The 55,727-nt window shown below is 59.0% G+C and carries 53 protein-coding genes, 1 other RNA gene and 3 pseudogenes (1 of these 57 cut by a window edge); 38 read left to right on the top strand and 19 right to left on the bottom strand.

Features of this window, described 5'->3' with window-relative positions; all coding sequences use genetic code 11:
• The first annotated feature begins 149 nt into the window (after nucleotides 1–149).
• From trxA to ACA041_RS30785, 5 genes are all read left to right on the top strand, one after another.
• Nucleotides 150–479, top strand: coding sequence for a thioredoxin TrxA (gene trxA / locus ACA041_RS30805; RefSeq protein ID WP_008150340.1), 330 nt, complete (start codon nucleotides 150–152; stop codon nucleotides 477–479).
• A 249-nt stretch (nucleotides 480–728) separates the two neighbouring features.
• Complete coding sequence (gene rho, locus ACA041_RS30800; protein WP_007942421.1) at nucleotides 729–1,988, top strand: transcription termination factor Rho; 1,260 nt, start codon at nucleotides 729–731, stop codon at nucleotides 1,986–1,988.
• A 141-nt stretch (nucleotides 1,989–2,129) separates the two neighbouring features.
• Nucleotides 2,130–3,596, top strand: coding sequence for a 4-hydroxy-3-polyprenylbenzoate decarboxylase (gene ubiD / locus ACA041_RS30795; RefSeq protein WP_497439182.1), 1,467 nt, complete (start codon nucleotides 2,130–2,132; stop codon nucleotides 3,594–3,596).
• Nucleotides 3,596–4,564, top strand: a complete 969-nt coding sequence (locus ACA041_RS30790) for a CDP-6-deoxy-delta-3,4-glucoseen reductase (protein WP_497439181.1) — start codon at nucleotides 3,596–3,598, stop codon at nucleotides 4,562–4,564. Before ubiD ends, ACA041_RS30790 begins: the two co-directional genes overlap by 1 nt.
• A 230-nt stretch (nucleotides 4,565–4,794) precedes the next feature.
• The gene (locus ACA041_RS30785; RefSeq protein ID WP_497439180.1) at nucleotides 4,795–5,463 is read left to right on the top strand and encodes a gamma-glutamylcyclotransferase; all 669 of its coding nucleotides are present in this window, start codon (nucleotides 4,795–4,797) and stop codon (nucleotides 5,461–5,463) included.
• Here ACA041_RS30785 and glpT read toward each other — a convergent pair.
• A complete protein-coding gene (glpT, locus tag ACA041_RS30780) occupies nucleotides 5,439–6,788 on the bottom strand; it encodes a glycerol-3-phosphate transporter (RefSeq protein ID WP_497439179.1) in 1,350 nt (449 codons plus the stop codon). The genes ACA041_RS30785 and glpT overlap by 25 nt on opposite strands.
• 415 nt (nucleotides 6,789–7,203) lie before the next feature.
• Between glpT and ACA041_RS30775 the strand changes: the two are divergent.
• Both ACA041_RS30775 and ACA041_RS30770 read left to right on the top strand, forming a co-directional pair.
• A pseudogene (locus ACA041_RS30775) lies at nucleotides 7,204–7,371 on the top strand (energy transducer TonB); the annotation flags it as partial.
• Between the two features lie 152 nt (nucleotides 7,372–7,523).
• Nucleotides 7,524–7,724: a hypothetical protein gene (locus ACA041_RS30770; RefSeq protein WP_497439178.1), complete on the top strand. Its 201-nt coding sequence runs from the start codon at nucleotides 7,524–7,526 to the stop codon at nucleotides 7,722–7,724.
• A 49-nt stretch (nucleotides 7,725–7,773) separates the two neighbouring features.
• Here the strand turns inward: ACA041_RS30770 and ACA041_RS30765 are convergent, their stop codons facing one another.
• From ACA041_RS30765 to ACA041_RS30750, 4 genes are all read right to left on the bottom strand, one after another.
• Nucleotides 7,774–8,034, bottom strand: a complete 261-nt coding sequence (locus ACA041_RS30765; RefSeq protein WP_497439177.1) for a bacteriocin immunity protein — start codon at nucleotides 8,032–8,034, stop codon at nucleotides 7,774–7,776.
• Nucleotides 8,031–9,650 (bottom strand): pyocin-S2/colicin E7-DNase domain-containing protein, encoded by a 1,620-nt coding sequence (locus tag ACA041_RS30760; protein WP_497439176.1) that lies wholly within the window; start codon nucleotides 9,648–9,650, stop codon nucleotides 8,031–8,033. The genes ACA041_RS30765 and ACA041_RS30760 overlap by 4 nt, the downstream gene beginning before the upstream one ends.
• A 119-nt stretch (nucleotides 9,651–9,769) precedes the next feature.
• Entirely contained in the window at nucleotides 9,770–10,156 is a 387-nt protein-coding gene (locus ACA041_RS30755) for a hypothetical protein (protein WP_497439175.1), read from the bottom strand.
• Nucleotides 10,157–10,343: 187 nt separating this feature from the next.
• Entirely contained in the window at nucleotides 10,344–11,321 is a 978-nt protein-coding gene (locus tag ACA041_RS30750; RefSeq protein ID WP_497439174.1) for an NADPH:quinone oxidoreductase family protein, read from the bottom strand.
• 150 nt (nucleotides 11,322–11,471) lie between these two features.
• Between ACA041_RS30750 and ACA041_RS30745 the strand changes: the two genes are divergently transcribed.
• Nucleotides 11,472–11,879: a flagellar basal body-associated protein FliL gene (locus ACA041_RS30745; protein WP_497439173.1), complete on the top strand. Its 408-nt coding sequence runs from the start codon at nucleotides 11,472–11,474 to the stop codon at nucleotides 11,877–11,879.
• Between the two features lie 125 nt (nucleotides 11,880–12,004).
• Here the strand turns inward: ACA041_RS30745 and ACA041_RS30740 are convergent, their stop codons facing one another.
• Nucleotides 12,005–12,457: an EVE domain-containing protein gene (locus ACA041_RS30740; RefSeq protein ID WP_497439172.1), complete on the bottom strand. Its 453-nt coding sequence runs from the start codon at nucleotides 12,455–12,457 to the stop codon at nucleotides 12,005–12,007.
• Between the two features lie 195 nt (nucleotides 12,458–12,652).
• Between ACA041_RS30740 and ACA041_RS30735 the strand changes: the two genes are divergently transcribed.
• On the top strand, nucleotides 12,653–12,808 hold the full coding sequence (locus tag ACA041_RS30735) for a hypothetical protein (protein ID WP_497439171.1): 156 nt from the start codon (nucleotides 12,653–12,655) through the stop codon (nucleotides 12,806–12,808).
• A gap of 36 nt (nucleotides 12,809–12,844) precedes the next feature.
• On the opposite strand, the gene ACA041_RS30730 is transcribed toward ACA041_RS30735, so the two are convergent.
• From ACA041_RS30730 to ACA041_RS30715, 4 genes are all read right to left on the bottom strand, one after another.
• Nucleotides 12,845–13,450 (bottom strand): 5-formyltetrahydrofolate cyclo-ligase, encoded by a 606-nt coding sequence (locus ACA041_RS30730; RefSeq protein ID WP_497439170.1) that lies wholly within the window; start codon nucleotides 13,448–13,450, stop codon nucleotides 12,845–12,847.
• 84 nt (nucleotides 13,451–13,534) lie between these two features.
• A non-coding RNA gene (gene ssrS / locus ACA041_RS30725) (6S RNA) lies at nucleotides 13,535–13,713 on the bottom strand.
• Between the two features lie 30 nt (nucleotides 13,714–13,743).
• Nucleotides 13,744–14,061, bottom strand: a complete 318-nt coding sequence (locus tag ACA041_RS30720) for a cell division protein ZapA (RefSeq protein WP_007942435.1) — start codon at nucleotides 14,059–14,061, stop codon at nucleotides 13,744–13,746.
• A complete protein-coding gene (locus ACA041_RS30715; protein ID WP_497439169.1) occupies nucleotides 14,058–14,267 on the bottom strand; it encodes a TIGR02449 family protein in 210 nt (69 codons plus the stop codon). Before ACA041_RS30715 ends, ACA041_RS30720 begins: the two co-directional genes overlap by 4 nt.
• Nucleotides 14,268–14,462: 195 nt before the next feature.
• Here ACA041_RS30715 and ACA041_RS30710 point away from each other — a divergent pair, with 195 nt between their 5' ends.
• From ACA041_RS30710 to gcvP, 10 genes and pseudogenes are all read left to right on the top strand, one after another.
• Nucleotides 14,463–15,020 carry a YecA/YgfB family protein gene (locus ACA041_RS30710; protein ID WP_497439168.1) on the top strand — a complete coding sequence of 186 codons (558 nt, stop codon included), beginning with the start codon at nucleotides 14,463–14,465 and terminating at the stop codon, nucleotides 15,018–15,020.
• Nucleotides 15,021–15,047: 27 nt separating this feature from the next.
• Nucleotides 15,048–16,382, top strand: a complete 1,335-nt coding sequence (gene pepP / locus ACA041_RS30705; RefSeq protein ID WP_497439167.1) for a Xaa-Pro aminopeptidase — start codon at nucleotides 15,048–15,050, stop codon at nucleotides 16,380–16,382.
• Nucleotides 16,379–17,566 (top strand): 2-octaprenyl-6-methoxyphenyl hydroxylase, encoded by a 1,188-nt coding sequence (ubiH, locus tag ACA041_RS30700; protein ID WP_497439166.1) that lies wholly within the window; start codon nucleotides 16,379–16,381, stop codon nucleotides 17,564–17,566. The genes pepP and ubiH overlap by 4 nt, the downstream gene beginning before the upstream one ends.
• 7 nt (nucleotides 17,567–17,573) lie before the next feature.
• A pseudogene (locus ACA041_RS30695) lies at nucleotides 17,574–17,666 on the top strand (tetrameric acyl-CoA thioesterase); the annotation flags it as partial.
• 9 nt (nucleotides 17,667–17,675) lie between these two features.
• Nucleotides 17,676–18,896 (top strand): 2-octaprenyl-3-methyl-6-methoxy-1,4-benzoquinol hydroxylase, encoded by a 1,221-nt coding sequence (locus ACA041_RS30690; RefSeq protein WP_497442202.1) that lies wholly within the window; start codon nucleotides 17,676–17,678, stop codon nucleotides 18,894–18,896.
• Between the two features lie 174 nt (nucleotides 18,897–19,070).
• Nucleotides 19,071–20,075: an extracellular solute-binding protein gene (locus ACA041_RS30685; protein WP_150765623.1), complete on the top strand. Its 1,005-nt coding sequence runs from the start codon at nucleotides 19,071–19,073 to the stop codon at nucleotides 20,073–20,075.
• A gap of 229 nt (nucleotides 20,076–20,304) precedes the next feature.
• The gene (locus tag ACA041_RS30680) at nucleotides 20,305–21,921 is read left to right on the top strand and encodes an ABC transporter permease (protein WP_497439165.1); all 1,617 of its coding nucleotides are present in this window, start codon (nucleotides 20,305–20,307) and stop codon (nucleotides 21,919–21,921) included.
• Between the two features lie 156 nt (nucleotides 21,922–22,077).
• On the top strand, nucleotides 22,078–23,160 hold the full coding sequence (gene gcvT / locus ACA041_RS30675; protein WP_497439164.1) for a glycine cleavage system aminomethyltransferase GcvT: 1,083 nt from the start codon (nucleotides 22,078–22,080) through the stop codon (nucleotides 23,158–23,160).
• 50 nt (nucleotides 23,161–23,210) lie between these two features.
• Nucleotides 23,211–23,594 carry a glycine cleavage system protein GcvH gene (gene gcvH, locus ACA041_RS30670; protein WP_497439163.1) on the top strand — a complete coding sequence of 128 codons (384 nt, stop codon included), beginning with the start codon at nucleotides 23,211–23,213 and terminating at the stop codon, nucleotides 23,592–23,594.
• Between the two features lie 192 nt (nucleotides 23,595–23,786).
• A complete protein-coding gene (gcvP, locus tag ACA041_RS30665) occupies nucleotides 23,787–26,660 on the top strand; it encodes an aminomethyl-transferring glycine dehydrogenase (protein ID WP_497439162.1) in 2,874 nt (957 codons plus the stop codon).
• Between the two features lie 177 nt (nucleotides 26,661–26,837).
• Here gcvP and ACA041_RS30660 read toward each other — a convergent pair whose 3' ends face one another.
• From ACA041_RS30660 to ACA041_RS30640, 5 genes are all read right to left on the bottom strand, one after another.
• Nucleotides 26,838–27,155, bottom strand: a complete 318-nt coding sequence (locus tag ACA041_RS30660) for a DUF2388 domain-containing protein (protein ID WP_008081461.1) — start codon at nucleotides 27,153–27,155, stop codon at nucleotides 26,838–26,840.
• A 68-nt stretch (nucleotides 27,156–27,223) separates the two neighbouring features.
• The gene (locus ACA041_RS30655; RefSeq protein ID WP_497439161.1) at nucleotides 27,224–27,673 is read right to left on the bottom strand and encodes an NfeD family protein; all 450 of its coding nucleotides are present in this window, start codon (nucleotides 27,671–27,673) and stop codon (nucleotides 27,224–27,226) included.
• Between the two features lie 7 nt (nucleotides 27,674–27,680).
• The gene (locus ACA041_RS30650; RefSeq protein ID WP_008150402.1) at nucleotides 27,681–28,601 is read right to left on the bottom strand and encodes an SPFH domain-containing protein; all 921 of its coding nucleotides are present in this window, start codon (nucleotides 28,599–28,601) and stop codon (nucleotides 27,681–27,683) included.
• A gap of 108 nt (nucleotides 28,602–28,709) precedes the next feature.
• Complete coding sequence (tfpB, locus tag ACA041_RS30645; RefSeq protein WP_497439160.1) at nucleotides 28,710–30,494, bottom strand: type IV pilus assembly ATPase TfpB; 1,785 nt, start codon at nucleotides 30,492–30,494, stop codon at nucleotides 28,710–28,712.
• A 90-nt stretch (nucleotides 30,495–30,584) separates the two neighbouring features.
• The gene (locus ACA041_RS30640; protein WP_497439159.1) at nucleotides 30,585–30,923 is read right to left on the bottom strand and encodes an ACT-like domain-containing protein; all 339 of its coding nucleotides are present in this window, start codon (nucleotides 30,921–30,923) and stop codon (nucleotides 30,585–30,587) included.
• Nucleotides 30,924–31,049: 126 nt separating this feature from the next.
• Between ACA041_RS30640 and ACA041_RS30635 the strand changes: the two genes are divergently transcribed.
• Nucleotides 31,050–31,514 carry an Lrp/AsnC family transcriptional regulator gene (locus tag ACA041_RS30635; RefSeq protein ID WP_497439158.1) on the top strand — a complete coding sequence of 155 codons (465 nt, stop codon included), beginning with the start codon at nucleotides 31,050–31,052 and terminating at the stop codon, nucleotides 31,512–31,514.
• A 98-nt stretch (nucleotides 31,515–31,612) separates the two neighbouring features.
• On the opposite strand, the gene ACA041_RS30630 is transcribed toward ACA041_RS30635, so the two are convergent.
• On the bottom strand, nucleotides 31,613–32,980 hold the full coding sequence (locus tag ACA041_RS30630) for a CYTH domain-containing protein (protein ID WP_497439157.1): 1,368 nt from the start codon (nucleotides 32,978–32,980) through the stop codon (nucleotides 31,613–31,615).
• A 213-nt stretch (nucleotides 32,981–33,193) separates the two neighbouring features.
• On the opposite strand from ACA041_RS30630, the gene argE reads away from it, so the two are divergent.
• The 4 genes from argE to ACA041_RS30610 all read left to right on the top strand — a co-directional run bounded on the left by argE (nucleotide 33,194) and on the right by ACA041_RS30610 (nucleotide 39,447).
• Entirely contained in the window at nucleotides 33,194–34,354 is a 1,161-nt protein-coding gene (argE, locus tag ACA041_RS30625) for an acetylornithine deacetylase (RefSeq protein ID WP_497439156.1), read from the top strand.
• Between the two features lie 254 nt (nucleotides 34,355–34,608).
• Nucleotides 34,609–35,907: an amino-acid N-acetyltransferase gene (gene argA, locus ACA041_RS30620; protein ID WP_497439155.1), complete on the top strand. Its 1,299-nt coding sequence runs from the start codon at nucleotides 34,609–34,611 to the stop codon at nucleotides 35,905–35,907.
• Nucleotides 35,908–36,380: 473 nt separating this feature from the next.
• Nucleotides 36,381–37,709, top strand: a complete 1,329-nt coding sequence (locus ACA041_RS30615) for an OprD family porin (RefSeq protein WP_497439154.1) — start codon at nucleotides 36,381–36,383, stop codon at nucleotides 37,707–37,709.
• Between the two features lie 412 nt (nucleotides 37,710–38,121).
• Complete coding sequence (locus ACA041_RS30610) at nucleotides 38,122–39,447, top strand: OprD family porin (RefSeq protein ID WP_497439153.1); 1,326 nt, start codon at nucleotides 38,122–38,124, stop codon at nucleotides 39,445–39,447.
• A gap of 41 nt (nucleotides 39,448–39,488) precedes the next feature.
• Here ACA041_RS30610 and ACA041_RS30605 read toward each other — a convergent pair whose 3' ends face one another.
• On the bottom strand, nucleotides 39,489–39,638 hold the full coding sequence (locus tag ACA041_RS30605; RefSeq protein ID WP_497439152.1) for a hypothetical protein: 150 nt from the start codon (nucleotides 39,636–39,638) through the stop codon (nucleotides 39,489–39,491).
• Nucleotides 39,639–39,730: 92 nt separating this feature from the next.
• On the opposite strand from ACA041_RS30605, the gene ACA041_RS30600 reads away from it, so the two are divergent.
• From ACA041_RS30600 to ACA041_RS30570, 7 genes are all read left to right on the top strand, one after another.
• The gene (locus tag ACA041_RS30600) at nucleotides 39,731–40,369 is read left to right on the top strand and encodes a peroxiredoxin (RefSeq protein WP_497439151.1); all 639 of its coding nucleotides are present in this window, start codon (nucleotides 39,731–39,733) and stop codon (nucleotides 40,367–40,369) included.
• A gap of 331 nt (nucleotides 40,370–40,700) precedes the next feature.
• A complete protein-coding gene (gene ssuE / locus ACA041_RS30595) occupies nucleotides 40,701–41,294 on the top strand; it encodes an NADPH-dependent FMN reductase (protein ID WP_497439150.1) in 594 nt (197 codons plus the stop codon).
• Between the two features lie 89 nt (nucleotides 41,295–41,383).
• The gene (locus ACA041_RS30590) at nucleotides 41,384–42,349 is read left to right on the top strand and encodes a sulfonate ABC transporter substrate-binding protein (protein ID WP_497439149.1); all 966 of its coding nucleotides are present in this window, start codon (nucleotides 41,384–41,386) and stop codon (nucleotides 42,347–42,349) included.
• Nucleotides 42,350–42,374: 25 nt separating this feature from the next.
• Nucleotides 42,375–43,523: an FMNH2-dependent alkanesulfonate monooxygenase gene (ssuD, locus tag ACA041_RS30585; protein ID WP_154856029.1), complete on the top strand. Its 1,149-nt coding sequence runs from the start codon at nucleotides 42,375–42,377 to the stop codon at nucleotides 43,521–43,523.
• An 8-nt stretch (nucleotides 43,524–43,531) separates the two neighbouring features.
• Nucleotides 43,532–44,314 carry an aliphatic sulfonate ABC transporter permease SsuC gene (gene ssuC, locus ACA041_RS30580; RefSeq protein WP_497439148.1) on the top strand — a complete coding sequence of 261 codons (783 nt, stop codon included), beginning with the start codon at nucleotides 43,532–43,534 and terminating at the stop codon, nucleotides 44,312–44,314.
• Complete coding sequence (gene ssuB / locus ACA041_RS30575) at nucleotides 44,311–45,117, top strand: aliphatic sulfonates ABC transporter ATP-binding protein (protein WP_307334896.1); 807 nt, start codon at nucleotides 44,311–44,313, stop codon at nucleotides 45,115–45,117. Before ssuC ends, ssuB begins: the two co-directional genes overlap by 4 nt.
• Before the next feature lie 34 nt (nucleotides 45,118–45,151).
• Nucleotides 45,152–45,367: a TOBE domain-containing protein gene (locus ACA041_RS30570; protein ID WP_003229256.1), complete on the top strand. Its 216-nt coding sequence runs from the start codon at nucleotides 45,152–45,154 to the stop codon at nucleotides 45,365–45,367.
• A 204-nt stretch (nucleotides 45,368–45,571) separates the two neighbouring features.
• On the opposite strand, the gene ACA041_RS30565 is transcribed toward ACA041_RS30570, so the two are convergent.
• Nucleotides 45,572–46,210: a TetR/AcrR family transcriptional regulator gene (locus tag ACA041_RS30565; RefSeq protein ID WP_497439147.1), complete on the bottom strand. Its 639-nt coding sequence runs from the start codon at nucleotides 46,208–46,210 to the stop codon at nucleotides 45,572–45,574.
• Between the two features lie 226 nt (nucleotides 46,211–46,436).
• Complete coding sequence (locus tag ACA041_RS30560; protein ID WP_497439146.1) at nucleotides 46,437–47,813, bottom strand: glutamine synthetase family protein; 1,377 nt, start codon at nucleotides 47,811–47,813, stop codon at nucleotides 46,437–46,439.
• 278 nt (nucleotides 47,814–48,091) lie between these two features.
• On the opposite strand from ACA041_RS30560, the pseudogene ACA041_RS30555 reads away from it, so the two are divergent.
• From ACA041_RS30555 to ACA041_RS30525, 7 genes and pseudogenes are all read left to right on the top strand, one after another.
• Nucleotides 48,092–48,409 (top strand): annotated as a pseudogene (locus tag ACA041_RS30555) (gamma-glutamyl-gamma-aminobutyrate hydrolase family protein); the annotation flags it as partial.
• A 100-nt stretch (nucleotides 48,410–48,509) separates the two neighbouring features.
• Entirely contained in the window at nucleotides 48,510–49,868 is a 1,359-nt protein-coding gene (locus ACA041_RS30550) for a glutamine synthetase family protein (protein ID WP_497439145.1), read from the top strand.
• A 58-nt stretch (nucleotides 49,869–49,926) separates the two neighbouring features.
• Nucleotides 49,927–51,291: an aspartate aminotransferase family protein gene (locus ACA041_RS30545; protein WP_497439144.1), complete on the top strand. Its 1,365-nt coding sequence runs from the start codon at nucleotides 49,927–49,929 to the stop codon at nucleotides 51,289–51,291.
• 181 nt (nucleotides 51,292–51,472) lie between these two features.
• Entirely contained in the window at nucleotides 51,473–52,570 is a 1,098-nt protein-coding gene (locus ACA041_RS30540) for a polyamine ABC transporter substrate-binding protein (protein ID WP_497442201.1), read from the top strand.
• A 240-nt stretch (nucleotides 52,571–52,810) separates the two neighbouring features.
• Nucleotides 52,811–53,908 (top strand): polyamine ABC transporter substrate-binding protein, encoded by a 1,098-nt coding sequence (locus ACA041_RS30535; RefSeq protein ID WP_497439143.1) that lies wholly within the window; start codon nucleotides 52,811–52,813, stop codon nucleotides 53,906–53,908.
• Between the two features lie 69 nt (nucleotides 53,909–53,977).
• On the top strand, nucleotides 53,978–55,120 hold the full coding sequence (locus tag ACA041_RS30530) for an ABC transporter ATP-binding protein (protein WP_497439142.1): 1,143 nt from the start codon (nucleotides 53,978–53,980) through the stop codon (nucleotides 55,118–55,120).
• Nucleotides 55,117–55,727, top strand: the 5' portion of a protein-coding gene (locus tag ACA041_RS30525) for an ABC transporter permease subunit (RefSeq protein WP_497439141.1). The gene runs 310 nt beyond the window's last position; the window shows 611 of its 921 coding nt (coding positions 1–611); the start codon lies at nucleotides 55,117–55,119; its stop codon lies beyond the right edge, outside the window. The genes ACA041_RS30530 and ACA041_RS30525 overlap by 4 nt, the downstream gene beginning before the upstream one ends.

The raw sequence follows: 55,727 nt of genomic DNA, 5'->3' as shown, positions 1-55,727 counted from the left end.
TTGAAACGGCGGTCCTCGCCATGTCTGGAATTGAGCTATACCCAAACTCATGGACCACCATAGCGAGAGTCAATCAACTGCACCTTCCTGAACGAGGGAAGGGCGGCTATGATGGGCCACGTTTTTTTGCTTACAACCTGGAGACTTCCATGAGCAGCGATCTTATCAAACACGTCACCGACGCTAGCTTCGACGTCGACGTCCTCAAGGCCGAAGGCGCTGTACTGGTCGACTACTGGGCTGAATGGTGCGGCCCTTGCAAAATGATCGCTCCTGTCCTGGACGAAATTGCCGAGACCTACAAAGGCAAGCTGACCGTTGCCAAACTGAACATCGACGAAAACCAGGAAACCCCGGCCAAGCATGGCGTGCGTGGTATCCCGACGCTGATGCTGTTCAAGAACGGCAACGTTGAAGCAACCAAGGTCGGCGCCCTGTCGAAGTCGCAACTGGCTGCGTTCCTTGACGCGAACATCTAAGCGTCGCTGGAAAGTGTCGGAAATAAAGGCCCCGCAGTTTGCGGGGCTTTTTCGTTATTCAGGGCTAGACGCTCCGAAACTCAGGTGGTACATTCGGCCCCGCACTGGTTTCTCCAATGCCCCCTGCTAGCCGTCGCCGACGCACTCCTTTTCGAATTAGTACGCGATCCTGTCGCCTTCTCTGCGGCGCGGCCTCATTAAGCCAAAAGCTTAATTTCCCCCCTCCATAAATGATTACGTCATTCCTATATGAATCTGACTGAACTCAAGCAAAAGCCGATTACCGAACTGCTCGAATTGGCCGAACAGATGGGCATAGAAAATATGGCCCGTTCGCGCAAGCAGGACGTGATTTTCTCCCTGCTCAAAAAGCACGCGAAAAGCGGCGAGGAAATCTCCGGTGATGGCGTGCTGGAGATTCTCCAGGACGGCTTCGGCTTCCTGCGCTCCGCTGACGCTTCCTATCTCGCCGGTCCGGACGACATCTACGTTTCGCCGAGCCAGATCCGCCGCTTCAACTTGCGCACCGGTGACACCATCGTTGGCAAGATCCGCCCTCCCAAGGAAGGCGAGCGGTATTTCGCACTGCTCAAGGTCGATACGATCAACTACGATCGTCCCGAGAACGCGAAAAACAAGATTCTCTTCGAGAACCTGACCCCGCTGTTCCCGACCGTGCGCATGAAGATGGAAGCCGGCAACGGTTCCACCGAAGACTTGACCGGTCGTGTCATCGACCTGTGCGCTCCGATCGGCAAAGGCCAGCGTGGACTGATCGTTGCACCGCCGAAAGCCGGTAAGACCATCATGCTGCAGAACATCGCAGCGAACATCGCACGTAACAATCCTGAAGTTCATCTGATCGTATTGCTGATCGACGAACGTCCGGAAGAAGTGACCGAAATGCAGCGCACCGTGCGCGGCGAAGTGGTTGCCTCGACGTTCGACGAGCCGCCAACCCGCCACGTGCAGGTTGCCGAAATGGTGATCGAGAAGGCCAAGCGCCTGGTCGAGCACAAGAAAGACGTGGTGATCCTGCTCGACTCCATCACCCGTCTGGCGCGCGCCTACAACACCGTGATCCCGAGCTCCGGCAAAGTACTCACCGGTGGTGTCGATGCCCACGCCCTGGAGAAACCGAAACGTTTCTTCGGCGCCGCGCGGAACATCGAAGAAGGCGGTTCGCTGACCATCATCGCCACCGCGCTGGTTGAAACCGGCTCGAAGATGGACGAAGTGATCTACGAGGAATTCAAAGGCACCGGCAACATGGAACTGCCTCTGGATCGCCGGATCGCTGAAAAACGCGTGTTCCCGGCCATCAACATCAACCGCTCCGGCACTCGCCGCGAAGAGTTGCTGACGGCCGACGACGAGTTGCAGCGCATGTGGATCCTGCGCAAGCTGCTGCACCCGATGGACGAAATCGCTGCCATCGAGTTCCTGGTCGACAAGCTGAAAACAACCAAGACCAACGATGAGTTCTTCCTGTCGATGAAACGCAAGTAAGTCGATAGACCAGCAGAAGCCGGGGAAACCCGGCTTTTTGCTATCTGATTTTTGATGAACCACCAGTTCGTGGTTCTGAATAGAGGGGTTCGGCGCTAAACTGCCTGCCCCCGAACGCCACGGCCAACACGAGGCTCACGCATGCAGTATCGCGACTTGCGCGACTTTATCAGCGGCCTGGAAAAGCGCGGCGAACTCAAGCGCATCCAGGTTCCGGTGTCCCCAGTGCTCGAAATGACTGAGGTCTGCGACCGCACTCTGCGCGCCAAGGGCCCGGCCCTGCTTTTTGAGAACCCCACGGGTTATGACATCCCGGTGCTCGGCAACTTGTTCGGCACCCCCGAGCGCGTGGCGCTGGGCATGGGCGCGGAGGCCGTGAGCGAACTGCGCGAGATCGGCAAGTTGCTGGCGTTCCTCAAGGAACCCGAGCCGCCCAAAGGCCTGAAGGACGCATGGTCCAAGCTGCCGATTTTCCGCAAGATCATCGCCATGGCGCCGAAAGTCGTCAAAGACGCGATCTGCCAGGAAGTGGTCATCGAAGGCGACGACGTCGACCTGGCGATGCTGCCGGTGCAGACCTGCTGGCCTGGCGACGTCGGCCCGCTGATCACCTGGGGCCTGACCGTCACCAAAGGTCCGAACAAGGATCGCCAGAACCTCGGCATCTACCGTCAGCAAGTGATTGGCCGCAACAAGGTCATCATGCGCTGGCTCAGTCACCGAGGCGGCGCGCTGGATTACCGCGAGTGGTGCGAGAAGCATCCAGGCCAGCCGTTCCCGGTAGCCGTGGCGCTGGGTGCCGACCCGGCGACCATTCTTGGTGCCGTGACACCGGTGCCGGACAGCCTCTCCGAATACGCCTTTGCCGGGCTGCTGCGGGGCAATCGCACCGAGCTGGTGAAGTGCCGTGGCAACGACCTGCAGGTGCCGGCCACCGCCGAGATCATCCTTGAAGGTGTGATCCATCCGGGCGAAATGGCCGACGAAGGTCCCTACGGCGATCACACCGGTTACTACAACGAAGTCGACAGTTTCCCGGTGTTTACCGTCGAGCGCATCACCCACCGGATCAAGCCGATTTACCACAGCACCTACACCGGCCGGCCACCGGATGAGCCGGCGATTCTCGGCGTGGCGCTGAACGAAGTGTTCGTGCCGATCCTGCAGAAGCAGTTCCCGGAGATCACCGACTTCTACCTGCCGCCCGAAGGCTGCTCGTACCGCATGGCCATCGTGACCATGAAGAAGTCGTATCCCGGCCATGCCAAGCGAGTAATGCTCGGCGTCTGGTCGTTTTTGCGACAGTTCATGTATACCAAGTTCGTTATCGTCACTGACGACGACATCAATGCACGGGACTGGAACGACGTGATCTGGGCCATCACCACGCGCATGGACCCCAAGCGCGATACGGTGATGATCGACAACACGCCGATCGACTACCTCGACTTCGCTTCGCCGGTTTCCGGCCTGGGTTCGAAGATGGGGCTCGATGCCACGCATAAATGGCCCGGCGAAACCACTCGCGAGTGGGGCCGGGTGATCGTCAAGGACGAAGCCGTGACCCAGCGGATCGATGCCATCTGGAATCAGTTAGGAATAGATTGATGCGTGTAACCTTGCAGCCCTCCGGAGCAGTGCTTGAGATTCTGCCCGGCGAGCGGATTCTCGATGGCGCGCGGCGTCTGGGCTATGAATGCCCGCAAAGCTGTCGAAACGGCAATTGCCATGTGTGCGCTGCTTTGCTGGTGGAAGGGCGGGTCGAACAGGCTGGCGGTGTGCGCGACCATGGCGAGTTCTACACTTGCATAGCAGAGCCGCTGGAAGACTGCATCGTGCTGTGGGATGGCGTGCTCGCGCTGGGAGAATTGCCGGTGCGCAGCTTGTGGTGTCAGGTCATTGAATGCAGGGATGTCGGCGGCGACACCTTTCGCGTGCGTCTGCGAGCACCGGCCGGCAAGCCGCCGCGCTATCACGCCGGCCAATACCTGATGATCGAGCGCGAGAGCGGCGAGAAATCCGCGTTCTCCCTGGCTTCCGCTCCCCACGGCGGGCGCGATCTGGAAATCCACGTGCTGGCGCGCGAAAGCAGTGCACTGAGCCTGATCGAGCAACTGCAACGCAATTCGATGGTGCGGATCGAGATGCCGTTCGGTGATACCCACCTGGCGGAATTGCCGGAGGGTCCACTGGTGCTGATCGCCGCAGGTACCGGCATGGGCCAGATTCATAGCCTTATCGAACATTGCCGCGCCACGGGCTTCAAGCACCCGGTGCATCTGTACTGGGGCGTGCGTCGTCCTGAAGATTTTTATGAAATCGAACATTGGGACGAATGGCTGAAACTGCCCAATCTGTTCCTGCATAAAGTCGTCAGCGATCAATGCGGCTGGCAGGGGCGCTGCGGCATGTTGCATGAAGCGGTGTGTGAAGATTTTCCGGATCTCAAACCCCTGCATGTCTACGCCAGCGGCTCCCCGGCGATGGTCTACGGCACGCTGGACGCCCTGGTCGAAGCGGGAATGGATGCGCACCAGATGCGAGCTGACGTGTTTGCGTACGCGCCGCGATCTTGATCCGCGATCTTGATCCGCAAGTTGAATTGCGGTTTATCGTTATAACTCTCTATATAGCCGATTGGTATTTATAAAATCTTATAAATACCGGTAGGTTATATCTCAGTGAGGCAATTATTAAAAAACTGTGCCATGGCACTTAAATTGCCTCTAAACATATGTGCCTTATTGTTACAGCGGTGCGTTCTATTAAGTAATCTTTACACGCGGGGAGCTGAACGCTATTCGCCATGAGCGCCATTGAATCTGCTTTTTTGAATCTGGCTTACCCTCCGCGGCTCGATCTGGGACCGCAGCTTACGCACGAACAATTGCTCAGCTCGATGCAATCGACCATGGACCGCCACAAGGGTGGGCCGGTATGGCTGTTCGCTTACGGCTCGCTGATCTGGCGCCCTGAATGCCCGGCCGTAGAGCGAGTGCGCGGGCGGGTGCATGGCTATCATCGCGGCTTATATCTGTGGTCGCACGAACATCGCGGCACACCGGAAGTCCCGGGCCTGGTGTTTGGCCTGGATCGCGGCGGTTCTTGCAGTGGCTTCGCCTATCGTCTGCCCGAAGATCAACTCGAAGCCTCGCTGTATGCGCTTTGGCAGCGCGAGATGCCATTCCCGTCCTATCGCCCGCACTGGCTCAGCTGCCGTCTTGAAGACGGAAGCCAGGTTCAGGCATTGGGTTTTGTACTGGAGCGGCACCTGCCCAGCTATGCTGGCAACTTGCCGGATCATGTGCTGAGCCATGTGTTCGAAAACGCTTGCGGGCGTTACGGCACTACCCGCGATTATGTCGAGCAGACCGCCAACGCCCTGCGTAGCCACGCCATGCCAGACCGGAATCTGGAGGCGCGGCTCAAGCGCTGCAAATCAACAGCCGATCAGGCGAGTGCTTCGCGGCTCTGACTGGCGACCTGTTTGTGCCACAGGGTCGGGGCGAGGAAGGCCATCGCCAACAGGCACGCGCCGATTAGCAGGACGAATCCGCCATCCCAACCGAAGTGGTCCACGGTGTAGCCCATGGCTGCACTGGCCGCGACCGAACCCCCCAGATAACCGAACAACCCGGTAAAGCCCGCCGCAGTACCAGCGGCTTTCTTCGGTGCCAGTTCCAATGCTTGCAGGCCGATCAACATCACCGGGCCGTAGATCAGGAAGCCGATTGAAACCAGTGCGATCATGTCGACGGTCGGATTGCCGGCCGGATTGAGCCAATAGACCAGCGTCGCCACGGTGACCAATGCCATGAACACCATGCCGGTCAGGCCACGGTTGCCACGGAAGATCTTGTCCGACATCCAGCCGCACAACAGTGTCCCCGGAATACCCGCCCACTCATAGAAGAAGTAAGCCCATGAGGTTTTATCGACGGTAAAGCCTTTGGCTTCCTTGAGGTAGGTCGGTGCCCAGTCCAGCACGCCGTAGCGCAACAGGTAGACGAAGACGTTGGCCAGGGCGATGTACCAGAGCATTTTGTTGCGCAGCACGTATTTGACGAAGATTTCCTTGGCGCTGAATTCTTCTTCGTGGCTGGCGTCGTAGCCTTCCGGGTAGTCGTTCTTGTACTTCTCGATCGGTGGCAGGCCCACCGATTGCGGGGTGTCGCGCATGGTCACGAAGGCAAACACCGCCACCGCCATGGCGACCGCCGCCGGCACGTAGAACGCCGCGTGCCAGTCATTGAACAGGCCCATGCCGAGCAGGAACAGCGGGCCGATCAGGCCACCGCCGACGTTATGCGCCACGTTCCACAACGACACTACGCCACCGCGTTCCTTCTGCGACCACCAGTGAACCATCGTCCGGCCACTCGGCGGCCAGCCCATGCCCTGGGCCCAGCCGTTGATAAAGAGCAGGATGAACATGATGGTCACACTGGACGTCGCCCAAGGCGCAAAGCCGAAAATGAACATCACCCCGGCCGACACCAGCAGGCCGAAAGGCAGGAAGAAACGCGGATTGGAACGGTCGGACACGATGCCCATCAGGAACTTGGACAGGCCGTAGGCGATGGCAATCGCCGACAACGCCAAGCCCAGCTCGCCACGGGTATAACCCTCTTCGATCAGGTAGGGCATGGCCAGGGAGAAGTTTTTGCGCAGCAGGTAATAGCCAGCGTAACCGATAAAAATACCGGCGAAGATCTGCCAGCGAAGGCGACGGTAGGTGTTGTCTATTTTTTCTTCAGGCAATGGAGCCTGATGTGCGGCAGGGCGAAAGAAAGCAAACATTCAAGAGCTCCAAATTTCTTGTTTTGACTGCGGATGCGAATGTTACAGTTTCGTTACCGAAAATAGCATCGGTTCGCAGTGGTCAAACAGCGGAATTTTTGGCGACCGTATGTTCTCTTACGAACATGTCGCTCAGACGTAAGTGAAGGACGTTGTAGGAAGGCTTACCCCTTCCATCTTTCGCGCCTCATCTGTCCACATGAGTGCTTGTTTTTGGGAAACGTCCTTCGTTCAAAGGAGAAGTTGCAACGTTCTGTTTCAGGTCGCTGCTGCGTAAGCTTTGTCAGGGAGTTCTGGTGTTTCGATCATGGAAGGGAGGGGTTATGCGGTGGTTTGCGTTTGTGCTGTTGCTGGGTTTATCGGTTGATGCCAGGGCAGGGGAGTTCTTTCTGATACCGGAAAACACCCTAAGCCGATTTACCCCACAGCGCTTCTGAGGGCTGGCATCACTGGCGCTGTTCGGGTCCAGTTCACCGCCCATGCCGATGGTACGGTGAGCAAGGTCGAGATCCTGGAGAGCGATCATCCTGATTTGGCCGAAGCAGGCCGGGTCGCGATTGAACAGTGGCGGTTCAGGCCCTGGACGGTCGATGAGGACAAGCCTGCCCAGCAGGAAATTATTGCTCCATTGGTATTCCGGCTGGATCTCGACTCGCCGATCCACACCAACCAGTGGCTGAAGAAGTTGAAATGTCGCGACGTCAATGAGCAACTGCTGAATGTCCCGGAGCATGCGTGGGTGGATGCCGCGCCGTTCATTACACCCGGGCGTATCTGTCGAACGTGTTTCACATCACCCAATTGCCGAAGGAAAAGCGCCTGGAATGGATCGCCATGCTGAACAAGCGCGTGCCGACCATTGTCAGGAGTTGCCGCAGCGGCCCGGTGCGCAGATACATGAGTTTGCTGCCGGAGGAGATTCGCCAACTGCTTTAACAACGGAGGAGCGCGGCTACGTGACCGCGCTTCTTCGTAACATGCAATTTTAGTCTGGTTTGAAGTCGGGTTTACCGTTTGCTTCACGCCACTCTTTAATGCTGGCAAGTATCCCTGCAGGTGAGTTGTCAATCCCTTGTTCAGGATAGAAAAGGATATCCGTACCATTTGGGTGCTCAGAGGTGTCGACTATTTGGTGAACAAGTGCATCAAGTTCCTCTTCGGATGAATAATCTGCGAGAAACAGCCGATTGATGAGCTCTAGAAATTCGGATTCTGTGTATTGATTATATGGTTTGTTCGAATTCATTGTGGTTCACCTTTGTCCTTCGAATGTAAAGTAATATGAGTTTTCGGAGTCATTATGACCATGTTGTCCATATTGTAGACCTCGCCTCCCATGCCAATTGGATGAATATGATGGATTTCAAATTTTTCCCCTCCTCCAACTTGCTCTTTTCGAGGTGCGTATGGCGAGTAGCCGTCTTTCATTATTGTAGTGTTTAGGGGGCTGAATTGCCTTCTCAGTTCCGGATCGTTCGTCACAGTACTCCATAATTTTTCCCTGAATTTATCAAAATCTCTGAAGTCTTGACCACGCAATTGATCCGCTATCTGGACAGGAATCGGAGATCCACCGACTTCCCCTGCGCTCCCAAGCCAATTAGCTCCAACCGCTTGTCCCATACCACTTGCAGTTCCGGGCTCATAGCGAGGGCCACTGCGGCTCGCCATGACGTAAACCGGTTTGATCCCGGACTTAGCCGGAAACACCAAGATGTAATCATCAATGTCAGTCTCGTCACACATCGGATGCTCGTCGCTCCGACCTTCAACCTGTGTGACTCTTGCGCCGGGATATATCTTGATATCGGGTGAGCTTACAGGTAAGTCGGTTGACCCTAACGTGTCACCACCAGGTGCACTATTGGGCGTCCAAGTAAGCGTTCTCGGGAGAGAACCTTCGGTCGTAAAAGTGTAGAGATTCGTATTTGAGTCGAGTATTGCCTGCCTGACCCTAACGGAAGATGAATTTTCATCGGTTGGGGAAAGATATAACTGGGTATGATCGCCTCGAACTGACGCCACGACACGAAGCGGCAACAAGTCAGTGGTATCGGAGTTTTGTAGATCGGGATATTTATCAGAATCGACAAGCTGCGACAGTGGAATGGTCACAACTACAGGATTGCGTTGTAGCTCACTATTTCCTAGCGTCGGTGTATAGAGCACCGACGAAAAGAATGCGTTTACCGGGCCGCCAAGTGCCGCCGCTCGCAGGTTGCCCAGCGACTCAAACACTCTATTTAAAGAGAAAGGCGAGCCTTCATACCCGGCGATCAGTCCGTCTGGAGTGACGACTAATGGCCGAGCTGATGCTTCTGCGCCGCTGACTGTGGAAATGTTTACGTTTTCGATCCCGTGTCTTACCCTGACTAGCGCGTCGATGTCTTGTTTTACTTTTTTCAGTGAGCTCAAGCGTTCGTTGCCCTTCAGATCCAGTAAACCGGCGTCCCGTTGTGCTTCTGACGATTCCAGGTTTGCTGCATGCAGCTCTTGGTACTTTTCCTTGAGCCATCGCAATTTTTCGTCGATATTCTCGGGTTGGTTCAGCGTGAGGTGTTGAAGCAACCCTTTGAACCGATTGGCCGCTTGGGCCGCGATTTGCTGCTTTTTCTGCTGTTCGGCCTGTCTTGCCAATTCAAGTTGTCGTTTCTCTTCTGCAGCCGCTCTTTCTTGTGCCGCTCTCTCGGCCTCTGCTTTTCGAATTGCAATTAACTGCTCTTCTGCTCTTGCTTGATTTATTTGAGAAGTCAGGGCTTGGGATCGCTGAGTTAACTGCCTTACCTCTTCCGCCGTCAATTGCGCTGCATATGCCGAGGTGTAAGAATCTGTCCGCCTCGGAAGGACCTCCGAAGCAGGCATGCGAAGATATGCTCCGAGAAGGTCCTGTTGGGTTCGTACTAGCGGATCACTGCCGTAGAACGCATTTGCCTTGGCCTGATAAACATTTCGTTCGGCAGTTTTTTGGTAAATTAGATGGTTTACAGCTGTTTGTTGTCGGGTAAGAGCATCTGCTGGTGAAAGGCCGTGAGTTCCACCAAGTTATTAGTGGCTGTGGTTATTTCGCCTTGAAGGGTGGTGGGTATCTGATTAAACCTAATCTGAAACTGATTCAATATATTCGGTTTGTGTGCTTCGATAGCCAACATGGTGTTGGAAGCGAAGATAGCTTCATTGATGTCGTTTATATCTTGTTTGGTTAAGAATTTAAATAAGTCGGTGCCGGTACGAGGTCTATTTCTTGTGCGCCCAGTTCGGTCATACCCACCACCTTCGAGGTCTTGTGAGTAAGTTTGTTGCATGTACGGGTTTATTTCTGTGACAGATATATGGTAGGTCTGGCCAGGTGTCCAGTTTTGATTGCTCATACAGTTACTCCTTGTGTCTGTATGGCATCAGGTTAAAGAAATGTTCATTAGCTGGTGCGTTACATATGTACCGCCAAACAAGGTTAAATTTATTGTTAGGCGATTGTCTGTAGAAGATCTGCAGACATCAATCAAAAGGCCAGAACAACCTCGTCAGTTGTTCTGACCTTTTTTGTCATGAGCAGATTCAGCGAACCTGCACCACCACCTTGCCCACCGCCTTGCGCTGACCCAGGTCATTGATCGCCTGCGCCGCATTGCTCAGCGGATACACCTGCGACACCAGCGGCGTCAACTTGCCCTCGGCAAACCAGCCGAACAGTTGCTGGAAGTTCGCTGCATTGTCCTGCGGCTGGCGCTGGGCAAACGAGCCCCAGAACACGCCGACCACGGCGGCACCTTTAAGCAGGGCCAGGTTTACCGGTAATTCCGGGATGCGTCCGCTGGCGAACCCGACCACCAGCAGGCGGCCGTTCCAGGCGATGGCGCGGATGGCTTGATCGAACAGGTCGCCGCCCACCGGATCGTAGATCACGTCGGCACCCTGGCCGTCGGTCAGGCGCTTGATTTCGTCCTTGAGGCTGGTTTCGCTGTAGTTGATCAGCTCGTCAGCGCCGGCAGCCTTGGCCACGGCGAGTTTTTCCGCGCTACTGGCGGCGGCGATCACACGGGCGCCCATGGCTTTGCCGATCTCCACCGCGGCCAGGCCGACACCGCCGGACGCGCCGAGCACCAGCAGGGTTTCACCGGGTTGCAGCTGGCCCCGCTGCTTGAGCGCGTGCATCGAGGTGCCGTAGGTCATGCTGAAAGCGGCGGCGGTGTTGAAGTCCATGGACGGCGGGATCGGCAGCACGTTATAGCCCGGCACCGCGACCTGTTCGGCAAAGCTGCCCCAGCCGGTCAGGGCCATGACCCGGTCGCCGACTTTCAGGTGGCTGACCTTTTCGCCCACCGCACTGACCACGCCCGCCGCTTCGCCGCCTGGGGAAAACGGGAAGGGCGGCTTGAACTGGTATTTGCCCTCGATGATCAGCGTGTCCGGGAAATTCACCCCGGCGGCGTGCACCTCCAGCAGGACTTCATTCTTCTTCGCGACAGGACTGGCGACGTCTTCCAGCACCAGCGATTCGGCAGGGCCGAAGGCTTTGCACAGCACGGCTTTCATCAGGGCTATTCCTTTGGGAGTGATGGCCGATAAGTGTAGGTGTGTGAGTCGATGGGTCAACGAGCATGCCCCGCCCTGATAAGCCGCCATAAGCTTGTGCTGGCGCCGCGAGTCGTTATGCTAGGCCGCAAACCGGATAAGGAGCGAATTGTGAAAGCGTGGATCATGTTGTTGCTGGCCCTGTCTCTGCCCGTGGCAGCGATGGCCGAAGAAGCCGAAGAAGGTGCAGCGCCGAAGGTCAACTACATCACGCTGAGCCCGCCCTTCGTGGGCAACTATGGGCTGGACGGGACGCCGAAGCTCAGGGTCTACAAGGCTGATGTGGCCTTGCGGGTGACTGGGGATGAGGCGACCAAACTGGTGAAAGCCAACGAACCGTTGATTCGTAATCAACTGGTGGCGCTGTTTGCGCAGCAGACGACTGAGGCGATGAACAACGTCGAGGCCAAGGAGAAGCTGCGTCAGGAGGCGTTGAAGCAGACTCAGCAAGTGATGAGCGATGAGACCGGGAAGCCGGTGGTTGAGGATTTGTTGTTCAACAACTTGATCATTCAATAAGTTTCTCGTTGTCCGGGCCGGCCTCTTCGCGAGCAGGCTCGCTCCCACAGGGGATCTCCAGTGAATTCAGATCCAGTGTGGGAGCGAGCCTGCTGGCGAAGACATCCTTATTGTCGCTGCAAGGCTCAAGCCCGTAACGCAATCACTGCCGCCCACTGCTCCGCCGTCACCGGCATCACCGACAATCGTGAGCCTTTCTGCACCAACGGCATCTCCGCCAACGCCGTCTGCTGCTTCAGATAATCCAGCTTCAGCACCTTGGAAAATGTCTCCACATGCGCGACATCAATCGCGCTCCAGGCGTTTTTCTCTGCCGTTGCCTTCGGATCGTAGTAATGACTTTCGGGATCCAGCGCCGTCGGGTCGGGATACGCGGCTTCGATAATCTTGCCGATCCCGGCAATTCCCGGCTCCGGGCAGCTGGAGTGATAGAAGAAAAACTCATCGCCTACCGCCATGGCCCGCAAAAAATTACGCGCCTGATAGTTGCGAACCCCGTCCCAACGCGCTTTGCCAAGCTTCTCCAAACCCTTGATCGAGAGTTCATCGGGCTCCGATTTCATCAGCCAATAGGCCATGGTTTTTGCTCCTTGCGAAGTGAGTGGGCAAGTTGTCCGGCAATTTTATGACAAACCGACGGTCGGTTGACGCCAGCGTTTGCGTGTCGGTTCACGTTGTCGCAGAATGCCGCCCTTCTTAGCTTGACGCTGCCGCACGGCCTACAACGGAAACCGCTGCTGTCATCGTGTTGATGTGCCTTTGGGGGGCAATCGATGAAACGCAAACCGGATTTACTATGGATTTTGGTGATTTTGTTCGGCCTCGGCGTCGTCACCACCGGCTATGCCCAAAGCCTGTGGAACAACACGCCCGATGCACCGATCGGGATTGCGCAGCAGCAGCAACAGCCGTCGGCCTTCAAGCGCTGAGGCTGTCTTTTCGACGCCGCTGATGTGCAGTGGCGTCTAGCCTGCGTAATACCAGGCCTTGTCCGTCACCGTTCCCTGCAACGGCACATCCCAGCTCGCCTGAGCCAAGCGCTCGACCTTCTGACATTCATGGGCCAGCCCCAATAACGTCGGCTTGCGCCAGTTCTTGCGTCGCGCCAGGTAGGCCAGGCTGCGATCGTAGAAGCCACCGCCCATGCCCAGGCGTCCTCCGACATCGTCAAACCCGACCAGTGGCAACAACACCAGGTCCAGCGCCCAGACTTTGCGTTGCCGGGCGAGGTTATGCCGGGGTTCGAGAATGCGAAAACGATTGGGTTTGAGCTTTTCGCCCGGGCGTATTCGCTGGAACACCATCTTGGTTCGCGGCCAGGCACTGAGCACCGGCAAATAGGTAGCCTTGCCTCGACGTTGCGCAGCACGCAGCACCACGCGCGGATCGATTTCACCGTCGGTAGGCAGGTACAGCGAGATGTGTCTGGCGCGCCGAAACAAGGGTTGTTGTGCCAATTGCTTGTACAGCCCGCGAGCCGCCTGGCGCTGTTGACTGGGGGTCAATGCGCGGCGGGCCTTGCGCAGCATGCGTCGAAGTTGCGGGCGGGGCAGCAGCGCAGGTTCGGTCATGAAATCGGGCTCGCGGGGCAGGTACGTAAAGCGTACCCGTAAAAAAGCCGATGCCGGTATTTAAACCGGCATCGGACTGGAATCAGGCTCCCCGGATGAACCGCTGCTGACTTAGCCCTTGAACCCGAAAGTTCAAGGTGGAAGATGCAGTAGGCTTTAAGGCTTTCCGTCTAGCGGACATGCACACCAGCCCAACGTGCAACTTCCAGGGTAGTGCGAATCGGCTCAGGGACGTGGTCAACTGGCAAGCACCCCAGGGAGTGTTGCGAGTATACCTCAAGCGGTGAGACGAATCAGCCCTTGGTGACGTCCGGATCGGTAGCGAGCACCAGATCGACGCGATCCAGCAGGTCGCGGACCTGCTCGCGGGTCGAACCGCTGGCCTGCACATCCGGTCGTTCTTCCTTGTGCAGAAGATCGTGAGTGATGTTCAGCGCGGCCATCACGGCGATGCGATCGGCGCCGATGACTTTGCCGCTGCTGCGGATTTCGCGCATCTTGCCGTCCAGGTAGCGGGCGGCACTCACCAGGTTGCTGCGCTCTTCCTGGGGGCAGATGATCGAATATTCTTTATCGAGGATCTGCACGGTAACGCTATTGCTTGAACTCATGAGTCTTGCTCCAGGGCCTTGAGGCGCGAAATCATCGATTCGACCTTACGCCGGGCGATTTCATTTTTTTCAATGAGGTGCGCGCGTTCCTCGCGCCAGGTCTTTTCCTGAGCTAATAGGAGTCCGTTTTGACTCTTAAGTTGCTCGACACGGTTAATTAGCAGTTCGAGTCTGGCCATCAGCGCTTGCAGGTCATTGTCTTCCATTGTCTTCACTGTCTGATGGGTGTTGGACTTGTAGGAGCGAGCTTGCTCGCGATGAGCCCGAGAACGCCGCGGGGTGTCAGGTACCCAACGTTATCGTTGGCGACCATCGCGAGCAAGCTCGCTCCTACAGGGGTAGTCGATGTAGGATACAAGGCCTTCATTCTAGACATAGCGCCGTCTGGCGCCTAGCTGCCCATGCCCATTCAGAATTCTCCGTACCAAGCCTTCGCCACACTGCTGAAAACCAGCGGCCATCCCGCCTCGCCTGCCGAATTGCATGGCCTGCTGCTCGGCCGCAGTTGCGGCGGTGCCGGGTTCGAAGCCGACAGCTGGTTGGCCGATGCCGCCGAGCTGCTCGAAGGCGAGCCGCAAGAAAACGTTCGCAATGCCTTGATCGGCCTGCAAGAGATGGTCAAGGGCGAGCTGACCAGCGACGACATGACCGTGGTCCTGCTGTTGCCGACCGACGACGCTCCGCTCACCGAGCGTGCGGCGGCACTGGGGCAATGGTGCCAAGGCTTCCTCGCCGGCTTCGGTCTGACCTATCGCGACAACGCCCTGAGCCCGGAAGCCAGCGAAGTGCTGCAGGATCTGGCGGCCATCGCCCAGGTGCAAGACGCCCTGGAAGAGTCCGACGATGGCGAGAGCGACTACATGGAAGTCATGGAATACCTGCGCGTCGCGCCGCTGCTGCTGTTCACCGAAACCCGAAAGCCGGACGCGGCGGCTGCCGCCAAACCGTCTTTGCACTGATAGCGAGCCAGGAATAGCCATCTGCCCATGATTCATATCCCGAAATCGGAATACAGCCGTCGCCGCAAGGCCCTGATGGCGCAGATGGTACCCAACAGCATCGCCATTCTGCCCGCCGCCGCGGTGGCCATCCGCAACCGCGACGTCGAGCACGTCTACCGTCAGGACAGCGACTTCCAGTACCTCAGCGGTTTTCCCGAGCCCCAGGCCGTCATTGTGCTGATGCCCGGTCGCGAACACGGCGAATACGTGCTGTTCTGCCGTGAACGCAACGCCGAACGAGAGCTGTGGGACGGCCTGCGTGCCGGCCAGGAAGGCGCGATCCGCGACTTCGGCGCCGACGATGCCTTTCCCATCACCGACATCGACGACATCCTGCCGGGCCTGATCGAAGGTCGCGACCGGGTGTATTCGGCCATGGGCAGCAATCCGGAATTCGATCGGCACCTGATGGACTGGATCAACGTGATCCGCTCTAAAGCGCACCTTGGTGCCCAGCCACCGAACGAATTCGTTGCCCTGGATCATCTGTTGCACGATATGCGCCTGTATAAATCGGCGGCAGAAGTGAAGGTGATGCGCGAGGCCGCGCGGATTTCCGCCCAGGCGCATATCCGCGCGATGCAGGCCGGCCGGGCCGGGCTGCATGAGTTCAGCCTCGAAGCCGAGCTGGATTACGAATTCCGCAAGGGCGGGGCGAAAATGCCAGCCTACGGTTCGATCGTCGCATCGGGGCGCAACAGCTGCATCCTGCACTACCAGCAGAATGACGCGGTGCTCAAGGACGGTGATCTGGTGCTGATCGATGCCGGCTGCGAGATCGATTGCTACGCCAGCGACATCACCCGCACCTGGCCGGTCAGCGGCAAATATTCAGCGGAACAGAAGGCGATCTACGAATTGGTGCTGGCGGCGCAAGAAGCCGCCTTTGCCGAAATCGCCCCGAACAAACACTGGAATCAGGCCCACGAAGCCTCGGTCCGGGTGATTACCGCCGGGCTGGTGAAGCTGGGCCTGTTGCAGGGCAATGTCGACGAGTTGATCGCCAGCGAAGCCCATAAAGCGTTTTACATGCACCGTGCCGGCCACTGGTTGGGTATGGATGTGCACGACGTCGGCGAATACAAAGTCGGTGGCGAATGGCGCGTGCTGGAAGTCGGCATGGTGCTGACGGTGGAACCGGGTATCTACATCGCCCCGGACAACCAGAATGTGGCGAAGAAATGGCGCGGCATTGGCGTGCGCATCGAGGACGACGTGGTGGTGACCAAGAACGGTTGTGAAATCCTGACCAACGGCGTGCCGAAAACGGTCGTCGAGATCGAAGCCTTGATGGCCGCCGCACGGACACAAGCGGCATGAGTCGAGTCAATCTGGCAATCATCGGTGGCGGCCTGGTCGGCGCCAGTCTGGCGTTGGCCTTGCAGGCAGGGGCCAAGGCCCGTGGCTGGAAGATCGTGCTGATCGAACCCTTTGCTCCGGGCGATACCTATCAGCCGAGCTACGATGCCCGTTCTTCGGCGCTGTCCTACGGCGCCCGGCAGATTTATCAACGGCTGGGCGTGTGGCAGGAAATTTCCCGCCGCGCCGAGCCGATCAAGCAGATTCATGTCTCCGACCGCGGGCGATTCTCGACCGCGCGACTGTCGGCGATGGAAGAGGGCGTACCGGCGCTGGGCTATGTGGTGGAAAACGCCTGGCTCGGCCAATGCCTCTGGCAAGGCCTGGACAAGGAGGTGATCAGCTGGCGTTGTCCGGCGGAAGTCACGCGCATGGAGCCGCTGACCGATGGCTATCGCCTTGTCCTCAACGATGAAACCACCCTGGAATGCGACCTCGCGGTACTCGCTGATGGCGGCCGCTCCGGCCTGCGCGAGCAACTGGGGATCGGCATCAAGAAACGCCCCTATAACCAGAGCGCGCTGATCGCCAACCTCACACCGAGTGAAGCGCACAACGGCATGGCCTTCGAGCGCTTCACCGACGACGGCCCGATGGCGTTGCTGCCACTGCCGGACAACCGCTGCGCGCTGGTCTGGACCCGTCTGGGCATGGACGCGCAACGGCTGGCGGCCCTTGATGAGCGAAGTTTCCTCAGCGAATTGCAGGGCGTGTTCGGCTATCGCCTCGGTACCTTGAAGCAGGTTGGCGCACGGCATCTGTATCCGCTGTCACTGATCGAGGCCGAAGAACAGGTGCGTCCGCACCTGGCGATTCTTGGCAACGCGGCTCACAGCCTGCACCCGATTGCAGGGCAAGGTTTCAATTTGTCCCTGCGCGATGCCCAGGCACTGGCCGATGCGCTGCTGACCAGCGAAAACTCTCCCGGCGACTTTGCCACCTTGCAGGCGTACCGAGAACGCCAGCGTCTGGATCAGAGCCTGACCGTGGGTTTCTCCGATCAGGTCACCCGCCTGTTCGGCAGCACCCAGCCACTGGTTTCCCTGGCCCGCAATATCGGCCTGCTCGGTCTCGATCTGCTGCCTCCGGCCAAGCGCTGGTTCGCCCGGCAAGCCATGGGGCTGGGTACGCGTTCTGATGTTTAAGCGTTCGCAGATCGATATTCACGACGGCTCCGGCACTCTGGTGGCGCGGGTCGAGAAAACCCTTTACATGCGGCGCAGGCCGCAAGCGAGACAGGCTTAAAGCATGGATATGCGTGCAGATCTGCTGATTGTCGGGGCCGGAATGGTCGGCAGCGCCCTGGCGCTGGCGTTGCAGGGCAGCGGGCTGGAAGTCTTGCTGCTGGACGGCAGCCCGATGAGTGTCAAACCCTTCGATAGGCAGGCGCCGTTCGAACCGCGGGTGAGCGCGCTGTCGGCCGCCAGCCAGCGAATCCTCGATCGCCTGGGCGTGTGGGATGGCATCGCCGATCGGCGCTGCAGTCCTTACACCGACATGCATGTCTGGGACGGCAGCGGTACCGGGCAGATCCACTTCTCGGCGACCAGCGTGCATGCGAATGTGCTCGGGCATATCGTCGAGAACCGCGTGGTGCAGGATGCCTTGCTCGACCGCCTGCACGACTGCGATTTGGGGATGCTGGCCAATGCGCGTCTGGAGCAGATGCGTCGCTCCGGCGACGACTGGCTGCTGACCCTGGCCGATGGCCGCACCTTGCGCGCGCCGCTGGTGATTGCCGCCGATGGGGCCAATTCGGCGGTGCGGCGCCTGACAGGCATGGCGACCCGCGAGTGGGATTACCTGCATCATGCGATCGTTACCAGCGTGCGCAGCACCGAGCCTCATCAAATGACCGCCTGGCAGCGTTTCACCGATAACGGTCCGTTGGCCTTTCTGCCGTTGGAGCGTGATGGCCAGCAGGACTGGTGCTCGATCGTCTGGTCGACCACCCCGAATGATGCCGAACGCCTGATGGCGCTGGACGATGCAGGCTTCTGCAAGGAGTTGGAACGCGCCTTCGAAGGTCGGCTCGGTACGGTGCTCAGCGTCGACCCGCGCCTGTGTGTGCCGCTGCGTCAGCGCCATGCCAAGCGCTATGTGGCTGAAGGCCTGGCGCTGATCGGCGATGCGGCCCACACCATTCATCCATTGGCCGGACAGGGCGTGAACCTGGGTTTCCTCGATGCCGCCGTGCTCGCCGAGGTGCTGCTGCAAGCCGCTGGCCGCGGCGAGCGCCTGGCGGATGCGAAAGTGCTCAGTCGTTACGAGCGTCGGCGCATGCCGCATAACCTGGCGTTGATGGCGGCGATGGAGGGTTTCGAGCGCTTGTTCCAGGCCGATCCGTTGCCTGTGCGCTGGTTGCGTAATACGGGGTTGAAGATGGTTGACCGGATGCCGGAGGCCAAGGCGTTGTTTGTGCGTGAGGCGTTGGGGTTGATCGGAGATTTGCCGGCACTGGCCAAGCCAACCTGAGATCTTCGCTGAGGCTGACGGCCTCTTCGCGAGCCTGCTCGGGATGGCGTCGGCACATCCACCACAATTTCAAACTGTGCAACATCTGGTTACTCCTCCGCCAACTGTTCGATTGAGAAGGTAAATGTGAGTCCTTATCATTTGCCTCACTTCTTCAATTGAGAGACCGCCCCCATGTTGGCACCAAAGCGTCTATTGACCGCACTGGCCCTGACCCTGATCGGCAGCACCCTTGCCCAGGCCGCCGACGAGGTGGTGGTTTACTCCTCGCGTATCGACGAGCTGATCAAGCCGGTGTTCGATGCCTACACCGCGAAAACCGGGGTGCAGGTGAAGTTCATCACGGACAAGGAAGCGCCGCTGATGCAGCGGATCAAGGCCGAGGGCGAGAACGCCACTGCCGATCTGCTGCTGACCGTCGATGCCGGCAACCTCTGGCAGGCCGAGCAAATGGGCATCCTGCAGCCCTTCACCTCGAAAACCATCGACGCCAACATTCCGCTGCAATACCGCTCTTCCGCCCATGCCTGGACTGGCCTGAGCCTGCGGGCGCGGACCATCGCCTATTCCACCGATCGGGTGAAACCCGGTGAGCTGACCACTTACGAAGGTCTGGCCGACAAGAACTGGGAAGGCCGCTTGTGCCTGCGCACAGCGAAGAAGGTCTATAACCAGTCCCTGACCGCCACCATGATCGAAGTCCACGGCGCCGATAAAACTGAGAAGATCCTCAAGGGCTGGGTCAACAACCTGTCCACCGACGTGTTCTCCGATGACGTTGCGGTGCTGGAAGCGATCAACGCGGGCCAGTGTGACGTCGGCATCGTCAACACCTACTACTACGGCCGTCTGCACAAGCAGAAGCCCGATCTGGCGGTAAAACTGTTCTGGCCAAACCAGGGCGACCGTGGCGTGCACGTCAACCTGTCGGGCATCGGCCTGACCAAACACGCCCCGCACCCGGAAGCGGCCAAGGCGCTGGTCGAGTGGATGACCACGCCTGAAGCACAGAAGATCTTCGCCGACGTGAACCAGGAATTCCCGGCCAATCCTGCCGTGCAGCCTTCCGCTGAAGTGGCGAGCTGGGGCAAGTTTGTCGCCGATACCTTGCCGGTGGAAATTGCCGGCAAGCGCCAGGCTGAAGCGATCCGCATGATGGATCGGGCTGGCTGGAACTGACCCCTGCCTTTTGGCGAGCGAGCTTGTCTGTGGCGAGGGAGCTTGCTTGTGGCGAGGGAGCTTGCTCCCGCTGGGTTGCGAAGCGACCCTGAAGGCATCGGGTGCCGCTCGATCAAAAGGATCTGTTAATCTCCAGCGGCTGCTTCGCAGCCGAACGGGAGCAAGCTCCCTCGCCACAAAGTGAGGCTGACTGCAGACTGCGTCGGCGCCCGATTTCTAGAGAGTTTCCTTGGCCCACCCCGCCCAACGCCGCTGGTATCCCCTGGTCTTCGCCATCGCTGCGCTGGTCCTGCTGCCCCTCAGTGTCTTGCTGTTGTCATGGCATACCATCGATCAACAGATCTGGTCCCACCTCTGGGACACCCAGATGTCGCGCCTGCTGGGTAACACCCTGACGCTGGTGCTCGGTGTCGGCGTCGGCGTTACGATCCTGGGCGTCAGCCTGGCCTGGCTCACCAGCCTCTGCGAATTTCCCGGTCGGCGCTGGCTGGACTGGGCCTTGATGCTGCCGTTCGCGATTCCCGCTTACGTGCTCGCATTCGTCTTTGTGGGGCTGCTGGATTTTGCAGGCCCGGTACAAAGCTTGCTGCGCGAATGGTTCGGTACCGGTATCAGGCTGCCGCGAGTGCGTTCCACTGGCGGAGTCATTCTGGTGCTGGTGTTGGTCTTTTATCCCTATGTCTACCTGTTGGCGCGAACCGCGTTCCTCGCTCAGGGCAAAGGCTTGATGGAAGCGGCGCGGGTTCTCGGGCAATCCCCTTGGCAGGCGTTCTGGCGAGTGGCCTTGCCGATGGCTCGCCCAGCGATAGGCGCGGGCGTGGCATTGGCGCTGATGGAAACCCTGGCGGATTTCGGCGCCGTGTCGGTGTTCAATTTCGACACGTTCACCACCGCCATCTACAAAACCTGGTACGGCTTTTTCAGCCTTTCGACCGCTGCGCAATTGGCCAGCCTGCTGCTGCTGGTGGTGATGCTCGTCTTGTATGGCGAGCGTCGTGCGCGCGGGGCCAATCGGGCGAGCAACGAGCGACCCCGGGTCAAAGCGTTGTACCACCTGCATGGCTTCAAGGCGCTGGCCGCCATGGGTTGGTGTGGTCTGGTATTCGCTTGTGCCTTCGTGATTCCGATGCTGCAACTGGTGGTGTGGTTCTGGCAGCGCGGTCGCTTCGATCTGGATGAGCGTTACGCCGGGCTGATCGTGCATACCTTGTACCTGGGCGGCATGGCGGCGTTGATCACCGTCAGTGTGGCGTTGGTGCTGGCGTTTGCCCGACGCCTGGCGCCCACCCGCGCCATCCGTTCCGGCGTCAGCCTGGCCAACCTCGGCTACGCCTTGCCTGGTTCGGTGCTGGCGGTGTCGATCATGCTGGCGTTCAGTTATCTGGATCGCGAGCTGGTGATCCCGCTTTCGAGCTGGCTGGGTGGTGCCGGCAAACCCTTGCTACTGGGCAGTCTGTCGGCGTTGTTGCTCGCCTATCTGGTGCGTTTCATCGCCGTGGCTTATGGGCCGCTGGAAAGCAGTCTGGCGCGAATACGGCCATCTTTGCCCGAAGCGGCACGTAGCCTTGGGGTGAGTGGCCCACGACTGTTTTTCAAAGTGTATCTGCCGTTATTGGTGCCCGGCACCTTGAGCGCCGCGTTACTGGTGTTCGTCGACGTGCTCAAGGAAATGCCGGCAACCCTGCTGATGCGCCCGTTTGGCTGGGACACGCTGGCGGTGCGCATCTTTGAAATGACCAGCGAAGGGGAGTGGGCGAGGGCCTCGCTGCCGGCACTGACGCTGGTGTTGGTCGGCTTGTTACCGGTCATCGGATTGATACGGCGTTCGGCACATCGAAACAGCTAGGTGTCAGTCCTACACCTTGAGGCTACAATGCGCGGCATTCGGTGCGGCCCGTCCTACAGACCAGGTAGCTGAAATCGGCTGGAAGCCTTTTATTTCAAGGCTTTCACCCCGTGTAGCACCTGTCCGCACCTTCGCCACGCCCGGAAGGAGAAACCCATGGGACAGCGCACGCCTTTGTATGACCTTCATCTCGCTCTCGGCGCGAAGATGGTCGATTTTGGCGGTTGGGATATGCCTTTGCATTACGGCTCGCAGGTCGAGGAACACCATCAGGTGCGCCGCGATTGCGGGGTTTTCGATGTATCCCACATGACCGTGATCGATGTCGTCGGCCCCCAGGCCAAGACCTGGCTGCAGTATTTACTGGCCAATGACGTCGAACGCCTGCACAGCCCCGGCCGTGCCTTGTACAGCACCATGCTCAATGAGCGCGGGGGCATCGTCGACGACATGATTGCCTATCGGCTCGAAGATGGTTATCGGCTGGTGGTCAACGCCTCCACGCGTAATCAGGACCTGGCCTGGATGCAGGCCCACCTCGGCGACTACGAAGTCCGGCTCAATGAGCGTTCGGAGTTGGCGATGCTGGCCATTCAAGGTCCCCAGGCCCGGCCCAAAATTGCGGAACTGGTGAGCCAGTCCCGCGGCAATCTGATCCAGTTGCTCAAGCCATTCGAAGGCCAGTCCGACGGTGACTGGTTCATCGCGCGTACCGGTTACACCGGTGAAGATGGCCTGGAAATCGTTCTGCCGGCCGACCAGGCGCCAGGCTTCTTCAACGATCTGGTGGGCGCAGGCATTTCTCCGATCGGCCTTGGCGCTCGGGATACCTTGCGGGTCGAGGCCGGCATGAATCTTTACGGTCAGGACATCGATCAAGACGTTTCACCGCTGGCCTCCAATATGGCCTGGAGCATTGCCTGGGAACCGGCCACACGTCAGTTCATCGGTCGCACGGCCCTTGAGGCCGAGCGGGCCGCTGGTGTACAGCATAAACTGGTCGGTCTGGTCCTTGAGGAGCGTGGAGTTTTGCGCGCTCATCAGGTGGTTCGCATCGCCAATGTTGGCGAAGGGGAGATCACCAGTGGTAGTTTCTCTCCTACGCTTAGCAAGTCGATAGCACTGGCGCGCGTGCCGATGGCCACTGCCGACCGCGCTGAAGTGGAAATCCGTGGCAAGTGGTACCCGGTCCGAGTGGTCAAACCGACCTTCGTACGCCATGGCAAAACCTTGATCTAACCTTTTCTGGCGGGCAACGACCGCTGACATTTTTCTTGAGGACACAGAATATGAGCGATATCCCTGCCGACCTGCGTTTTGCCGAAAGTCACGAATGGGCCCGCCTGGAAGCCGACGGCACCGTCACCGTGGGCATCAGCGATCACGCTCAGGAAGCCCTGGGTGACGTGGTGTTCGTCGAGCTGACCGAAGTCGGGAAAGTCTTCGCAGCCGGTGATCAATCCGGTGTGGTTGAGTCGGTTAAAGCCGCATCCGATATCTATTCTCCGGTTGCCGGTGAAGTGATCGCGATCAACGAAGAGCTGAGCGCTAACCCGGAGCTACTCAACTCCGATCCGTATGGCGCGTGGATCTTCAAGCTCAAGCCAAGCAACGCCGGCGATTTGGACAAGCTGCTCGATGCGGCTGGCTACAAGGCTGCCATCGGCGAATAAGCCTCAAGCGTCATCCCAAAGCCCCGACTTGTCGGGGTTTTTTTGTGGACGCTGAAAATCCGGTGTGGGAGCGGCGGTGCGGCGATCCGACTTGCTCGCGAAGGCGGTGTATCAGGTAGCATCGATATCGACTGCTATGCTGGTTTGACCGTGTTGCATCGACGTTGAGCGCCAGTCAAGAGAGAGCCCGTCATGTCCCAGTTGCCGTCCTTGAGCCAATTACGCGACCCCAATGCCTTCCTCCGCCGTCACCTCGGACCCGATGCCGCCGAGCAGCAGGCGATGCTCGACAGTCTCGGCCTTGGCAGCCGGGTCGAGTTGATCGAGCAGACAGTGCCGCCCGGAATCCGCCTGAACCGGGCGCTTGACCTGCCACCAGCACTTGACGAAGAAGCCGCGCTGGCCAAGCTGCGGGGTTACGCCGAGCAGAACCAGGTCTGGACCAGCCTGATCGGAATGGGCTACCACGGCACCCTCACGCCGGCAGTCATTGTGCGTAACGTGCTGGAAAATCCCGGTTGGTACACCGCCTACACGCCGTATCAGCCGGAGATCGCCCAGGGACGGCTCGAAGCGCTGCTCAATTTCCAGCAATTGACCATCGACCTCACTGGCCTGGAACTGGCCAATGCCTCGCTGCTCGATGAAGCCACTGCCGCGGCGGAAGCCATGGCCCTGGCCAAGCGTGTCGCCAAATCCAGGAGCAATCTGTTCTTCGTCGATGAAAACTGTCACCCGCAGACGATTTCCGTGGTGCAGACCCGGGCCGAAGGCTTCGGTTTCGAGCTGATCATCGACACTGTGGATAACCTGAAACAGCACCAGGTATTCGGCGCGTTGCTGCAATACCCCGATACCCACGGCGAAATTCCCGACTTGCGGCCGTTGATCGATCACCTGCATGCCCAGCAGGCCCTGGCCTGCGTCGCTACCGACCTGCTGAGCCTGTTGTTGCTGACGCCGCCGGGTGAGTTGGGCGCCGACGTGGTGTTCGGTTCATCCCAGCGCTTCGGTGTGCCCATGGGTTACGGTGGCCCGCATGCGGCATTTTTTGCCAGTCGTGACGAGTACAAGCGAGCGATTCCAGGGCGGATCATCGGAGTCTCGAAAGACGCTCGCGGCAACACGGCGTTGCGCATGGCCCTGCAAACCCGCGAACAACACATCCGTCGGGAGAAGGCGAACTCGAACATCTGCACCGCCCAGGTGCTGCTGGCCAATATTGCCAGTTTCTATGCGGTCTACCACGGCCCGGAAGGGTTGAAGCGGATTGCCCAGCGCGTCCACCGGCTGACCTGCATCCTGGCTACCGGCCTGGAACGCCACGGCATTACCCGCCTCAACCAACACTTCTTCGATACCTTGACCCTGGACGTTGGCGGAACCCAGACCGCGATCATCGAAAGTGCCCAAGCGGCACAGATCAACCTGCGCATTCTCGGGCGCGGGCAATTGGGCTTGAGCCTGGACGAAACCTCTGACGAAGCCACAGTGGCAAAGTTGTTCGATGTGTTCCTCGGTGCCGATCATGGGCTGAATGTCGAGGAACTGGATGCTGAAACGCTGATCTTTGGCATTCCCGAAGGTCTGCGTCGCAGCTCGCCTTATCTGCGCCATCCGGTGTTCAACGCTCATCACAGCGAAACCGAGATGCTGCGTTATCTCAAGCAACTGGAGAACAAGGACCTCGCGCTCAACCAGTCGATGATCCCGCTGGGCTCCTGCACCATGAAACTCAATGCCACCAGCGAGATGATCCCCATCACCTGGCCGCAATTCGCCAATCTGCACCCGTTCGTTCCAAAGGAGCAGGCGGTTGGTTATTCCCTGATGATCGAGGAGCTTGAGCGCTGGCTTTGCGCGATCACCGGTTTCGATGCGATCTGCATGCAGCCCAATTCTGGCGCTCAGGGTGAATACGCCGGGTTGCTGGCGATCCGCAAATACCATGAAAGCCGTGACCAGGGCGCCCGGGACATCTGCCTGATCCCGTCCTCCGCCCACGGCACCAACCCGGCGTCGGCGCAAATGGCCGGCATGCGGGTGGTGATCGTCGAATGCGACGAGGCGGGGAACGTCGACCTCAATGACCTCAAGGAAAAAGCCACGGATGCCGGGGATAAACTCGCCTGCCTGATGGCGACTTATCCTTCGACCCACGGCGTGTACGAGGAAGGCATCAGCGAGATCTGCGAAGTCATCCACAGTCATGGCGGCCAGGTGTACATGGACGGCGCCAATCTCAATGCGCAAGTCGGGCTGGCCCGGCCGGCCGACATTGGCGCCGACGTATCGCACATGAACCTGCACAAGACGTTCTGCATTCCCCATGGTGGAGGCGGGCCGGGGATGGGGCCGATTGGCGTGCGCGCACATCTGGCGCCGTTCGTGGCCAATCACCCGGTGATACCGATCGAAGGACCCTTGCCGGAAAACGGCGCAGTCAGCGCCGCGCCCTGGGGCAGTGCGAGCATTCTGCCGATTAGCTGGATGTACATCGCAATGATGGGGCCGCAACTGGCTGATGCCAGCGAGGTGGCGATTCTTGCCGCGAATTACCTGGCACAGCATCTGTCCGGGGCGTTTCCGGTCCTCTATTCCGGGCGCAACGACCGGGTGGCCCACGAATGCATCCTCGACCTGCGGCCACTCAAGGCACTGACCGGGATCAGCGAAGAAGACGTGGCCAAGCGCCTGATGGACTACGGCTTCCATGCGCCGACCATGTCGTTTCCGGTGCCGGGCACCTTGATGGTCGAGCCGACCGAGAGTGAATCGAAGGCAGAGCTGGACCGTTTTATCGCAGCGATGCTGAGCATTCGCGCGGAAATCACCGAGGTGCAGAACGGCAACTGGTCGGCCGAAGACAACCCGCTCAAACGTTCGCCGCACACTTTGGCCGATATTACCGGGGTTTGGGAGCGGCCTTACAGCATCGAGAAGGCGGTGACGCCGGATGCGCACACCAAGGCGCACAAGTATTGGCCGGTGGTGAATCGCGTCGATAACGTCTATGGCGACCGGAATCTGTTTTGTGCGTGTGTGCCGGTGGATGAGTACCGCTGACAGTTCGCAATACACATAACCAATGTGGGAGCGAGCCTGCTCGCGAATGCGGTGCAACAGTCGCTGGTGATTTCGACTGATCCACCGCATTCGCGAGCAGGCTCGCTCCCACAGGGGGGGGTGCGTGGACAAAAAAATGCCGCTCATGGGAGCGGCATTTTTTGTTCAGCTGAAAGCTTATTCCGAAGCGACCGCATTCTTCGCCAGAATCGCATTCGCCAATTCCATGTCCGTGGCCTGCAGGCCCGGGTTGTCGGCGCGGACTTTCTGCATCGCAGCTTCCAGATACGGGCCGCGGATGCCGCCGTCACTGGCGACGAAGCTACCGGCATCGTCCTGGGCGGCAATGATCAACTTGTGATCCTTGAAAGTCAGGTAAGTCGAGCCGGTGGTCGCACCGGAAGAGATGACGTTACGCCAAAAGCTGTCGGCCATCGCCGAACCTACAGGAAGGGACAGCAATGCGAGGGTAGCGACAGCAAGTTTGAGACGCATATAGGGTGACTCCACTGGTTAACTACGGCTTTTGATTGCCAACCACCCGGTCGAGTTCCCATCAGGGCTCATTCAGCCGGCTCGACCAGCAAGACGGAACCCTGCTGCTCGATCACGCGAACACGGCTACCTTGCGCGGCGTCGGGCCCTCGAGCCATCCATACGCCGTCGGCGACCTTGATCTTGCCACGGCCATCGACAATCGCCTCATGCACCACAAAGGTTCTGCCGATCAGTTCCTGGCCGCGCAGATTCAGGTTCGGCTGATCACTGTCTCGAACGGCGCTGCGTTGGCGCCTCCACCAGTACAGCGCGGTTGCGATCGAGAGCAGGCCGAACAGCAGGAACTGCAACTCCCAGGACATGTCCGGCACGATAAAGGTCAACACACCGACCGCGGCGGCCGCCATGCCGATCCACAGCAAATAGCCGCCGGCGCCGAACACTTCGAGAATCAGCAGCACGGTGCCCAATGCCAGCCAGTCCCAGAACGACAAATGCTGCAGAAATGCCCACATAGGCGCCTCAGGCTTTCTTGTTATCGAATGTGGCCTTGACGATTTCGCCGATACCACCAACCGCACCGATCATCGAACTGGCCTCGAGCGGCATCAGGATCACTTTGCTGTTGTTCGCCGAAGCCAGTTTGCCCAAGGCATCGATGTACTTCTGTGCGACGAAATAGTTGACCGCCTGCACGTTGCCGCCGGCAATGGCTTCGGACACCACCTTGGTGGCCTGGGCTTCAGCTTCGGCTTGACGTTCACGGGCTTCGGCTTCGAGAAATGCCGCCTGGCGACCCCCCTCCGCCTCCAGAATCTGCGCCTGCTTCTTGCCTTCGGCGGTAAGAATCGCCGCGGCGCGCAGGCCTTCGGCTTCAAGAATCTGCGCACGCTTGATCCGCTCGGCCTTCATCTGCCCCGACATCGCTGCCATAAGGTCCGCAGGAGGACTGATGTCCTTGATCTCGATCCGCGTGATCTTGATGCCCCACGGTGCCGTGGCTTCGTCGACGGTGCGCAGCAGCTTTTCATTGATCCCGTCACGCTGGCTGAGCATCGCGTCGAGCTCCATGGAGCCGAGCACAGTGCGGATGTTGGTTTGCAGCAGGTTGCGGATCGCGTGCTCGAGGTTATTGACCTCATAGGCGGCCTGGGCGGTGTTGACCACCTGGAAGAAGCACACCGCGTCGATCTGCACCGTGGCGTTATCGGCGGTGATAACTTCCTGGGGCGGAATATCCAGCACGCTTTCCATCACATTGATCTTGCGGCCGATGCGGTCCATCACCGGAATGATGATGTTCAGGCCGGGCTTCAGGGTGTTGGTGTAGCGGCCGAAACGCTCGACCGTCCACTGGTAACCCTGGGGCACCACCTTGAACCCCATGAACAGAATGGCGACCACCAGGCCGACAAAAAGTAAAAGCACGCTACCGATCTGCATAACAATTCCCTGTCAATCAATGAAATTCCGATTGCAGGATTGTAGCGGCGCCGGTGGGGGATAAGTACCGTTAGTCGGCCCTTGCATCATCAGGAGACATAAAAGGATTCATTTCTGCTCGCTCTGCGGCGTCACTCGCAACACTTCCTCGATCGTGGTCAATCCCGCCGCGACTTTCTGTGCCCCCGACAGCCGCAGGCTGCGCATGCCTTCCTTGAACGCCTGGCGCCGCACTGCCAGCAGATCGGTGTCGGGGTTGATCAGCGCTTTGACGCCGTCAGTCAGCTGCATGATTTCGTAGACCCCGGCACGCCCGCGATAGCCGGTGTCGCGGCATTCCAGGCAGCCAATCGCGCGTTGGGCGTTGCCGGGCAAAGGCGCTTGCCAGGGTCTGGTCAAGGTTTGCCAGTCTTCTTCACTCAATGTCAGCGGCGCCTTGCAGTGCGGGCACAAGGTGCGGACCAGGCGCTGGGCCATGACGCCAAGCACCGTGGCCTTGATCAGGTAATGGGGCACGCCGAGCTCCAGCAGGCGGCTGATGGCGCTGGGTGCGTCGTTGGTGTGCAACGTCGAGAGCACCAGGTGACCGGTCAGGGCCGCCTGGATCGCCATTTCCGCGGTTTCCAGATCACGGATCTCGCCGATCATGATGATGTCCGGGTCCTGCCGCATCAGCGCGCGTACGCCGGCGGCGAACGTCAGGTCGATGTTGTGCTGGACCTGCATCTGGTTGAACGCCGGTTCGACCATTTCGATCGGGTCTTCGATGGTGCACAGGTTGACTTCCGGCGTCGCCAGTTTCTTGAGGGTGGTGTAGAGCGTGGTGGTTTTGCCCGAACCGGTCGGCCCGGTCACCAGGATGATGCCGTTGGGCTGGCTCGTCATGTCCTGCCAGCGGCGCAGGTCTTCGGCGGAGAAGCCCAGCTTGTCGAAATCCTTGAGCAGCACTTCCGGGTCGAAGATTCGCATGACCATTTTTTCGCCAAACGCCGTCGGCAAAGTCGACAGCCGCAGCTCTACTTCGCCGCCGTCCGGGGTCTTGGTTTTTACCCGGCCGTCCTGGGGTTTGCGTTTTTCCGCAACATTCATCCGCCCCAGGCTCTTCAGGCGGCTGACGATAGCCATGGTCACCTGCGGCGGGAACTGATAGACGTTGTGCAGCACGCCGTCGATGCGAAAGCGCACCGTGCCTTGCTCGCGCCGGGGTTCGATGTGGATATCGCTGGCTCGCTGCTGGAACGCGTACTGGAACAGCCAATCGACGATGTTGACGATGTGCGCATCGTTGGCGTCCGGTTCCTGGTCGCTTGCACCGAGGTTGAGCAACTGTTCGAAGTTGCCCAGGGTGTTGGTCTGCTGATCGGCGTTGGTCGCGCCGCTGACCGATTTGGCCAGGCGGAAAAACTCCACGCTGAAGCGCTGGATGTCCACCGGGTTGGCCACCACGCGTTTGATCGGCAGCTTCAATACGTGGGTCAGGTCCGCTTCCCAGCCGCTGACGTAGGGCTGGGCGCTGGCCACGGTCACCGCGTCACGGTCGACGGAAACCGCGAGAATCTTGTGGCGCTGGGCGAAGGCGTAAGACATCAGCGGGGTAATGGCCGCGACGTTGATTTTCAGCGGATCGATGCGCAGGTAAGGCTGGCCGGCCTGCTGCGACAGCCACAGGGTCAGGCTTTCCAGATCCAGATGTTTGCCGGGACGGCTGAGGTCGTCCAGGTGTTGGCTGGCGATGAATTCCAACGGGTGCAGCTGGCCATTGGCGGCGTGACGGCGTCGGGCATTGAGCGCGTGCTCGGCCGAGTCCTGGGTGATAAAGCCCTGGGCGACCAGCTCGCGCAGCAAATCATTGAGATCCAGCCAGCGGTCCTGAATGGCAAGTTGAACGGACATGCGGGCTCCTCATGAACAACAGTGCGCAAAGGATAGTCGCGGAGCCGCAAACCGTTGGGCCACTACCCGACGAAGCCGTGTCCGGTTTTTTCAACCCGCGGCCTGAGCCGTTGCGACCCATGCAGAATCAGCCGCTTGCAGCTCCACCGAGCAGACGCTGATCAGGTTACGTAATTTTTCCGCTATCACCTGGGCACGGTGCCAACTCAGGCCGCCCATGACGATGTCGATCGACAGCAGATCATCCATGCGTTGCACGTTGACCTGGTCGGGTGTCAGGCACTGCAGGGCGAACAGGTTGAGCGCGCGGCACAGCAGATCAGGTTCGGCCTCGGCCAGCAGTTGGTAATGGACGCGGCAGTGTGTGTTGCTGACGTTCCACACATCGGCACGGTTGAGCGGGGTGGTTACAGCTTCAAGATGCGGCATGGTCGGACTCCAAAATCACTGGAGAAATTTTTACATTCATTGCCCGGCATTTCTTATCTATGATGGGTCTTATTGTCGACTCGCCGAATTATTTAATTCGCAAATGTATTAATTAAGGGTTTATCTATGCACAGCGAGCTGGACAGCTATGACCGCAAAATTCTCGCGTTGCTGCAAGAGGACGCTTCTCTCTCCAGCGCTCAGATCGCCGAACAGGTGGGACTTTCGCAATCGCCATGCTGGCGGCGGATTCAACGGATGAAGGAGGAGGGGATCATTCGCGCTCAGGTGACCCTGCTTGATCGCAAGAAGATCGGTCTCAATACGCAGATCTTTGCCGAAATCAAACTCAACGCCCACGGGCGTTCGAACTTCACCGGGTTCACCGACGCGATTCGTGGTTTTCCCGAAGTGCTGGAGTGTTATGTGCTGATGGGGTCGGTGGATTTCCTGCTGCGGATCGTCACGGCGGACATCGAGGCGTATGAGCGGTTTTTCTTCGAGAAGCTGTCGATGGTGCCGGGGATCCAGGAGGTGAACTCGATTGTGGCTTTATCGGAGATCAAGTCGACCACCAGTTTGCCGGTCTGAAGTTTTGCGGTGAGTTTGCTGGACTCATCGCTAGCAGGCTAGCTCCCACAGGGGAACGCATTCCAACTGTGGGAGCCAGCCTGCTGGCGATGGCAGTCTTACATGCGCAGCAGCATCTTCCAGGCACGATTCTGATACACCGCAATCGCCTGCTGCTTACGCGCATCCAGGGACTCATCGGTGATCGGCTCGTTAGCCAGTTGCGCCAGTAGTTTCAGCTCGCCGTACAGGCGATCCATTTCCGCAATGTCCAACACGCCACGGGCATGGTGCAGCCAGGCCTGGATGCGCTCGATGCGCGGCAGTTGCTCGGCCAGGTCTTCCGGCTGTTGCTGATAGCGCTGCAACTGCAGGGAAGTCGCTTCTTCACCCAGCAGGCGTGGCAACCAGCTACCCAGTTGCGCAGCGCCCTGGCGATTGCCACGGACGTTGCGATCGGCAGCCCAGGTGCGGGCCAGCAACCAGCGCGAAGTGTTCAGGGAGAACAGGCCCCAGCGCGGGTCTTCCAGTTCTTCGAGGAACTGTTCCGGCGCGGCTTTACGCACGTCTTCATCGTCCAGGCCGGCTTGTATCAGCGGACGCCAGTCTTCCAGCAAGGCGTCCAGCGCGACCCGCAGATCGTGGGTCGACTGACGCGGAGCGGCTTGACCCAGGCTGCTGAGCAGCGCGCGCAATTCCGCCAGATTCTCGACCCAGTCCTGCAACAAACGCCAATGACCATTGAAGCGATACTGCTCGGCCAGGCGCTGGCTGCTGCTCAGCAAATGCCAGCTCAGGGCGGCGAATGCGTCATCCAGCGGGGTTTCGGCGTTGATCTGCGGTGCCGGCAGGCTCAACGAATAGCTGTGGGCGTCGTACAGGCGATAACCGCGCTCGGCTTTGCTGATGTCACACGGCATCAGGGCCAGGGTCGCGGCCAATTCGGCAGCCAGCTCCAGCAGGGCAGCCGGCTCGCCTTCGCGCAGTTCCAGCTCCAGCTCGCAGATTTCTTCTTTCTGCTTGCCGACCACCACGTGGCCCAAGTCCAGTGCGGCTTCGATGACCACTTTGGTTTTGCCGCGGCCCCAAGCGATTTCAGCGCGTTCGCGAACGAAATCGGTGGTGAAAATCGGCTTCAGGGTTTTCTTGTCAAGCTCTGCCAGCTCTTGAGGCCAGCATTCGCCGTCGAGTTTCTTGACGTCGAGCTTGGCTTTGGGCAGGTTCCAGTCGTATTCATTACGCACGGACAGACCGGCAACGCTCTGGCCGCGGGTCTTGAGGGTCTGGATCACTTCCTCGCCATCGCGGCGCAGGCGCAGGGCAACCTTGGCGCGCGCCAGGTCGCGCTCAGGCGTGTCGAAGTACTGGTTCATCAGTTCACGGCGTTCCCAGCCACTTTTGTTGCGTTTTTTCAGGAGCGGGTGCTCGCGCAGCGCGGCGAGGGTTTCGCGGCTGACGCGGAGTTTGATTTCGGTTTCTTTCTGCATGGCCGGAAAATCCAGGATCGGGAGCGCAGCCGGGGGAATGTGTGGCTGCCAAGGTCGTGCAGTGTACAGGACTCGTCCGAGATAGGGTCTGTTGACGCTGGACGATGACCGGAGCGCCATCGCAACACGTCACACAACCAATGTGCCGAGACGGTTTATTCCTGTCGCCGGATGGTTCTATGATGGACTTCAATTCGGGAGTTGGAGTCAGCGATGCTTTTGCCATCCATGAAAGATCAGTTCGCTGCACTGATCGCTGCACCGTCCGTCAGCTGTACCCAGCCCAGCCTCGATCAAAGCAACCGTGCGGTGATCGACCTGCTGGCGACGTGGCTGGGTGACCTGGGTTTTACCTGTGATATCCAGCAGGTCAGCCCAGGCAAATTCAACCTGCTGGCCAGTTTCGGTTCCGGTCCCGGTGGCCTGGTCCTCGCCGGGCACAGTGATACCGTGCCGTACGACGCTGCGCTGTGGCAGACCGATCCGCTGAAGCTGACCGAAGTCGACGGCCGCTGGGTCGGACTGGGCAGCTGCGACATGAAGGGCTTTTTCGCCCTGGTCATCGAAGCGGTCATTCCTTTGCTCGAGCAACCGTTCAAACAGCCGCTGCTGATTCTCGCCACGTGCGATGAAGAAAGTTCGATGTCGGGAGCGCGGGCCCTGGCGCAAGCCGGGCGGCCGCTGGGACGTGCCGCGGTGATCGGCGAACCGACCGGACTGAAGCCGATCCGGATGCACAAAGGCATCATGATGGAGCGCATCGACATCCTCGGCCAGAGCGGCCACTCCTCGGATCCACGCCTGGGCCACAGCGCCCTTGAAGCCATGCACGATGCCATCGGTGAACTGCGTGGGCTGCGTCTGTTGTGGCAGCGCGAATACCGTAACCCGCAGTTCAGTGTGCCGCAGCCGACCATGAACTTCGGCTGTATTCATGGCGGCGATAACCCCAACCGAATCTGCGGCCAGTGCTCGCTGGAGTTCGACCTGCGGCCGTTGCCAGGCATGGACCCGAAAGTCCTGCGTGCCGAGATCTTGCAAAAGCTCGGGCCCGTTGCCGAGCGGCATCAGGTGAAGATCGATTACGCGCCGTTGTTCCCCGAAGTGCCGCCCTTCGAGCAGGCCGAGGATGCGGAATTGGTCCGGGTCGCGGAAAAGCTCACCGGCCATCGCGCCGAAGCAGTGGCATTCGGCACCGAAGCGCCTTATCTTCAGCGTCTTGGCTGCGAAACCCTGGTGCTCGGCCCAGGTGATATCGCCTGCGCCCACCAACCGGGGGAATACCTGGAAATGTCACGTTTGCAGCCTACGGTGCATCTATTACGTTCATTGATTGAACATTACTGCCTGACACCGGCCAAAACGCTGTTGTAGGAGCAAGCTTGCTCCGGGCGGCGTTCCGACGATGGACGTTAACGATGACGGGGACTGCCTGGATGAACGTGGTGTCCTCTGGTCTTTCGCGAGCAAGCTCGCTCCTACAGGCGGTTAAATTGCCAGTGTTAAAACCTGTATTCATGAGGAGAGCGCGCGTGTCGCCAAGCCTGTTCCGACGATAACCATCAGCCCGCCGTGCATTTTCTGTTTCGCCCCATTTTTTGGCTGCTATTTATTACAGGCCCAGGTTCATGCCCGAATACGTCAATTGGCTTCGTCATGCTTCGCCCTACATCAACGCCCACCGCGATTGCACCTTTGTCGTCATGCTTCCCGGCGACGGCGTGGAACACCCGAACTTCGGCAATATCGTCCACGACCTGGTGCTGTTGCACAGCCTGGGCGTGCGACTTGTACTGGTTCATGGTTCCCGTCCGCAAATCGAAGCACGTCTGGCCACGCGCGGCCTGACCCCGCATTACCACCACGGCATGCGCATCACCGATGCCGCGACTCTCGAGTGTGTCATCGATGCGGTCGGCCAGTTGCGCATCGCCATCGAAGCGCGGCTGTCCATGGACATGGCCTCATCGCCGATGCAGGGCTCGCGCCTGCGGGTGGCCAGCGGCAACCTGGTGACGGCACGACCGATCGGCGTGCTGGAAGGCGTCGACTATCACCACACCGGTGAGGTGCGTCGAGTCGACCGCAAGGGCATCAATCGCCTGCTGGACGAGCGCTCCATCGTGCTGCTGTCGCCGTTGGGTTATTCGCCGACCGGTGAGATTTTCAACCTCGCCTGCGAAGACGTCGCCACTCGCGCGGCGATCGACCTGGGGGCGGACAAACTGCTGCTGTTTGGCGCGGACCTGGGCTTGATCGATGAAAACGGTCGTCTGGTTCGAGAGTTGCGTCCGCAACAGGTACCGGCGCATCTGCAACGCCTGGGCAGCAACTATCAGGCCGAGCTGCTGGATGCCGCGGCTGAGGCTTGCCGTGGCGGTGTGGCGCGCAGCCATATCGTCAGCTATGCCGAAGACGGCGCACTGCTGACCGAACTCTTCACTCGGGACGGTGGCGGTACGCTGGTGGCCCAGGAGCAATTCGAAATTGTGCGCGAAGCGGCCATCGAGGACGTCGGTGGTTTGCTGGATTTGATCAGCCCGCTGGAAGAGCAGGGGATTCTGGTGCGCCGGTCCCGCGAGGTGCTGGAGCGGGAGATCGAGCAGTTCAGCGTGGTCGAACGCGAAGGCATGATCATCGCCTGTGCGGCGCTGTATCAGATTGCCGATTCGGATGCCGGGGAGCTGGCGTGTCTGGCGGTAAACCCGGAATACCGCCATGGCGGCCGCGGGGATGAATTGCTCGAACGGATCGAAACCCGCGCAAGGGCGCAGGGGCTCAATACCTTGTTCGTCCTGACTACCCGCACCGCTCACTGGTTTCGCGAGCGTGGGTTTGTGCCGAGCAGTGTCGAACGCCTGCCATCGGCCCGGGCTTCGCTGTACAACTATCAGCGTAATTCGAAGATCTTCGAAAAAACCCTCTGAGTCGGGCTTCCCACTCCGCCGCACCGTTCGCTCCTGCAGGTGCGGTGGGTAACTGGATTACAAACTTCCAGCGATACATAAACTGTAACAAATGGGCCGGATAGTGCGCGTTTGGTTGGCAGGGCTTCGACTTTTGGAAGGGAAATGTTTCCGATTTGCGTCAAAGCTAATCGATCTAAAAAATGACTGACAAATACCGTTTGGGAATTGGTGGGTGAAACCGCCGCTCTATGTCGGGGTGTGCGCTTTATTCCTGAACGGTATTAAAAAAGAACCAACCGATTCTTTTCGGATTTATGACAAGTTCATGAATCCGTAATAACCGAAAAACCGGGGATTAGACTATGGTCGTAGACACACATAGTTACGATTGACTTGTGAGTCACGGTCTGGCGCTAATCGCGCATCTTAGGATCCCGGGCACATGACTCGGGACCAGGACTACAAGAATTAGAAACGAGAGGAGCGACACAATGAACAAGTCCACCTTGGCTCTGGCCGTGGCCGTAGGGGTTTTGGCGCAGCAGGCAGGCGCTGCGGGTTTCATCGAAGACAGCAAGGCTTCCATCAGTTCTCGCACCATGTACTACAACAACGATAATCGCGATGGCGGCGCGGATCAGCGCGAGACCGCTGAAGGCCTGAAGTTCGATTATCTGTCCGGCTTCACCCAAGGTACTGTCGGGTTTGGTTTCGATGCCCAGGCGCTCCTCGGTATTCACCTGGAAGGTGGCCGGGGTCATCACCCGGATAACAACTCATTCTTCCCAAGCGACACCGACGGTTCGGCATCGGATACGTACAGTCGCGTGGCAGGTAACGTCAAGGCGCGCTTCTCGAAGACCGAGGCCCACTATGGTGGCGCCCTGCAACCCAATATGCCGATCCTGGTAGCGAACGACAGCCGTCTGCTGCCCCAGACCTTTGAAGGTGGCACCATCACCTCCAAGGAAATCGACAACGTGACCTTCAACGTCGGCCAGCTCGAGCACGCGGCGGGTCGTGCATCGTCCAACACCACCGGTCTGGCAGTGGCTGGCGGCACCGAGGAAAGCAACCAGTTTCGTTATGCCGGTGCGGACTGGAAGGTCACCAAGGACCTCACCCTGCAGTACTACCATGCGAACCTGGAAGACTATTACAAACAGAACTTCTTCGGCCTGGTACACGTCCTCCCGATCAGCGCCAACCAATCCTTCAAGTCAGATCTGCGCTATTTCGACAGCAGCTCCGACGGCAAGAACGGTGATGTGGGCTACCGGTTCAATAACAACGGCGGTTTCGCCAAGACCCCGGGCGAGGTCGATAACAAGACCTGGAGCGCCATGTTCACCTATACCCTGGGTCCTAACGCTTTCCTGGTTGGCCACCAGCGTGTCAACGATGACGGTGGCTTCGTTTATCTGAACCAGGGCAACGTGGTCGATGGCAACGGTCGCAACGAAGGCGCCGCGGGCTCGAGCTTCTATCTGTTTACCGATGCGATGATCAACGGCTTCGTCCGGGCTGGTGAAAACACCACCTTCGGCCAGTACACACTCGACTTCGCCTCCCTGGGGGTTCCGGGTCTGAAAACCTCGATCGCTTACTTGCATGGCGATAACATCAAGGCCGCCAACGGCACTGGTGGCGATCAGTCCGAGTGGGAGCGTGACTTGCGAGTGGACTATGTGATTCAGCAGGGTCCTCTCAAAGGTTTCGGCACCACGCTGCGTCATGGCACCTACCGTGGCAGCGATACCGGTATCGCAGACCAGGACCAGACCCGTCTGATCTTCAACTACACCTATAGCTTCCTGTAACTGATTCCGGAAGAGCCTCGCCTGCGGGCGGGGCTTTTTTTCGAGGATTTTTTGTTATTCCAAAATGATCAATGGATCGAATTTTTTATTCTTTTTAGTTTTTCTTACGCGCCCTTAAAGTGCGTCCATCAACACTCATCAGGCGCCATCAAACAGAGCCACATCAGCCCCCCGATTTCGAAGATTCAGCGATTGGCGTACAGGCTAATACCCAGTATTGCAGCCCAAATCAGCGTCTGAATCTATATTCCTAAATGGTATGAAAAAGAGTGAAATAAATCTTTTTGGGTTTATCATGCCGGCCGCAAATCGCAGCGGCCCAACCGTCGTGTAGCGCTTATTGCGCATCCAGGATCCAGGCATTCGACCCAGGACGTGGAACATAAAAAATTAGAAATGAGAGGAGCGAAACATGAACAAGTCCACCTTGGCCATGGCTGTGGCCGTAGGGGTTTTGGCGCAGCAGGCAGGCGCCGCCGGTTTTATCGAAGACAGCAAGGCAACATTGGGGCTGCGTAACTTCTACATCAACACCGATAACCGCAATGGCCCTGGTGCCAACAAAAACGAAGAATGGGGCCAAGGCTTCGATCTGCGTTTCATCTCCGGTTACACCCAAGGCACTGTAGGTTTCGGCGTCGACGCCATCGGCCTGTTGGGCGTGCGTCTGGATTCGGGCGGCGGCACCAATGGTGCCGCCAATGGTGCGGCCTACGGTGGCACCGTTTTCCCAAGTGAGTCCAACGGCGAAGCGGTGGATAACTATTCCAGCCTGGGCTTGACTGCCAAAGCCAAGGTCTCCCAGACCGAGTTGAAGCTGGGTACTCTGCAACCCAAGCTGCCGGTTATCGTGACCAACGACGGTCGCCTGTTGCCGCAAACCTTCCAGGGTGGTCAGATCACCTCGAACGAAATCAAAGACCTGACACTGGTCGGCGGTCAAATCGAGCACGTCAAAGGCCGTAACTCCAGCAGCAATGAACAACTGTCTATCGGCGGCGCTTCCGCGCGTACCGCCAACAGCAACAAGTTCATCTATGCCGGTGGCGACTACAAGATCACCAAAGACCTGACTGCCCAGTACTACTACGGCAATCTGGAAGACTTCTACAAGCAACACTTCCTGGGTCTGGTGCACAACTGGTCGATCGGTCCGGGCGTATTGAAGTCTGACCTGCGTTATTTCAACAGCTCCGATGACGGTCTGAATGGCAACACTGCGGCCTATTACAGCAACGGTAACTACAACAGCACCGCCAACGGTAAAGGTAAGGTCGACAACAACCTGTATAGCGGCCTGTTCCTGTATACCGTTGCCGGCCACACCTTCGGCGGCGGCTATCAGGTCAGCAACGGCAGCAGCGACTTCCCTTGGCTGAACCAGGGTGATGGCTCGTCGGCTTACCTGATTACCGACATGCAGATCGCCAAGTTCGCCCGTGCCGGCGAACGTACCTGGCAGGCACGCTACTCGTATGACTTCGCCAAGGTTGGCGTGCCTGGCTTGACCGCCGGCATGGTTTACCTGCGTGGCGACGACATTGATACCCGGTCCCCAGCGAGCACTGACAGCTCCGAATGGGAACGCGATCTGACCGTTGGTTATGTCGTACCGGAAGGCCCGTTGAAAAACGTTGGCCTGATGTGGAAAAACGCTACATGGCGCACCAACATCCCGGGTCAACGCGACCAGGACGAAAACCGCCTGATCGTCAGCTACTCGATCCCGCTGTTGTAATAGCGCTCGCGTAACTGAAGCAGAAAAAGCCCCGCCCGGCATCACGCCGTGCGGGGCTTTTGCGTTTTCAAGTCAAGCTCACCCTCGAAATCCCTCCTTTTTTGCAGCAACTCAAGGCCTGCTCGAACCTTGGCGCCGATGTTCTTTCCCGGCGCTGGATCAAATCCAGTGAACGGATCTTTTATATTCATTTATGATCTAAATAAATCAATATTTATTCTTTTTAATAGATAAAAAATACGGGCACAGTTGAGTTCAAACCAGCACTCATCAGGAGCAGCAAATGAGCCTCAGACTTGGCGATATCGCCCCCGATTTCGAACAGGATTCCAGCGTCGGCACCCTCCGTTTCCATGAGTGGCTTGGTGATAGCTGGGGCGTGCTGTTTTCCCATCCGGCGGACTTCACGCCGGTGTGCACCACCGAGCTCGGCTTCACGGCCAAGCTGAAAGACGAATTTGCCCAGCGTGGGGTCAAGGCCATCGCGTTGTCCGTCGACCCGGTGGACTCGCACCACCGGTGGATCGAAGACATCAACGAAACCCAGAACACCATCGTCAATTTTCCGATCCTGGCCGATGCCGATCGCAAAGTCTCGGACCTCTACGACCTGATCCACCCCAACGCCAATGACACCTTGACCGTACGTTCATTGTTCGTGATCGACCCGAACAAAAAGGTGCGACTGACCATTACCTACCCGGCGAGCACCGGCCGCAACTTCAATGAAATCCTGCGGGTGATCGATTCGCTGCAGCTCACGGATAACTACAAGGTAGCGACCCCGGCCAACTGGCAGGACGGGGATGAGGTGGTGATCGTGCCGTCGCTCAAGGACGAAGATGAAATCAGGAAACGTTTTCCACAGGGTTATCGCGCGGTGAAGCCGTATCTGCGCCTGACCCCACAGCCTAATAAGTGATTCATCGCAATACGCGGTTTGGCTGATACCGCTTTCGCGAGCAGGCTCGCTCCCACAGAAGTTCGCGATCAAATGTGGGAGCGAGCCTGCTCGCGAAGACGGCCCCACAAACACCGTAGGTTCAGAGTTAAGTTGCATCCAATAAAGCAGGGGATTTTCAGGCCGTTTCGACGGCCTTTTTTTGTCCGGACTGTCGATCTCTTATAGCTCGATAAGGCATAAGCAAATGAATAAATATGATTTATAGATATATAAATCACCTGTTAAGGTCTCTCCATCAAAGCGAGACCGCAAACCGCGAATCGCCTACACCTTCCAAGGAATCGTCTGAATGCTGGTTGTCTCACTCGGTGGCAGTCCCAGCCAACGCTCCCGTTCCGGGGTGCTGCTGGAACGCTCTCAACGCTGGTTGCAGGAGCAAGGTGTGGAGGTGGTGAGTTATCAGGTACGGGACTTCCCGGCCGAAGACTTGCTGCACGCACGCTTCGACAGCCCCAAGGTGATCGACCTGCTGCAACAGATTGAAAACGCCGATGGGTTGCTGATTGCCACCCCGGTCTACAAGGCGTCGTTCTCCGGCGCGTTGAAAACGGTACTGGATCTGCTGCCCGAGCGCGCGCTGGCCCATAAGGTGGTTTTGCCAATGGCCACCGGCGGCAGTATCGCCCACATGCTGGCGGTGGATTACGCACTCAAGCCGGTGCTGTCGGCCTTGAAAGCCCAGGAAATGCTGCACGGGATTTTCGCCGTGGACAGCCAGATCGCTTACGGCGAAGGCAGCGCCCAGGCGCAATTGGCGCCCGAGCTGGAACTACGATTGAGCGAGTCGCTGGAGCTGTTTTTCAGCGCCATGGCCCGACGCCCGAAGCCGATCGACCCGAACCTGTTGAATGAACGTTTGTTGAGTGCTCGCTGGAGCATTTAAGCCTCACCCTCACTTGATGTACTCACCTTACTCAGCCGCCAACGGCCAAGCAGGTGCAGCCAAAACCCAACTGCAAAAAGGAGAGCGCTATGCGCACTGTCATTTTGCGTCGTGGTCTGGTCGCTCTGTTTGTTGCGGCTGTGTCCTTCGGCGTCATTACCCAAGCTCAGGCCGAGACGTTAAGAATCGGCTATCAGAAATACGGCACCCTGGTGCTGCTCAAAGCCAAAGGCACTCTGGAAAAGCGCCTCGCCGCCCAAGGCGTGGACGTGCAATGGACTGAATTTCCCGGCGGCCCGCAGCTGCTGGAAGGCCTGAACGTCGGCTCCATCGACTTCGGCGTGACCGGCGAAACGCCTCCGGTGTTCGCCCAGGCGGCCGGGGCCGATCTGCTCTACGTTGCCTACGAACCGCCAGCGCCGCACAGCGAAGCGATCCTGGTGCCGAAGGACTCGCCGATCAAATCGGTGCAGGAGCTCAAGGGCAAGAAGGTCGTGCTCAACAAAGGCTCCAACGTGCACTACCTGCTGGTCCGTGCGCTGGAAGACGCCGGCCTCAAATACACCGACATCCAGACCGTGTTCCTGCCACCGGCCGATGCCCGCGCCGCGTTCGAGCGTGGCAGCGTCGATGCCTGGGTGATCTGGGACCCGTACCAGGCGGCCGCCGAACAGCAACTGCAAGCACGCACCCTGCGTGATGGCCAAGGCATCGTCGACAACCATCAGTTCTACCTGGCGACCAAACCCTACGCGCAGAAAAATCCCGAGGTGATCAAGACCCTGGTGGAAGAAGTGCGCGCGGTCGGCGAATGGTCCAAGGCCAATCCCGAAGATGTGACCAAACAAGTCGCGCCACTGCTCGGCCTGCCGGCGGACATCACCCTGACTTCGGTGAAACGCCAGGGTTACGGCGCGCTGTTCCTGACCCCGGAAGTGGTCGCCGCCCAACAGAAAATCGCCGACAGCTTCCATCAGCTCAAGCTGATTCCGAAGCCACTCAGCATCAAAGACGTGATCTGGACGCCACCGGCGGCCGTTGCCAAAGCGCAGTAATTCGATTTCCTAAGGAGACCACTCCATGAGCCTCAATATTTTCTGGTTCCTGCCTACCCATGGCGACGGTCATTACCTTGGCACCGCCGAAGGCGCTCGCGCCGTCGACCACGGTTACCTGCAGCAAGTCGCCCAAGCGGCGGATCGCCTGGGCTTCGGCGGGGTGCTGATCCCTACCGGTCGCTCCTGCGAAGATTCGTGGCTGGTGGCAGCCTCGCTGATCCCGGTGACCCAGCGCTTGAAGTTCCTCGTCGCCCTGCGCCCCGGGATCATTTCCCCGACGGTGGCTGCACGACAGGCCGCGACACTGGATCGTCTGTCCGGCGGCCGTGCGCTGTTCAATCTGGTCACCGGTGGCGATCCGGAAGAATTGGCCGGTGACGGTTTGTTCCTGACCCACGAAGAGCGCTACCAGGCTTCGGTGGAATTCACCCGCATCTGGCGCCGCGTTCTGGAAGGTGAAACCGTCGATTACGACGGTCAGCACATCAGCGTGAAGGGCGCCAAGCTGCTCTATCCGCCCATCCAGCAACCGCGTCCGCCGCTGTACTTCGGTGGCTCATCGGAAGCGGCGCAGGATCTAGCAGCGGAGCAGGTGGAGATGGTCCTGACCTGGGGCGAACCACCGGCAGCCGTAGCCGAGAAGATCGAACAAGTTCGCGCCAAGGCCGCGAAGCTCGGGCGCACCGTGCGCTTCGGTATCCGTTTGCATGTGATCGTTCGCGAAACCAATGCCGAGGCGTGGCAAGCGGCTGATCGACTGATCTCGCACCTGGACGATGAAACCATAGCTCGCGCCCAAGCCTCTCTGGCGCGCTTCGACTCCGTTGGTCAGCAACGCATGGCGGCGCTGCATGGCGGCAGCCGCGATAACCTGGAAGTCAGCCCCAACCTGTGGGCCGGCGTCGGCCTGGTGCGCGGCGGTGCCGGTACCGCGCTGGTGGGCGACGGTCCGACTGTGGCGGCTCGTGTGAAGGAATACGCGGACCTGGGCATCGACACCTTCATCTTCTCCGGTTACCCCCACCTGGAAGAATCCTACCGCGTCGCCGAACTGCTGTTCCCGCACCTGGACATCGAACGTCCGGAGCTGCCGAAAAGCGCCGGTTATGTCAGCCCGTTCGGTGAGATGGTCGCCAACGACATTCTCCCCAAAGCTGCGTCCCAGAGCTGAGGCGCGCCATGAAGAGAATTATCCATAACCTGGCGCCCTGGGCGTTGCCGGTGTTGCTGCTGGCGGTATGGCAGCTATCGGTCTGCGCGGGGTGGTTGTCGACGCGAATCCTGCCCGCACCCGTCGCTGTCATCGAAGCCGGCGTGAGCCTGGTGAGCAGCGGCGAAATCTGGACGCACCTGGCCATCAGCGGCTGGCGTGCGGCACTGGGCTTCGCCATTGGCGGCGGCATCGGCCTGACCCTGGGCTTCATTACCGGCCTGTCGAAATGGGGTGAGCGCCTGCTCGACAGCTCGGTGCAAATGATCCGCAACGTACCGCACCTGGCGTTGATTCCGCTGGTGATCCTGTGGTTCGGCATCGACGAGTCGGCAAAGATTTTCCTGGTTGCACTGGGCACGCTGTTCCCGATCTACCTCAACACTTATCACGGTATCCGCAACGTCGATCCGGCGCTGGTGGAAATGTCCCGCAGTTATGGCTTGTCCGGTTTCAGCCTGTTCCGTCAGGTGATCCTGCCGGGGGCGCTGCCTTCGATCCTGGTGGGCGTACGTTTCGCCCTTGGCTTCATGTGGCTGACGCTGATCGTGGCGGAAACCATTTCCGCGAGCTCCGGCATCGGCTACCTGGCCATGAATGCCCGGGAGTTCCTGCAAACCGACGTGGTGGTACTGGCGATTCTGCTGTACGCGGTGCTCGGCAAGCTCGCCGACCTCGCGGCTCGTGGGCTTGAACGTGTGTGGTTGCGCTGGCATCCGGCCTATCAGGTATCCAAGGGAGGTGCCGCATGACCGCTCAACAACCTCCACGCCTGCTGCGCGGTATTCCGCTGGCGGTGCGCAAGCTGCAAAAGACCTTTGGTTCGCGGCAAGTGTTGCGCGAGATCGACCTGCACATTCCGGCGGGTCAATTCGTCGCGGTCGTCGGCCGCAGCGGCTGTGGCAAAAGTACTTTGCTGCGTTTGTTGGCCGGTCTCGACAAGCCTACGGGCGGCGAATTGCTGGCCGGTTCCGCCGCGCTGAGCGAGGCGCGGGAAGACACCCGGTTGATGTTTCAGGAAGCGCGTCTGCTGCCCTGGAAAAAAGTCATCGACAACGTCGGTCTCGGGCTCAAGGGCAACTGGCGGCCACAAGCCCTGGAAGCATTGGAAGCGGTGGGGCTGGCGGATCGCGCCAATGAGTGGCCAGCGGCCTTGTCCGGGGGGCAGAAGCAACGTGTGGCCCTGGCTCGCGCGCTGATCCACCAACCGCGCTTGCTGTTGCTGGACGAGCCCCTGGGCGCCCTGGATGCCCTGACCCGGATCGAAATGCAGCAGTTGATCGAACGGCTCTGGCAGAAGCACGGCTTTACCGTGTTGCTGGTGACCCACGACGTCAGTGAAGCGGTGGCGATTGCCGATCGGGTGATCCTGATCGAAGACGGTGAAGTCGGCCTCGACCTGCATGTGGAGTTGCCACGACCTCGGGTTCGCGGCTCCCATCGGCTGGCGGCGCTGGAAACCGAAGTGCTCAATCGCGTGCTGGCGCTGCCCGGTCAGCCGCCGGAACCGGAACCTGTTTCACCACTGCCCACGCAATTGCGTTGGGCGCAATAACTCAAGCCTTCTATCAACGACAGGAATCAACATCATGACTATCAAAGCCATCAACGTTCGCAACCAGTTCAAGGGCTCGATCAAGGAAATCGTACTCGGTGATGTCCTTTCGGAAATCGACGTGCAGACCGCCTCCGGTATCGTGACTTCGGTGATCACCACGCGCTCGGTGAAAGAGCTGGAGCTGGTGGTCGGCAGTGAAGTGATTGCGTTTGTGAAATCCACCGAGGTGTCGATCGCCAAGTTGTAAGCGACGTGCAGTGCGCACAACCCCGGATGGTGTGAGCCCTTCGGGGTTTTTTGTGGGCGTGAATCAGTGAGTTCGGTGGTAAGGCCTTCGCGAGCAGGCTCGCTTCCACAGGGAATGGAGTTGTTCGCGAATGCCATGTTCGCTGAAGATCCAATGTGGGAGCGAGCCTGCTCGCGAAGAGGTCAGTGAAGCCGGCAAAAGAAATCAGGCTGGACTGGCGCGCTTGGGCAAATACGGCGGCAAATACAACCCCAGATACGCATCAAACACCCGCATGCCTTCCTCTGCCATGCGCGCAGTGATCTGCTCGTGCTGTTGCACCGAGCGTGCATACACCCGGTCCCCCAACTCCATGGCCAGGGCAAACACATCGACATCGGTCGGCAACTTCGGCAGTTCGAAGTGCCGATCGAACAGCTTGTGCATCAGGTCGCCCAGTTCGATGTCGTGCTGGCGGTCGGCCTGGGTGACTTCGGTCAGGCCGTGCTGGGCAAGGATCAACTGGCGGGCCGCGGCGTCTTCGCTGTAGATCGCGAGCATGCGTTGTTCCACCAGGCGTGACAGGTCGCGCCAGTCCCTGAGATTGTCATGGTCGATGGGGGCTTGCAGGCAGGCGCGGAAGGCGGCGTGGACGTCGGCCGTCAGGGCTTCGAGCAGGGCCGGGACGCTGGCGAAAAAGTGGTAGACGGAGGAGGGCGGGATCTGCGCGCGTTCGGCGACGCTATAGATCGACAGGCTGGCCACGCCCTCGGTAGCCAGCAGCGTACGGGCGGCATCGAGTATCGAATCGATCCGGGCCTGGCTGCGTGCGCGGGGTTTGCGAACGGTGGCGGTGCGCGTCATTGGAGTCTCCTGCGGGGCAGGGGGCATTGTACGAGCAGGCATCTGTGTTGTCTGCCAGGACGCCATCGCTAGCAGGCTAGCTCCCACAGTTGATCTCCAGTGAACGTAAATTCCGGGTACACAGATAACCCCTGTGGGAGCTAGCCTGCTAGCGATCCGCCGTAGGCGGCCATAAAAAAACGCCGCTGACTGTGAGGCCGGCGGCGTTGTTTTTTACTGCAACCGCTTAAACGGTATGCAGGTACCAGTTGTACTCAAGGTCGGAGATGGAGTGTTCGAACTCCTCCAGCTCACTCTCTTTACAGGCGACAAAGATATCGATGTATTTCGGATCGATGTACTTGGCCATGACTTCGCTGTCGTCCAGCTCGCGCAATGCATCGCGCAGGTTGTTCGGCAGGCTCTGCTCGTTCTGCTCGTAGGAGTTGCCTTCCACGGGCGCCCCTGGCTCGACCTTGTTGACCAGGCCGTGGTGCACGCCTGCCAAAACCGACGCCATCAGCAGGTACGGGTTGGCATCGGCGCCGGCCACACGGTGTTCGATGCGCACGGCATCGGAAGAACCGGTGGGTACGCGGATCGCCACGGTACGGTTGTCCAGGCCCCAGCACGGCGAATTCGGCACGTAGAACTGTGCGCCGAAACGACGGTAGGAGTTGACGTTCGGGCAGAGGAAAGCCATCTGCGCCGGTAGGGTCTCGAGCACACCGCCGATCGCGTGACGCAGTGCGGCGTTCTGCTCGGGATCCTCGCTGGCAAAAATATTTTTGCCCTCTTTATCAAGAATCGAGATGTGGACGTGCAGACCGTTGCCCGCCTGGCCCGGGTAAGGCTTGGCCATGAAGGTGGTGTCCATTTCATGGTCGTAGGCGATGTTCTTGATCAGTCGCTTGAGCAGGACCGCATAGTCGCAAGCCTTGATCGGGTCGGCCACGTGGTGCAGGTTCACTTCGAACTGCGCCGGGGCACTTTCCTTGACGATCGCGTCGGCAGGGATGCCTTGCTCTTTCGCACCTTCCAGAATGTCCTGGAGGCAGTCGACGTATTCGTCGAGGTCGTCGATCAGGTACACCTGTGTCGAGTGCGGGCGTTTGCCGGAGACCGGCGAGCGTGGCGGTTGCGGACGACCGTTCACGTTCTCCTGGTCAATCAGGTAGAACTCCAGTTCGAACGCGGCGCAGATGGTCAGGCCCATGTCGTCGAACTTGCGCACCACATTGGCCAGCACTTCTCGCGGATCGGCAAAGAATGGCTGGCCTTCGAGTTCGTGCATGGTCATTAACAGTTGCGCGGTCGGGCGCTTCTGCCAGGGCTCATTGCACAGGGTGTCGGGGATTGGATAACAGATTCGGTCAGCATCGCCGATGTCCAGGCCCAGGCCGGTGCTTTCCACCGTCGAGCCATTGATATCCAGAGCAAATAGAGAGGCCGGCAGGTTGATGCCTTTCTCGTAAACCTTGTGGAGACTGGTGCGTTCAATGCGCTTGCCGCGCACCACACCATTCATATCCGCAATCAGAAGGTCAACGTACAGAACCTCAGGATGTTCCTTAAGGAACGCGTTCGCTTCGTTAAGCTGAACGGCACGCGGGGGTACCGACATGATGCAACACCTTTGTTGTTAAAAATATCAATCATTGATCTCTTCGGTTTCCAGTCAACCCGAACGGCATGCCGAAGTCAAGTCAGGCCTTTTTTGCCCTGAAAAAGCGCTCGTAGGGCTTTTTTGAGGCAATTTGGGGCGTTTTTATGCCTTTGAGCGCTTTGCCGTCCGCGTGCTTGAGCGGGCCGTGTTGTATTTTTTACGGGGGTGTTGTGTAAAAAAATGAACAAGGCTAAGCTCGATTCAAACCCATAACAGCAATAATACCGGGGTGCTTCATGTCTCGCCTGCCGTTAATCGGCGTCACCTTCTGCTCCGGGCAGAACGGTCTGCATGCTTATCACATCAGTGGCGACAACTACGTTCACGCCGCGGCCTCAGCGGCTGAGGGCGTGCCGGTGATTCTTCAACTCCTGGCGGATCTGCCGGTCCCGTCCGATATTATGGACGGCCTGGACGACATTCTTTTTACCGGCTCTCTTTCTAATATAGAACCGTTTCACGATAGCGGCCCGGCGAATGCGTCGGGGACTGCTCATGATTCTGCACGCGCAACTACGCTCTCGTTGACCCGCGACTTTGTCGAGGCGGGTCTTTGTGCGCGGCCCTTGCAGTGGCAATCTGTACCAAGCGACGCCGATGCGTCAAACAACGCCTGACTTATAAGAGTCAGGAAACTCAGCCTAAGAGGCATTTATGAGTCACAACCTCGACCAGCTCACCGATTGGTTGAAAGACCGCAAGATCACAGAAGTCGAATGCATGATCGCCGACTTGACCGGGATCACCCGGGGCAAGATTTCGCCGACCAACAAGTTCATTGCCGAAAAAGGCATGCGCCTGCCCGAGAGCGTTCTGTTGCAGACCGTGACCGGCGACTATGTCGAAGACGACATCTATTACGAACTGCTCGATCCGGCCGACATCGACATGATCTGCCGGCCGGACGCGAATGCGGTGTTCCTGGTGCCCTGGGCCATCGAGCCGACCGCCCAGGTGATCCACGACACCTACGACAAGCAAGGCAACCCGATCGAGCTGTCGCCGCGCAACGTACTGAAGAAGGTGTTGAAACTCTATGCCGACAGGGGCTGGCAGCCGATCGTGGCGCCGGAAATGGAGTTTTACCTGACCAAGCGCAGCGACGACCCGGACTACCCGCTGCAACCGCCGATTGGCCGCTCCGGACGCCCGGAAATCGGTCGCCAGTCGTTCTCGATCGAAGCGGCGAACGAATTCGATCCGCTGTTCGAAGACGTCTACGACTGGTGCGAATTGCAGGAGCTGGACCTCGACACGCTGATCCACGAGGACGGCACCGCGCAGATGGAAATCAACTTCCGTCACGGCGATGCGTTGTCCCTGGCCGACCAGATCCTGGTGTTCAAGCGCACCATGCGTGAAGCCGCGCTCAAGCACGACGTGGCGGCCACTTTCATGGCCAAGCCCATGACCGGCGAGCCGGGCAGCGCGATGCACTTGCACCAGAGCATCATCGACCTGGAGACCGGCAAGAACGTTTTCTCCAATGAAGACGGAAGCATGAGCCAACTGTTCCTGCACCACATCGGTGGCCTGCAGAAACTGATCCCCGAGCTGTTGCCGCTGTTCGCGCCGAACGTCAACTCGTTCCGCCGCTTCCTGCCCGACACTTCGGCACCGGTGAACGTGGAGTGGGGCGAAGAGAACCGCACCGTGGGCCTGCGGGTGCCGGATGCCGGGCCGCAAAACCGTCGGGTGGAAAACCGCCTGCCGGGCGCCGACGCCAACCCGTACCTGGCCATCGCCGCGAGCCTGCTCTGCGGTTACATCGGCATGGTCGAAGGCCTGAACCCGAGCGCGCCGGTTGTGGGACGTGGCTATGAACGCCGCAACCTGCGCCTGCCGCTGACTATCGAGGACGCGCTGGAGCGCATGGAAAACAGCGCGACCGTCGAGAAGTACCTGGGCAAGAAATTCATCACTGGCTACGTCGCGGTCAAGCGGGCCGAGCATGAAAACTTCAAGCGCGTGATCAGTTCGTGGGAGCGGGAATTCCTGCTCTTCGCCGTCTGATGCGCCGGGCGCGGCGGAAAAATGCCGCGCCTTTCACTGAAATCTTAGGAGAGTTCGCATGACCAGCAACAACCCGCAAACCCGTGAATGGCAAACCCTGAGCAACGATCACCACCTGGCCCCGTTCAGCGACTTCAAGCAGCTGAAAGAGAAAGGCCCGCGGATCATCACCAACGCCAAGGGCGTTTACCTCTGGGACAGCGAAGGCAACAAGATCCTCGACGGCATGGCCGGCCTGTGGTGCGTGGCGATCGGCTACGGTCGCGATGAACTGGCCGATGCCGCCAGCAAGCAGATGCGCGAGCTGCCGTACTACAACCTGTTCTTCCAGACCGCTCACCCGCCGGTACTGGAGCTGGCCAAGGCGATTTCCGACATCGCGCCGCAAGGCATGAACCATGTGTTCTTCACCGGTTCCGGTTCCGAAGGCAACGACACCATGCTGCGCATGGTTCGCCATTACTGGGCGATCAAGGGCCAGCCGAAGAAGAAAGTCATCATCAGCCGCAAGAACGGCTATCACGGCTCCACCGTGGCCGGCGCGAGCCTGGGTGGCATGACGTACATGCACGAGCAGGGCGACTTGCCGATCCCGGGCATCGTCCACATCGCGCAGCCGTACTGGTTCGCTGAAGGCGGCGACATGACCCCGGATGAATTCGGTGTGTGGGCAGCCAATCAGCTGGAAGAGAAGATCCTGGAAGTCGGCGTCGACAACGTCGGGGCCTTCATTGCCGAGCCGATCCAGGGTGCCGGCGGCGTGATCATTCCGCCAGACACCTACTGGCCGCGCATCAAGGAAATCCTCGCCAAGTACGACATCCTGTTCGTGGCCGACGAGGTGATTTGTGGTTTCGGTCGCACGGGTGAGTGGTTCGGTACCGATTTCTACGACCTCAAGCCCGACATGATGACCATCGCCAAAGGCCTGACATCCGGTTACATCCCCATGGGTGGCCTGATCGTGCGTGACGAAGTGGTGGCGGTGCTCAACGAAGGTGGCGATTTCAACCACGGCTTCACCTATTCCGGGCACCCGGTGGCTGCTGCGGTGGCGCTGGAAAACATCCGCATCCTGCGCGAAGAAAAAATTGTCGAGCGCGTTCATGCAGAAACGGCACCCTATTTGCAGAAACGTCTGCGGGAACTGAACGATCACCCGTTGGTGGGGGAAGTTCGCGGTGTGGGTCTGTTGGGGGCCATCGAACTGGTGCAGGACAAGGCCACCCGCAAACGTTACGAAGGCAAGGGCGTCGGCATGATCTGCCGCACGTTCTGCTTCGAAAACGGCCTGATCATGCGCGCCGTCGGCGACACCATGATCATTGCTCCGCCACTGGTGATTACACCGGCTGAAATCGATGAGCTGGTAACAAAGGCACGCAAGTGCCTGGACCTGACACTGAGTGCGTTGCGGGGCTAAGTGCTAGGCTCTGAGCGGGGTGTGAAGTTTGCATTTCGCTCAGAGCAGACAAAGGATGGGGCTTTCCTTGAAAGCCTGCCTTGGATCTTGCCAGACTACCGCTTGTCCGGATGCCCGGGAAAGGCTGCTGGACTCGTGGTTAAAAAGAAAAATTGGAGCATTACCCATGAAGGCATTAGGTATGAAGATAGCTGGCAAGACCCTCCTCGCCATGTCCCTGATGGGCGTGATGGCGGGCGCAGTTCAGGCGGACGACAAGGTTCTTCATGTGTACAACTGGTCCGATTACATCGCGCCGGATACCGTCAAGAAGTTCGAAGCCGAGTCGGGGATCAAGGTTGTTTACGACGTATTCGACAGTAACGAAACCCTGGAAGCCAAGTTGCTGGCAGGCAAGTCCGGTTATGACATCGTCGTACCATCGAACAACTTCCTGGCCAAGCAGATCAAGGCTGGCGTTTACCAGAAGCTGGACAAGTCCAAGTTGCCCAACTGGAAGAACCTGAACCCTGACCTGCTCAAAGCGGTATCGGTCAGTGACCCGGGCAACGAACACGCCTTCCCTTACATGTGGGGTTCGATCGGTATCGGCTTCAATGCCGAGAAGGTCAAGGCTGCACTGGGTGCCGATGCGCCAACCAACTCCTGGGACCTGCTGTTCAAACCTGAAAACGCCGCCAAGTTGAAGTCGTGCGGTATCAGTTTCCTCGATTCGCCTACCGAGATGATTCCGGTGGCGTTGCACTACCTGGGCTATCCAACCGACAGCCAGGACAAAAAACAACTGGCCGAAGCCGAAGCCTTGTTCCTGAAGATTCGTCCTTCGGTGGGCTACTTCCACTCGTCCAAGTACATCTCCGACCTGGCCAACGGCAACATCTGCGTCGCCGTCGGTTACTCGGGCGACATCTACCAGGCCAAAGCTCGCGCAGCTGAAGCCGGTGACAAGGTGAAGGTCAGCTACAACATTCCGAAAGAAGGTGCGGGCAGCTTCTACGACATGGTCGCCATCCCTAAAGATGCCGAAAACGTCGAAGGCGCCTACAAGTTCATAACCTTCCTGCAGAAGCCGGAAATCATGGCTGAAATCACCAACGCCGTGCGCTTCCCGAACGGGAACGCGGCGGCCACCGCACTGGTCGATAAAGACATTACTGCCGATCCAGGCATCTACCCGCCGGCGGAAGTGCTGGCCAAGCTGTATGCGATCGCCGACTTGCCGGCGGCCACCCAGCGGATCCTGACTCGCAGCTGGACCAAGATCAAATCGGGTAAGTAAGTAAAGCCCTGTAGGAGCGAGCTTGCTCGCGAAAAAAACCGCAACGCCGCGGGGTGTCAGGCACCGCGCGTTATCGTTGACGACTATCGCGAGCAAGCTCGCTCCCACAGGTATCTGTATAAAAGTTTTGCTGGAACGGTTTTTCGAGGGTAAGTTGCGCGCCGGTTTTGTTGCCGGACAGCCATGGCTGTCATGTAACGCGGGGCAACTTGGGCCCAACTAATTTTAGAGGACCTCCACTTGCCTATTTTTTCTTTGTTGCGCAATGCCCTGCTGGTCGGTGCCGGACTGACGATTGCCGTCAGTGTCCAGGCGGCCGGTACCGTGCATATTTATAACTGGTCGGACTACATCGGTGAGACCACCCTGGCCGACTTCCAGAAAGAGACCGGCATCAAGCCGGTTTATGACGTTTTCGATTCCAACGAAACCCTGGAAGGCAAGTTGTTGGCCGGGCGTACCGGATATGACGTGGTCGTGCCGTCCAACCACTTCCTGGGCAAGCAGATCAAGGCCGGTGCTTTCCAGAAGCTCGACAAATCCAAACTGCCGAACTATTCGAACCTCGACCCGGTGCTGCTCAAGCGCCTGGAACAGAACGATCCAGGCAACCAGTACGCCGTGCCGTATCTGTGGGGCACCAACGGCATCGGTTACAACGTCGACAAGGTCAAGGCAGTGCTCGGCGTCGACAAGATCGACTCCTGGGATGTGGTATTCGAACCCCAGAACATCAAGAAGCTGCAGAGCTGCGGCGTGGCGTTCCTCGACTCTGCCGATGAAATGATGCCCACCGTCCTCAACTACATGGGCCTCGACGCCAACAGCACCAACCCCGAAGACTACAAAAAGGCCGAAGCCAAGTTGCTGGCGGTGCGCCCTTACGTGACCTACTTCCACTCGTCCAAGTACATCGCCGACCTGGCCAACGGCGACATCTGCGTTGCCATCGGTTTCTCCGGCGACATGTTCCAGGCCAGAAATCGCGCGGCCGAAGCGAAGAAAGGCGTAAACATCGCTTATTCGATTCCCAAGGAGGGTGGCGCGCTCTGGTTCGACATGCTGGCGATTCCGAAGGACTCGAGCAACGTCAAAGAGGCCCACGCTTTCATCAACTATTTGCTCAAGCCCGAGGTGATCGCCCAGGTCAGTGATTATGTCGGCTACGCCAACCCTAACCCCGGGTCGGACAAATTGATGGATCAGTCCATCCGCACCGACGAGTCGGTTTATCCACCGCAAGCCGTCCTCGACAAGACTTACGTGTCCATCGAGTTACCACCGAATATTCAACGTTTGATGACCCGCAGCTGGACCAAGGTCAAGTCGGGCAAGTAGCTGCAAGGCTCAAGCTATCCAGGGTTCGCTCATTGGGGCGAACTGCAAATTTTGTTGGGAGTTTCGTAAATGGCAGTTGCCTCCGGCGCCTATAAGAAAGCCCTCGAGGGCGACCAGTCACCTAAACAGGTGTTGGTCAAAATCGACCGGGTCACGAAGAAGTTCGACGAGACGATTGCCGTGGACGATGTGTCCTTGGAAATCAGGAAAGGCGAGATTTTCGCGCTGCTCGGCGGTTCGGGATCGGGCAAATCCACGTTGCTGCGCATGCTCGCAGGCTTCGAACGGCCCACGGAGGGGCGCATTTTCCTCGATGGCGTAGACATCACCGACATGCCGCCGTACGAGCGGCCGATCAACATGATGTTCCAGTCCTACGCCTTGTTCCCGCACATGACCGTGGCGCAGAACATCGCGTTCGGCCTCAAGCAGGACAAGCTTCCCGCGGCTGAAGTCGATGCCCGCGTGGCCGACATGCTCAAGCTGGTGCAGATGACCCAGTACGCCAAGCGCAAGCCGCATCAGTTGTCCGGTGGCCAGCGTCAGCGTGTGGCTTTGGCCCGCTCCCTGGCCAAGCGGCCGAAGCTGTTGCTGCTCGACGAACCGATGGGAGCGCTGGACAAGAAGCTGCGTTCGCAAATGCAGCTGGAGCTGGTCGAGATCATCGAGCGGGTCGGCGTAACCTGCGTCATGGTGACCCACGACCAGGAAGAGGCCATGACCATGGCCGAGCGCATCGCGATCATGCACCTGGGCTGGATCGCCCAGATCGGCAGCCCGATCGACATCTACGAAACCCCGACCAGCCGCCTGGTCTGCGAATTCATCGGCAACGTCAACATCTTCGACGGTGAAGTGGTGGACGACGCCGAGGGCCATGCGCTGATCACCTGCAAGGATCTGGACCGCAACATCTACGTCGGTCACGGCATCAGCACCTCGGTGCAGGACAAGTCGGTGACCTACGCGATCCGTCCGGAAAAACTGCTGGTGACCCCGGACATGCCGACCTGCGAGTACAACTGGTCCAGCGGCAAGGTGCACGATATCGCCTACCTGGGCGGTCACTCGGTGTTCCACGTCGAGCTGCCGAGCGGCAAGATCGTCCAGTCTTTCGTCGCCAACGCCGAGCGCCGCGGTCAGCGCCCAACCTGGGGTGATCAGGTTTACGTGTGGTGGGAAGACGACAGCGGCGTGGTACTTCGCTCATGAACATGCGCAAATTCAAACGCCGTCTCAACCGAATAATTCCCGGTGGCCGCCAACTGGTCATCGGGGTTCCGTTCATCTGGCTGTTCCTGTTCTTCATGTTGCCGTTCTTCATCGTGTTGAAGATCAGCTTCGCCGAAGCCGACGTGGCCATTCCGCCGTACACCCAGATCTACAGCTACCTCGACCAGAAGGTGCAGTTGCTGCTTAACCTGAGCAACTACGCGATGCTGGCCGGCGACGAGCTGTACATCGCCGCTTACCTCGGTTCGTTGAAGATGGCGCTGATCAGCACCGTCCTCTGTTTGCTGATCGGCTACCCCATGGCCTACGCCATTGCCAGTGCCCGCAAAGAGATGCAAACGGTACTGGTGCTGCTGATCATGATGCCGACCTGGACCGCGATCCTGATCCGCGTTTATGCGTGGATGGGCATCCTCAGCAACAACGGTCTGCTCAACGGTTTCCTGATGACCATGGGCTGGATTGATGAGCCGCTGCAAATCCTCAATACCAACCTCGCCGTGTATATCGGTGTGGTGTATTCGTACCTGCCCTTCATGATCCTGCCGCTCTACGCCAACCTGGTGAAGCACGACAACAGCCTGCT

It is taken from the genome of Pseudomonas sp. LBUM1676 (assembly GCF_059695605.1).
The sequence above is the reverse complement of the archived record's forward strand: the minus strand, read 5'-3'. Positions and strand labels throughout refer to the sequence as shown.

Bases quoted from the DNA above. Each gene is read 5' to 3' on its own strand.
- trxA (WP_008150340.1), top strand. From the start codon at position 150: ATGAGCAGCGATCTTATCAAACACGTCACCGACGCTAGCTTCGACGTC.
- rho (WP_007942421.1), top strand. From the start codon at position 729: ATGAATCTGACTGAACTCAAGCAAAAGCCGATTACCGAACTGCTCGAA.
- ubiD (WP_497439182.1), top strand. From the start codon at position 2,130: ATGCAGTATCGCGACTTGCGCGACTTTATCAGCGGCCTGGAAAAGCGC.
- ACA041_RS30790 (WP_497439181.1), top strand. From the start codon at position 3,596: ATGCGTGTAACCTTGCAGCCCTCCGGAGCAGTGCTTGAGATTCTGCCC.
- ACA041_RS30785 (WP_497439180.1), top strand. From the start codon at position 4,795: ATGAGCGCCATTGAATCTGCTTTTTTGAATCTGGCTTACCCTCCGCGG.
- glpT (WP_497439179.1), bottom strand. From the start codon at position 6,788: ATGTTTGCTTTCTTTCGCCCTGCCGCACATCAGGCTCCATTGCCTGAA.
- ACA041_RS30765 (WP_497439177.1), bottom strand. From the start codon at position 8,034: ATGAATTCGAACAAACCATATAATCAATACACAGAATCCGAATTTCTA.
- ACA041_RS30760 (WP_497439176.1), bottom strand. From the start codon at position 9,650: ATGCCTGCTTCGGAGGTCCTTCCGAGGCGGACAGATTCTTACACCTCG.
- ACA041_RS30755 (WP_497439175.1), bottom strand. From the start codon at position 10,156: ATGAGCAATCAAAACTGGACACCTGGCCAGACCTACCATATATCTGTC.
- ACA041_RS30750 (WP_497439174.1), bottom strand. From the start codon at position 11,321: ATGAAAGCCGTGCTGTGCAAAGCCTTCGGCCCTGCCGAATCGCTGGTG.
- ACA041_RS30740 (WP_497439172.1), bottom strand. From the start codon at position 12,457: ATGGCCTATTGGCTGATGAAATCGGAGCCCGATGAACTCTCGATCAAG.
- ACA041_RS30735 (WP_497439171.1), top strand. From the start codon at position 12,653: ATGAAACGCAAACCGGATTTACTATGGATTTTGGTGATTTTGTTCGGC.
- ACA041_RS30730 (WP_497439170.1), bottom strand. From the start codon at position 13,450: ATGACCGAACCTGCGCTGCTGCCCCGCCCGCAACTTCGACGCATGCTG.
- ACA041_RS30720 (WP_007942435.1), bottom strand. From the start codon at position 14,061: ATGAGTTCAAGCAATAGCGTTACCGTGCAGATCCTCGATAAAGAATAT.
- ACA041_RS30715 (WP_497439169.1), bottom strand. From the start codon at position 14,267: ATGGAAGACAATGACCTGCAAGCGCTGATGGCCAGACTCGAACTGCTA.
- ACA041_RS30710 (WP_497439168.1), top strand. From the start codon at position 14,463: ATGCCCATTCAGAATTCTCCGTACCAAGCCTTCGCCACACTGCTGAAA.
- pepP (WP_497439167.1), top strand. From the start codon at position 15,048: ATGATTCATATCCCGAAATCGGAATACAGCCGTCGCCGCAAGGCCCTG.
- ubiH (WP_497439166.1), top strand. From the start codon at position 16,379: ATGAGTCGAGTCAATCTGGCAATCATCGGTGGCGGCCTGGTCGGCGCC.
- ACA041_RS30690 (WP_497442202.1), top strand. From the start codon at position 17,676: ATGCGTGCAGATCTGCTGATTGTCGGGGCCGGAATGGTCGGCAGCGCC.
- ACA041_RS30685 (WP_150765623.1), top strand. From the start codon at position 19,071: ATGTTGGCACCAAAGCGTCTATTGACCGCACTGGCCCTGACCCTGATC.
- gcvT (WP_497439164.1), top strand. From the start codon at position 22,078: ATGGGACAGCGCACGCCTTTGTATGACCTTCATCTCGCTCTCGGCGCG.
- gcvH (WP_497439163.1), top strand. From the start codon at position 23,211: ATGAGCGATATCCCTGCCGACCTGCGTTTTGCCGAAAGTCACGAATGG.
- gcvP (WP_497439162.1), top strand. From the start codon at position 23,787: ATGTCCCAGTTGCCGTCCTTGAGCCAATTACGCGACCCCAATGCCTTC.
- ACA041_RS30660 (WP_008081461.1), bottom strand. From the start codon at position 27,155: ATGCGTCTCAAACTTGCTGTCGCTACCCTCGCATTGCTGTCCCTTCCT.
- ACA041_RS30655 (WP_497439161.1), bottom strand. From the start codon at position 27,673: ATGTGGGCATTTCTGCAGCATTTGTCGTTCTGGGACTGGCTGGCATTG.
- ACA041_RS30650 (WP_008150402.1), bottom strand. From the start codon at position 28,601: ATGCAGATCGGTAGCGTGCTTTTACTTTTTGTCGGCCTGGTGGTCGCC.
- tfpB (WP_497439160.1), bottom strand. From the start codon at position 30,494: ATGTCCGTTCAACTTGCCATTCAGGACCGCTGGCTGGATCTCAATGAT.
- ACA041_RS30640 (WP_497439159.1), bottom strand. From the start codon at position 30,923: ATGCCGCATCTTGAAGCTGTAACCACCCCGCTCAACCGTGCCGATGTG.
- ACA041_RS30635 (WP_497439158.1), top strand. From the start codon at position 31,050: ATGCACAGCGAGCTGGACAGCTATGACCGCAAAATTCTCGCGTTGCTG.
- ACA041_RS30630 (WP_497439157.1), bottom strand. From the start codon at position 32,980: ATGCAGAAAGAAACCGAAATCAAACTCCGCGTCAGCCGCGAAACCCTC.
- argE (WP_497439156.1), top strand. From the start codon at position 33,194: ATGCTTTTGCCATCCATGAAAGATCAGTTCGCTGCACTGATCGCTGCA.
- argA (WP_497439155.1), top strand. From the start codon at position 34,609: ATGCCCGAATACGTCAATTGGCTTCGTCATGCTTCGCCCTACATCAAC.
- ACA041_RS30615 (WP_497439154.1), top strand. From the start codon at position 36,381: ATGAACAAGTCCACCTTGGCTCTGGCCGTGGCCGTAGGGGTTTTGGCG.
- ACA041_RS30610 (WP_497439153.1), top strand. From the start codon at position 38,122: ATGAACAAGTCCACCTTGGCCATGGCTGTGGCCGTAGGGGTTTTGGCG.
- ACA041_RS30605 (WP_497439152.1), bottom strand. From the start codon at position 39,638: ATGAATATAAAAGATCCGTTCACTGGATTTGATCCAGCGCCGGGAAAG.
- ACA041_RS30600 (WP_497439151.1), top strand. From the start codon at position 39,731: ATGAGCCTCAGACTTGGCGATATCGCCCCCGATTTCGAACAGGATTCC.
- ssuE (WP_497439150.1), top strand. From the start codon at position 40,701: ATGCTGGTTGTCTCACTCGGTGGCAGTCCCAGCCAACGCTCCCGTTCC.
- ACA041_RS30590 (WP_497439149.1), top strand. From the start codon at position 41,384: ATGCGCACTGTCATTTTGCGTCGTGGTCTGGTCGCTCTGTTTGTTGCG.
- ssuD (WP_154856029.1), top strand. From the start codon at position 42,375: ATGAGCCTCAATATTTTCTGGTTCCTGCCTACCCATGGCGACGGTCAT.
- ssuC (WP_497439148.1), top strand. From the start codon at position 43,532: ATGAAGAGAATTATCCATAACCTGGCGCCCTGGGCGTTGCCGGTGTTG.
- ssuB (WP_307334896.1), top strand. From the start codon at position 44,311: ATGACCGCTCAACAACCTCCACGCCTGCTGCGCGGTATTCCGCTGGCG.
- ACA041_RS30570 (WP_003229256.1), top strand. From the start codon at position 45,152: ATGACTATCAAAGCCATCAACGTTCGCAACCAGTTCAAGGGCTCGATC.
- ACA041_RS30565 (WP_497439147.1), bottom strand. From the start codon at position 46,210: ATGACGCGCACCGCCACCGTTCGCAAACCCCGCGCACGCAGCCAGGCC.
- ACA041_RS30560 (WP_497439146.1), bottom strand. From the start codon at position 47,813: ATGTCGGTACCCCCGCGTGCCGTTCAGCTTAACGAAGCGAACGCGTTC.
- ACA041_RS30550 (WP_497439145.1), top strand. From the start codon at position 48,510: ATGAGTCACAACCTCGACCAGCTCACCGATTGGTTGAAAGACCGCAAG.
- ACA041_RS30545 (WP_497439144.1), top strand. From the start codon at position 49,927: ATGACCAGCAACAACCCGCAAACCCGTGAATGGCAAACCCTGAGCAAC.
- ACA041_RS30540 (WP_497442201.1), top strand. From the start codon at position 51,473: ATGAAGATAGCTGGCAAGACCCTCCTCGCCATGTCCCTGATGGGCGTG.
- ACA041_RS30530 (WP_497439142.1), top strand. From the start codon at position 53,978: ATGGCAGTTGCCTCCGGCGCCTATAAGAAAGCCCTCGAGGGCGACCAG.